A 57,671-nucleotide genomic window follows, 5' to 3' on the forward strand; every position below is an offset into this window, starting at 1 on the left:
GTCCGGGGACGAACAGCGGGCGGTCGGTAGGCATCGCCGCGCACGGCCCACCCGCCGTCTGTCCGGTGACGGTCACCGCCCGGCAGCCCCGCCGGTCCGTCAGCCGTCGCTCATCACTCGGTCACCGGCCGGGCGGTCGGTCACTGGCCGGCGAACTTCTCGCTCACCGCTTTGTACACGCCTTCGGCCTCCGTGCCCAGCCGCGGGCCCGCCAGCCACCCCGCCTCCACGGGGCCGATCGAGGTGTTGGACACCAGCACGGGCCTGCCGTCCGAGCCGGTCGCCACCCAGCCGCCGCCCGACGCGCCGCCGGTCATGGTGCAGCCGATGCGGTACATCGTCGGGTCCGACGTGACGAGGGACAACCGGCCGGGCGCGTCCGTGCACCGGTACAGCGTCTGACCGTCGTACGGCGCCGACGCCGGGTACCCGGTCGCGGTGACGCTCTCCACCTCCGGCGCGGCGGGCCCGTCGAAGTCCACGGGAAGCGCCGCACCGACCGTCTCCTCCAGTGACCTCCCGTCGCCGCCCGCCTCCGGTGTCACATGGATGACCGCGAAGTCGTACGGAGCGCCGTCACCGCCGGTCCGGCGGCCCTGCTCGATCCACTGGTCCGAGGTCTGCGCCCAGTCGCCCCACCAGACGCCGTACGGGGCGATCTCCTCCTTCGTGGCCGTCTCCAGCTCCGCCGCGGTCATGCCGCTGTCGTTGTACGACGGCACGAACGCGATGTTGCGGTACCAGCCGCCCGACCTGCCCGCGTGCACACAGTGGCCGGCCGTCCACACCAGGTTCGACCGGCCCGGGGCGGCCGGGTCCTCGACGACCGTCGCCGAGCAGACCGTCTGGCCCTCCGGGGAGTCGAAGAACACCTTGCCCGCCTCGGGCACGCTCTCGTGGTACTCCGTCGGCACGGCCTCGGCCCGCACCGGAGCCGGGGCGGGGTCGGTCACTCCCCGGTCACCGGTGAGGTCGCCGTCGTCGACCGCTTTCTCCGGCTCCTCCGCCTCACGCATGCGGTCCGGGTTCCACAGGTCCCGGATGATCGGGTTGACGAAGTCCTCGGCCTCGCGCAGCCAGTCGTCCCGGTCCCAGTTCCTCCAGGCGCCGTCGCGCCACTTGTCGATGTCGATCCCGTGCTCTTCGAGCTTGTCCTTGATGTGGTCCGGGATCCGGATCCCGCCGTCCTCCCCGGGCGCGTCCTGGGTGGCGGACGCGGCGGCGTCCGCTCCGCCGCCGTCCGGGCCGCAGGCGGTGGCGGTCAGCGCGAGTGCCGTGGCGAGGCCGACCGCGGCCAGGAGCCGGGAGGGTCTGCGGTGCGCGTCCTCGACAGGGCGAGCGGCGACGAGCGGGCGTATGGAGCGCATGGTCTCGAATCCCCCCTGGAACAAGAGAAACCTGTGCTGCCGGAAGTGGTCGTCGTACGTCGCCGCCGCGGCACCACACACGATGCGGACGCTGTGAGGGACATTCCGAGCGACCGCAACGGTTCCGCCACGGAGTGATCCGGCCCGGCCGTGCGCCCGCCGACGCAACGATCTCGGGCCCACCCGCTTCCCCGCGCGGGCCGCCTCGTTGGTTCGGACGGGGGACCTGTCGCGGGCACGCAGGGCCCCGACCGACTCGCCTCTGGGAGCGGAGGAACTGTCGTCGTGGCTGTGACCGGGTCCGCGGTGACCACCGCGGGGCGCGAGCCCGAGGGGGCGCGCACAACGTACGAGGATGGCGATGGGGAGTGCGGTATGCGCGAGGGGACGCGTGATGCGGGCGAGGGGGCGCGTGGTGATACGGGCGGAGGGACGCGCGGCACGGGCGAGGACGGCGGTCGGCGGACAGCGGGCGTCCCCGGCGCCGGTCCGCGGACGATGAGCGTCGACGGGGCCGGCGGGCGGTCGGCGCACGAGGGGATCCTGCGCCGGCAGTCGGCCCGGGAGCCGGCGGCCCGCACCTACGCGCGCGCCCTGCCCATCGTGCCGGTGCGGGCCCGGGGGCTGACCATCGAGGGAGCAGACGGGCGCCGCTACCTCGACTGCCTGTCCGGCGCGGGCACACTCGCCCTCGGCCACAATCACCCCGTGGTGCTGGAGGCGATCCGCCAGGTCCTCGACTCCGGAGCGCCGCTGCAGGTCCCCGGTCTGGCGACCCCCGTCAAGGACGCCTTCATCACCGAGCTGTTCCGCACGCTGCCGCCCGGACTCGCCGGCCGCGCGCGCGTGCGGTTCTGCGGGCCTGCCGGGACGGACGCGGTGGAGGCGGCCTTCGAGCTGGTGCGCGCCGCGACCGGGCGCACCGGGATGCTCGCCTTCACCGGCGCCCACCACGGGACGACCAGCGGAGCGCGCGAGGCGTCCGGAGACGCGGACGAGGTACGGGTCGCGCGGCTGCCCTATCCCCAGGACTACCGCTGCCCGTTCGGTGTGGGCGGCGAGCGAGGGGCCGAGCTCGCCGCACGCTGGACCGAAACACTGCTCGACGACACCGAGTCCGGGGTGCCGCGGCCCGCGGGAATGATCCTCGAACCCGTCCAGGCCGAGGGCGGTGTGATCCCCGCGCCGGACGGCTGGATGCGCCGTGTCCGGGAGATCACGGCCGCGCGCTCGATCCCGCTGATCGCGGACGAGGTGCAGACCGGAGTGGGCCGCACCGGCCGGTTCTGGGCCGTGGAGCACAGCGGTGTCGTCCCCGACGTGATGGTCATGTCGAAGGCCATCGGCGGCAGCCTGCCCCTGGCCGTCGTGGTCCACCGCGACGATCTCGACGCCCGGCGGACCGGCGGCCACGCGGACACCTTCCGGGGCAATCAGCTCGCCATGGCCGCCGGCGCGGCCACCCTCGCCCACGTCCGTGAGAACCGCCTCGCCGAGCGCGCCGAGATCCTGGGCGCCCGTATGCTCCGCGAACTCCGGAGCCTGGGAGAGGAGTTCCCCTGCGTCGGCGACGTACGCGGCCGGGGGCTGATGATCGGCGTGGAACTGGTCCGTCCGGACGCTCCTTCCCCGGCCGGCTCCGCCCCACGGTCGGCCGCGCCGGAACTCGCCGCCGCGGTGCAACGGGAGTGCCTGCGGCGCGGCCTCATCGTGGAACCGGGCGGACGCCACGCCGGCGTCGTACGCCTGCTGCCGCCCCTGACGATCACGGACGAGCAGGCGAACGCGGTGCTCGACCGGCTGGCGGACGCGGTGGCGGCGGTGGCGCGGGGGCGTCTGGACTAGCGATCCTCCTCATCCGTCTTCCTCCTCATCCGTCCTCCTCCTCGCCCCTTTTCCCTCCTTGTCGAAGGACCGACTCCGTGCCTCCCACCGATGCGAGAGCCGACGGCGGCGCCGATGCCGAGGACACGCTCGATCTTCGTCTGAGCGACGACTTCCTCGCCCTCCTGGGCAGGCAAGGCGGCGCACCCGGTCCGGAACCGGGCGGCGATCACGGCACCACGCGCGGCGAGGGCGAAGACGGCGCTCCCGCGGCGGACGGGAGCCTGCTCGACCGCCTCGGTGACTGGGGTCCGGCCCCGACCCCGGTGGGCCTGCTGCACCTTCTGCCGGTACGTGTCGAGCGCGATCTTCCCCTGATCGCGCGCTGGATGAACGACCCCGCCGTGGCCGTCTTCTGGGAACTCGCCGGACCCCCGTCCGTGGCCGAGGCGCATGTGCGCCGCCAGCTCGACGGGGACGGGCGCAGGGTGCCCTGCCTGGGCCTGCTGGACGGCAGGCCCATGAGCTACTGGGAGGTCTACCGCGCGGACCTCGACCCGGTGGCCCGCCACTGTCCCGCACGGCCGCACGACACCGGGGTCCACCTCGTCGTCGGCGAGGTCGCCGACCGCGGACGAGGGCTCGGCTCCGCGCTGCTGCGAGCCGTGGCGGACCTCGTCCTCGACAAGCGGGCCGCGTGCGCGCGCGTCATCGCGGCACCCGACCTGCGCAACACCCCGTCCGTCTCCGCGTTCCTGAGCGCCGGCTTCCGGTTCTCCGCCGAGGTCGACCTGCCCGGCAGGCGAGCCGCCCTCATGATCCGGGACCGGGCCTTGCGCGCGCTGCTGTGACGTGGGCGGTTCCGGCGCGACGCCGGTCACCTTTTCCGGGTTCCGTCCCGCCATGACCCCACGGTTGTCAGTGGTGGGCCGTAGGGTGGTCGCGCTATGACGAAGCCCTCACTTCCCGAACTCCTCCATGCCGCCGTCACCGCCGTCGGCGGTACGGAGCGCCCCGGCCAGGTGACCATGGCCGAAGCCGTCGAGGAGGCCATCGACGACGGCTCCCACCTGCTGGTCCAGGCGGGCACCGGCACCGGAAAGTCGCTGGGCTACCTGGTGCCCGCGCTGGCGCACGGGGAGCCCGTCGTCGTGGCGACGGCGACGCTGGCGCTGCAGCGGCAGCTCGTGGAGCGGGACCTGCCGCGTACGGTCGACGCGCTGCACCCGCTGCTCCGCCGCCGTCCGGAGTTCGCGATGCTGAAGGGCCGGTCGAACTACCTGTGCCTGCACCGTCTGCACGAGGGGGTGCCGCAGGACGAGGAGGAGGGGCTCTTCGACCAGTTCGAGGCGGCCGCTCCCAGCAGCAAGCTGGGGCAGGACCTGCTGCGGCTGCGGGACTGGTCCCAGGACACCGAGACCGGCGACCGCGACGACCTCACCCCCGGCGTCTCCGACCGGGCCTGGGCCCAGGTGTCGGTGTCCTCCCGGGAATGCCTCGGCGCCTCGAAGTGCGCGTACGGCGCGGAGTGCTTCGCGGAGATGGCGCGCGAGCGAGCCAAGCTGGCCGAGGTCGTCGTCACCAACCACGCCCTGCTCGCGATCGACGCCATCGAAGGCGCTCCCGTGCTGCCGCAGCACGAGGTGCTGATCGTCGACGAGGCGCACGAGCTGGTCTCCCGGGTCACGGGCGTGGCCACGGGAGAGCTCACGCCCGGCCAGGTCAACCGCGCGGTGCGACGCGCGGCCAAGCTCGTCAACGAGAAGATCGCCGACCAGCTCCAGACCGCCGCCGAGGGCTTCGAGCGGCTCATGGAGCTCGCTCTGCCGGGACGGCTGGAGGAGATCCCGGAGGATCTCGGCTATGTGCTGATGGCGCTGCGGGACGCCGCCCGCGCGGTGATCTCGGCGCTCGGCAGCACCCGCGACAAGTCCGTCCAGGACGAGGACGCGGTGCGCAAGCAGGCGCTGGCGTCCGTGGAGAACGTGCACGACGTCGCGGAGCGGATCAGCAACGGCTCCGAGTGGGACGTCGTCTGGTACGAGCGCCACGACCGCTTCGGGGCCTCCCTGCGCGTCGCCCCCATGTCGGTGTCGGGTCTCCTCAGGGAGAAGCTCTTCACGGACCGCTCGGTGGTCCTGACCTCGGCGACGCTGAAGCTCGGCGGTGACTTCAACGGGGTGGGGGCCTCCCTGGGCCTGGCCCCCGAGGGCACCCAGGGCGAGGACGTCCCGCAGTGGAAGGGCGTCGACGTCGGCTCGCCGTACGACTACCGCAAGCAGGGCATCCTGTACGTCGCCAAGCATCTGTCGCGCCCGGCGCGGGACGGTGACCGCGCGGACATGCTGGACGAGCTCACCGAGCTGATCCAGGCGGCGGGCGGGCGGACGCTCGGCCTGTTCTCGTCGATGCGGGCGGCCCAGCTCGCGGCCGAGGAGCTGCGCACCCGTATCCCCGAGTACCCGATCCTCCTCCAGGGCGAGGAGACCCTCGGAGAGCTGATCAAGAACTTCGCGGCGGACCCGAAGACCTGCCTCTTCGGCACGCTCTCCCTCTGGCAGGGCGTCGACGTCCCCGGCCCCAGCTGCCAGCTCGTCGTCATGGACAAGATCCCCTTCCCGCGGCCCGACGACCCGCTGATGAGCGCGCGCCAGAAGGCGGTCGAGGAGGCGGGGGGCAATGGCTTCATGGCCGTGGCCGCCACGCACGCCGCCCTGCTCATGGCCCAGGGCGCCGGCCGCCTCGTACGGGCGTCCGGGGACCGTGGCGTGGTCGCCGTGCTCGACCAGCGGCTGGCCACGGCACGGTACGGCAGCTATCTGAAGGCGTCACTGCCCGACTTCTGGTACACGACGGACCGTAACCAGGTACGCCGGTCGCTCGCCGCCATCGACAAGGCGGCGAAGGAGACGGAAGGGGCACAGGAGGCGGAGGGAGCCTAGCGAGGGCCTGCGACCTGGGACGTCCTGGGAGAGCAAGCAGAAGGGTGGCTGGTTACGCGCTCCGTCCCGGCCGGGACGGAGCGCGTAACCAGCCACCCAAGTGACACGGGAGCCGGGGTCCCCTCGGTGTTTCCAAGGGCCGACGGGGTGGACGGTGTGGACAGGGCAGGGCCCCGGAACCGGCGCAGGGGGTCCCGGGGCCCGGATCAAGGGCGGTGCGTCCTGGGGGTCACACCCGCCGCAGCACCGCGACGACCTTGCCCAGGATGGTCGCGTCGTCGCCGGGAATCGGCTCGTACGCCGCGTTGTGCGGGAGGAGCCAGACATGGCCGTCCTCGCGCTTGAAGCGCTTCACGGTGGCCTCGCCGTCGAGCATCGCGGCCACGATGTCACCGTTCTCGGCGACGGGCTGCCGGCGGACCGTGACCCAGTCCCCGTCGCAGATGGCGGCCTCGATCATCGAGTCGCCGACGACCTTCAGCACGAACAGCTCACCGTCACCGACCAGCTGGCGCGGGAGGGGGAAGACGTCCTCGACGGACTCCTCGGCGAGGATCGGGCCACCGGCGGCGATCCGGCCGACGAGCGGGACGTACGACGCGGCCGGCTTGCCCGCGGTGTCCGTCGGCTGCGCCGTCGCCTGGTCGGAGCCGCGGACCTCGTACGCGCGCGGACGGTGCGGGTCGCGCCGCAGGAATCCCTTGCGCTCCAGGGCCATCAGCTGGTGCGCGACCGAGGAGGTGCTGGACAGGCCGACCGCCTGGCCGATCTCCCGCATCGACGGCGGGTAGCCGCGCCGCTGCACGGAGTCCCTGATGACCTCGATGACACGGCGCTGCCGGTCCGTGAGTCCCGAGCTGTCCGCCCGGATGCCGGGAGGTCGGCCCGGCAGGGACCGCTTGGGCCCCTCTGGGGTCGTGGCTTCGTTCATCGCGTGCACCGGCTCGAATCCGCCCCGGGGGCGGTCCTGGGCGGTGATGGTGGCGCTGTCTGCGGTCGTGGTCACGTCGTCGGCCCCTCTCGATGTTCTCCCGTGCTGCACAACGGTAGAGGCTTTCGAAAGGTTGCGCCAAACACACGTTCGAGTGAAAAAGTGCCGATTGCCTGACTTGATCATGGGCCAGGGTGTAGGGCTGCCGGCCGGCGGACAAAAGGGCTCTTTGCTGTACGCTTCACCGCCGGGGCGTAGCCCCGTGGGCTCTCACGCCGCGTGACCCAGTCTGCCATCAGGTGCCCCGACGGCCGGTCATCGGCCCCTTCGGCGCGGCCCTTCCGGTGCGGCCCGCGGTTCCTCTCGTGCGGCCCGCGCCCCCCGTGTCCGGCGCTACCGTGCCGTGCTCACCGTATCCGTGCGCGCTCCGCGACGGAATGCCGCCGGGGCTCGGGGCCGTGCGGCACTGCGGCATATGCCGATACGTGTGCGACACGCGCAGCGTGGGCGGGTTCACCAGCCAAGCCCTATATCTAGTGCTTGGATTGCGGGAGTGGCCCACAAGTTGTGGTGCCCCTGGTCTTCGGGGCTCCGGGGATCGCCTATGCTTGGGGCTGCTTCGCGGGGCCCGAGTGGCTCCCGAGGCTGTTGAGTCTGCTGTGAAGGAGGGTTGGAGTTCCATGCACTGCCCCTTCTGCAGGCACCCCGACAGCCGTGTCGTCGACTCCCGTACGACTGACGACGGCACGTCGATCCGCAGGCGCCGTCAGTGCCCCGACTGCTCCCGTCGTTTCACGACGGTGGAGACGTGCTCACTGATGGTGATCAAGCGGTCCGGCGTCACGGAGCCCTTCAGTCGCACCAAGGTGATCAACGGCGTGCGCAAGGCGTGCCAGGGGCGGCCCGTCACCGAGGACGCGCTCGCCCAGCTCGGCCAGCGGGTCGAGGAGCAGGTGCGCGCCACCGGCAGCGCCGAGCTGACCACTCACGATGTGGGACTGGCCATACTCGGCCCGCTGCGGGAGCTCGACCTCGTGGCCTACCTGCGGTTCGCCTCGGTCTACCGGGCGTTCGACTCGCTGGAGGACTTCGAGACCGCCATCGCGGAACTCAGGCAGGAGCAGGGCGGGCACCCGGCCGTGGGCGGCGTGGACGACGAGGACGCTGTCGCGGGGCGTGGAGAGCCCGAACGCGGGCAGGGAGGGGCCGGCGCGGTCCCCGTGCCCGCGAGTGCCGCCGACTGACCGGCGGGCCGCCCGGCCGGGCCCCTCGGGGTCCGTCGACCGGCGGCGATCAAGGACCTGTCGCGGACGTGCAGCGGTGCCGCGACACATGACAGAACACCGTGCCACGGAAACAAAGTGGCACTTCAGGGCGTTTTAGCCCGATACAGGGAGGCGGCATGACAGAGACGGCGAGCGGTCCGGCAGCACGAGGTTCCCGGGCGAAGGGCACCAAGGCGAGCAAGGGACTGCGTATCGAGCGCATCCACACGACCCCCGGCGTGCACCCGTACGACGAGGTCGAGTGGGCGAGCCGTGACGTCGTCATGACCAACTGGCGCGACGGCTCGATCAACTTCGAGCAGCGTGGCGTCGAGTTCCCCGAGTTCTGGTCGGTGAACGCGGTCAACATCGTCACCAGCAAGTACTTCCGCGGTGCCGTCGGCACCCCCCAGCGCGAGACCAGCCTCAAGCAGCTGATCGATCGCATCGTGAAGACGTACCGGAAGGCCGGTGAGGATTACAAGTACTTCTCCTCGCCCGCCGACGCCGAGATCTTCGAGCACGAGCTGGCCTACGCCCTCCTGCACCAGATCTTCAGCTTCAACAGCCCGGTCTGGTTCAACGTCGGCACGCCGCAGCCCCAGCAGGTCTCCGCCTGCTTCATCCTGTCCGTCGACGACTCCATGGAGTCGATCCTCGACTGGTACAAGGAAGAGGGCATGATCTTCAAGGGCGGCTCCGGCGCCGGCCTGAACCTCTCCCGCATCCGCTCCTCCAAGGAGCTGCTCTCCTCCGGCGGCAACGCCTCCGGTCCCGTCTCCTTCATGCGCGGCGCCGACGCCTCCGCCGGCACCATCAAGTCCGGTGGTGCCACCCGCCGCGCCGCCAAGATGGTCATCCTCGACGTCGACCACCCCGACATCGAGGACTTCATCGAGACCAAGGTCAAGGAGGAGGAGAAGATCCGCGCCCTCCGTGACGCGGGCTTCGACATGGACCTGGGCGGCGACGACATCACGTCCGTCCAGTACCAGAACGCCAACAACTCCGTCCGCGTCAACGACACCTTCATGAAGGCCGTCGAGTCGGGCGGCAAGTTCGGCCTGACGTCCCGCATGACCGGCGAGGTCATCGAGGAGGTCGACGCCAAGGCGCTGTTCCGCAAGATGGCCGAGGCCGCCTGGGCCTGCGCCGACCCGGGCATCCAGTACGACGACACGATCAACCACTGGCACACGTGCCCGGAGTCCGGCCGCATCAACGGCTCGAACCCGTGCAGCGAGTACATGCACCTGGACAACACGTCCTGCAACCTCGCCTCGCTGAACCTGATGAAGTTCCTGAAGGACGACGGCAAGGGCAACCAGTCCTTCGACTCCGAGCGCTTCCAGAAGGTCGTCGAACTCGTCATCACGGCGATGGACATCTCCATCTGCTTCGCCGACTTCCCGACCGAGAAGATCGGCGAGAACACCCGCGCCTTCCGCCAGCTCGGCATCGGCTACGCCAACCTCGGCGCCCTGCTGATGGCGACCGGCCACGCGTACGACTCCGACGGCGGCCGTGCCCTCGCCGGTGCCATCACCTCCCTGATGACCGGCACCTCCTACCGCCGCTCCGCCGAGCTCGCCGCGGTCGTCGGCCCCTACGACGGCTACGCCCTGAACGCCCAGCCTCACCTGCGCGTGATGAAGCAGCACGCGGACGAGAACGAGAAGGCCGTCCGCATGGACGACCTGGACACCCCGATCTGGGCCGCCGCCACGGAGGCCTGGCAGGACGTGATCCGCCTCGGTGAGAAGAACGGCTTCCGCAACTCCCAGGCGTCCGTCATCGCCCCGACCGGCACCATCGGTCTCGCGATGTCCTGCGACACCACCGGCCTGGAGCCCGACCTCGCGCTGGTCAAGTTCAAGAAGCTGGTCGGCGGCGGCTCGATGCAGATCGTCAACGGCACCGTCCCGCAGGCCCTGCGCCGCCTGGGCTACCAGGAGGAGCAGATCGAGGCGATCGTCGCCCACATCGCCGAGCACGGCAACGTGGTCGACGCGCCGGCCCTCAAGCAGGAGCACTACGAGGTGTTCGACTGCGCGATGGGTGAGCGCTCCATCTCCGCGATGGGCCACGTCCGCATGATGGCCGCGATCCAGCCGTGGATCTCCGGCGCCCTGTCCAAGACGGTCAACATGCCGGAGACGGCGACCGTCGAGGAGGTCGAGGAGATCTACTTCGAGGCCTGGAAGATGGGCGTCAAGGCGCTCGCCATCTACCGCGACAACTGCAAGGTCGGCCAGCCGCTCTCGGCGAAGAAGAAGGACGACAAGGACAAGATCGCGGAGAAGACCGAGGAGACGATCCGCGAGGCCGTCGAGAAGGTCGTCGAGTACCGCCCGGTCCGCAAGCGCCTCCCGAAGGGACGTCCCGGCATCACCACGTCGTTCACCGTCGGCGGCGCCGAGGGCTACATGACCGCCAACTCCTACCCGGACGACGGTCTCGGCGAGGTCTTCCTGAAGATGTCCAAGCAGGGCTCGACCCTCGCGGGCATGATGGATGCCTTCTCGATCGCCGTCTCGGTGGGTCTGCAGTACGGCGTGCCGCTGGAGACGTACGTCTCGAAGTTCACCAACATGCGCTTCGAGCCGGCCGGCATGACGGACGACCCGGACGTGCGGATGGCGCAGTCGATCGTCGACTACATCTTCCGTCGCCTGGCGCTCGACTTCCTGCCCTTCGAGACCCGCTCCGCCCTCGGCATCCACTCCGCCGAGGAGCGTCAGCGCCACCTCGAGACCGGTTCGTACGAGCCGACCGACGAGGAGGTCGACGTCGAGGGCCTCGCCCAGTCCGCGCCCCGCGCGCAGGAACTGAAGGCCGTCGCCACGCCGAAGGCCGAGGACGAGGCGGTCAAGCCCGCCCCGAAGCAGGCCCACACCAGCGCCGAGCTGGTGGAGATGCAGCTGGGCATCCAGGCGGACGCCCCGCTCTGCTTCTCCTGCGGCACGAAGATGCAGCGGGCCGGCTCCTGCTACATCTGCGAGGGCTGCGGCTCGACGAGCGGCTGCAGCTGATCGGCGCCTGACCTGACACGCTGAAGGGCGGTACGGCCAACGGCCGTACCGCCCTCACGTGTTGGGGCTTCGTCACCTGTCGGGGCCTGGTGGGCCCGGGCGCGTTCAGGGCTGCGGGGAGCTGCCCATGATCCGTGTGAACGAGGCCGGGTCGGTGTCGTAGCCCCGGATGCCGGGGACGAAGCTCCACGCACCGGAGTCGTCGCGCACGAACTCGGCCACGGTCGCGGCGGTCGCCCCGAGGACGGCGCCGAAGTCGTGCTCGGCCAGGACGTCGTATTCCTCACGGATGCGCAGTCCGGGGCGCTGTATGTCCACGAAGGTCTTCCTGCCGTTCTGCTGCTGTATGGCGACACCGACCGCCACGCGCGCGTAGCGCCTGTCGAGCCTGTTCAGCTCCAGGACCATGACCTCGTCCCAGCCGAGGCCCTGACCGGTCCTGCTGTCGCGGCTCAGAGTGATGGTGCCGTCGGGGGAGCGGCTGCCGAAGTGCACCACATAGGCGGGGTCCCCGTGCGGATCCGACGCCAGGTAGGTGGCCGCCAGGAGATCGAGGTCCACGGCCGGCCGGCCCAGGGGACTGGGGTCCCACTTCACCGCCACCTCGATCTTGCGGATGCCCTTGTTGAGGCCGTTCACCGGATCTCCCTCCCCGCGTCACTGTGTTCCCTGCTCGAACTGCCGTGCAGTCGACAGCAGTTGTCCATCCTCCCACGCGCGCGGGACGTTCGCCCGGGTGCGCTCCACCGCAGCGTGACCGGCGCCACGGTCCCTGGCCTTACCATGGCGCGGTGCTGGTCAAGTGGACTCGCTGCACCGTGGTGGACCGTCGGGGGTTCGAGCGGGGGCAGCGGAAGTGGGCGGGGCTTCCGGGGGAGCCGGGTTTCCGTGGGCAGGGCGGTGGCTGGAGCCGGGGGCGCCCGGGTGTGGCCCACACGTTCTCGTTCTGGGAGAGCCGTTCCTTCTACGACTCCTTCATGGCACGCTCCCACGACCGGCTCGCCGCCTCCCAGTCGGGCACCTTCAAGGACCAGCAGACCAAACTGTTCGACCACCGCTTCGATGTGAAGACCGGCTTCGAACCGCGCTTCACGGACGCCGATCTGGTGCGGGTGGCGCACTGCCGGGTGCACGAGGAGCGTGCCGAGCACTTCGCGCTGATGCAGGAGAAGGTCTGGAACCCCGCCATGGCCGGCTCGCCCGGCATGATCCGCGGCCTGTTCGGCGAGGCGCCCGGGCCGGAGTTCCTGATCCTCTCCATGTGGCAGTCGGCCGCCGAGCACGGCAAGTACCGCGCCGAGCGGGTCGAACGGCTGGCCCTGAGAGCCCAGATCGAGGCGGATGTCGCGGCGCTGGCGGGAGACATCGTGGAGCTGGAGCCCGGCTGGACGGTGTGAGCGTGCCATGCCGTCCGTCGCGTCCCGCCCCGCCGGACTCACCGAGAACCGTGTGACCTACACCGTATGGGATCGTACGGGTGCTCGATCGGCCGTGATTCGATCTAGGGTTTCGGCATGGCACGACCACGGCGCATCGTCCTTGTCCGGCACGGCGAGTCAGAGGGCAACGCCGACGACACCGTGTACGAGCGCGAGCCCGACCACGCCCTGGCGCTCACCGCACGGGGCCGGCGGCAGGCGGAGGAGACGGGCGGGCGGCTCCGCGAGCTGTTCGGTCAGGAGCGCGTCAGCGTGTACGTCTCCCCGTACCGCCGCACCCACGAGACCCTCCGGGCCTTCCGGCTCGATCCCGGCCGGGTGCGCGTCCGCGAGGAACCGCGGCTGCGGGAGCAGGACTGGGGCAACTGGCAGGACCGCGAGGACGTACGGCTGCAGAAGGCGTACCGGGACGCGTACGGGCACTTCTTCTACCGCTTCGCGCAGGGCGAGTCGGGGGCCGACGTGTACGACCGGGTCGGGGGCTTCCTGGAGAGCCTGTTCCGCAGCTTCGATGACCCCGACCATCCGCCGAACGTGCTCCTGGTGACCCATGGCCTGGCCATGCGGCTGTTCTGCATGCGCTGGTTCCACTGGTCGGTCGCGGAGTTCGAGTCGCTGTCCAACCCGGGGAACGGCGAGACGCGGATGCTCGTTCTCGGCGAGGACGGCAAGTACACACTCGACCGGCCCTTCGAACGCTGGCGTAATGTTCCGGAGCCGTACGGCATCACCGGATAAGGTGGCCGTGCGATGACCGCTGACTCTTTTCGCTCCGCTGACGCTTCTCGTTCTGCTGCCTCTTCTGGCTCTTCTGGCTCTTCTGGCTCTTCTCATTCCTCTTCCGACCGGCGCCTGGACCGTGCCCTGGCGGGCCTGCGCGGGCTCTCGGTGGGTGACGCGCTGGGCTCGCAGTTCTTCGTGCCCGTGAACCGCCCGCTGCTCCAGCGCCGTGAGACACCGCCCGGTCCCTGGCAGTGGACGGACGACACGGAGATGGCCTGCTCCGTGGTGGCCGTCCTCGCGGCCCACCACCGCATCGACCAGGACGAGCTGGCCCGCTCCTTCGCGGAGCACCACGACTTCGACCGCGGGTACGGGCCCGCCGTCAACCGTCTGCTGAGGCTGGTCCGCGAGGGCGGCGACTGGCGGGAGCTGTCGGCCGCGCTGTTCCACGGGCAGGGGTCCTGGGGCAACGGCGCCGCCATGCGGATCGCCCCGCTGGGCGCCTGGTACGCGGACGACCCGGAGCAGGCGACGCACCAGGCGGAGATCTCGGCGTACCCGACCCATCAGCACCGCGAGGCCGTCGTCGGCGCCATGGCCGTCGCGGCTGCCGCCGCCCTCGCGGCCGGTCCGGACGGGCCGCCGAGCGGCGAGGCGCTGCTCGACGGCGTCATCGACCTGGTCCCGAAGAGCGCCGTCGCCGCCGGGCTGCAGCGCGCCCGCGACATGCTCGACTACGGCGACGTGGGCACCGTCGCCGCCGTACTGGGCTGCGGGCGGCGCACGGCGGCGCACGACACCGTGCCGTTCGCGCTCTGGTCGGCCGCGCGGGCCCTCGGCGACTTCGAGCGGGCGTTCTGGACGACGGCTCAGGTGGGCGGGGACGTGGACACGACCTGCGCCATCGTCGGGGGCGTGGTCGCCGCAGGCAGGGCGGGGACGCCGCCGGAGGAGTGGGTGCGGCAGACGGAGGAACTGCCGGGGTGGGTGCCGGGGCGTTAGCTCCGGAGCCGCGATCCGCGTCAGCGCGCCGTCTCATCCGTAACACCGACTCCGACTGTCACAGGCGTGCTACAGGAGGAGCTCCTCCGGTTGAGGTGTTCCGGACAGGACATACTCTGGCGCCCCAACCCGCCTGTTGATCATGACGGGTGGCACCGACGAGACACCGGTCACCGGCGCTTCGCCGCAGCGGCGCGCCGCGGACGGCGGGCTTCGGTGGAGCCGGTCGGGAGGGGGTCCCGTGTCCGCAACACCGTCCGCGTCCGAGCCCGAGGACCAGGAGCCGGGCGAGCGCGCCGCCGAGGCCGAAAGTGGAGACGCCGGAGACGCCGGAGACGCCGGAGACGCCGGAGATACCGGGGCCGGGCCCAGGTCCCGGGCGACCTCACAGGAGAAGCAGCAGAAGGGCGCATCCCACGCCCCCACGCCGACCGGCGCACCCGCAGCCCGGCCGGCCGGCCTGCAGATCACCGAACCGAAGCCGGTCCGCACCGCCACGCTGTGGGCCGCGCTGGCGGCCGGAGTCCTCAGCATGCTGCTGCTGGGCGAGGGGATCGGCGTCAATCTGCTGATCGTCGCGGTGCCGGTCACGCTCGCCGCCTACTTCGCCGCCATGACCGCCGGCCGGCGCCCGCGCGCGTGGACGCTCGTCTGGGGCGTCGGCGGACTCGCGCTGCTGACCGTGCCCGCGCTGCGCGACGCCTCGTGGCCGTCGTTCCTCGCCGTCGTCGCCGCGATCGGCGCCGGCTCGCTCGCGCTGCACGGCGGCCGCGGCTGGCTCGCCGTCCTGCTCGGTCCGATCGGCGTGCTCACCGCGGTGGTCACCGGTCCGGCGTGGGCCTGGGAAGGGCTGCGGCAGCGGTCGGGCGGCCTGCGCGAGCGGCTCGGCCCGGTGCTGCGGGCCCTCGCCGTGGCCGCCGTGCTGCTGGTGGTCTTCGGCGCGCTGTTCGCCGCCGCGGACTCGGCCTTCGCCGATCTGCTCGGCGCGCTCGTGCCCGACGTCTCCGTGGCCGACGGTCCCTGGCGGATCCTGCTCCTGCTGCTCGGCCTGGGCGGTGCCCTGGCCGTCGCGTACATCGCGGCGGCACCCGTCCACTGGGACCGGATCGAGGTGCCCGAGGGGCGCGCCCGCGGCCGCGTCGAGTGGTCGCTGCCGCTGATCGTGCTCAATCTGCTCTTCGCAGCCTTCAACGCCATCCAACTCGCCGTGCTGTTCGGTGGGTACGACGCCGTCCTGGAGAAAACCGGCCAGACCTACGCCGAGTACGCGCGCCAGGGGTTCTGGCAGCTGCTCCTTGCCACGCTGCTCACGCTGCTCGTCATCGTCCTCGCCCTGCGCTGGGCGCCGCGCACCCGATCGGGTGACCGCACGCTCGTCCGCGGTGTGCTGGGAACCCTGTGCGCGCTGGCGCTCGTTGTGGTGGCGTCCGCGGTGCGGCGGATGGACATGTACGTGGAGGCCTATGGACTGACGCGACTCAGGCTCTCGGTGCTGGCCGTGGAGCTGTGGCTCGGTCTGGTCATCGTGCTCATCATGGCGGCCGGGGTGTGGGGTGCGCGCTGGCTGCCGCGTGCCGTCGCGGCCAGCGCGGCCGCCGGAGTGCTGGCGTTCGGTCTCGTGTCGCCGGACGGGCTGATCGCCGAGCGCACTGTGCAGCGGTACGAGGAGACGGGCGTGATCGACCTCGAGTACGCGAGCGGGCTGTCCGCCGACGCCGTGCCGGCTCTCGACCGGCTGGAGGAACCGCTCCGGTCGTGCGCGCTGCGGGCCGTCGCGGCCGACCTCGACGAGCGGCGTCTGCCCTGGTACGCCGTGAGCCGGGGCGAGACGGAGGCGCGCCGGATCCTCGACGAGCGACCGGTGTCGACGCAGTCGGACACGGTCGAGTGCGAGCGGCTGGGGAACGAGGTCATGTATCGCTGAGGGCCGTCACTGTTGTGCTGACGTACTTCCCTTCGTCGCCCCTTGGTGTGCCGCCGCGGACGGCCGGAACCGTGCACTCCCGCTCGGTCTCCACTCGATCCCCGATTGGTCCTCGTTCGGTCCCGGCTCGGTTCCCGATTCGGTTCTCGTGCTGTTTCCCGGGCGTGGTCCGGCCGTCCGTGTGCCACTTCGTCAGCCTCCGGCCGGTCCGGCCGTGCCCGCGAGGGCCTCCAGGTCGCTCTTGCGGACTCTGATGACCACCAGGGCGGTGGCCAGCGCCAGGACCGCCATGGCGACGGCCGCGACGAACGCCGTCGAGATGCCCTGCGAGAGCACCTCGTTCCCCCACGGAGCCGGCAGCTGCCGGCTCTGCGCGAACTCGGCCTTCTGCTCGGGGGTTCCCTCGGCCAGGAACCTCGGCAGCTGCTTCTCCGCCTCCTCACGGCTCGCCGTGCCGAACACCGTGGTCAGGATGGACAGACCGAGGGAACCGCCCACCTGCTGTGTGACGTTGAGCAGACCGGACGCCGCGCCCGCCTCGTGCGGGGCGACCCCGGACACCGCGGTGAGGGTCAGCGTCACGAAGTTCAGGCCCATGCCGAAGCCGAACAGCAGCATCGGGCCGAGCACTCCGCCGACGTACGAGCTGTCGGGGCTGATGAAGGTCTGCCAGCCGAGCCCGAGAACGACGATCGCGGAGCCCGTCGCCATGAACGGCTTGGGCCCGAGCACCGGCAGGAACCGCTGCGACAGACCCGCGCCGGTGATGATCGCGGCGGTCACCGGCAGGAAGGCGAGACCGGCCTCGATCGGCGAGTACCGCAGCACGTTCTGCACGAAGAGAACGATGAAGAAGAACATGCCGAACATCGCGGCGGAGAGGCTGAGCATGATCACATACGTGCCGGAGCGATTGCGGTCGGCGAACATCCGCAGGGGAGTGATGGGTTCCCTGGCCCGCGACTCGGTGACCGCGAAGGCCAGCAGCAGAACCGCCGAGGCGCCGAAGGACCCGAGAGCCAGGCCGTCCCGCCAGCCTTCCTCCGAGGCCCGGATGAACCCGTACACCAGAGAGACCATTCCGGCCGTCGACGTGAGCGCCCCCGCGAGGTCGAACCGGCCCGGGTGCCGTTCGGACTCCCCGATGAACATCGGGGTGAGCACCGCGATCAGTACGCCGATGGGTATGTTGACGAAGAGCACCCACCGCCAGTCGAGCCACTCCGTGAGCATGCCGCCCGCGAGGAGGCCGACGGCGCCGCCGCCCGCGGAGACCGCGGCGAAGACGCCGAACGCCCGGTTCCGCTCGGGCCCCTCGGGGAACGTGGTGGTGACGAGCGCCAGCGCGGTCGGCGAGGCGATCGCGCCGCCGACGCCCTGAAGGGCCCGCGCGGCCAGCAACTGCCAGGGTTCCTGGGCGAGTCCGCCCAGCAGCGAGGCCAGTGTGAAGATCAGGATGCCGGTCATGAAGACCCGGCGCCGGCCGAGGATGTCACCGGCCCGGCCGCCGAGGAGGAGAAGGCCACCGAAGGTGAGCGTGTAGGCGCTGACCACCCACGTCAGGTCGGTGGTGCTGAAGGCGAGGGCGTTCTGGATGTGCGGAAGTGCGATGTTCACAATCGTCGCGTCGAGGACCACCATGAGTTGGCAGGCCGCGATGACAGCGAGTGCGATGCCGGGGCGCCCCTCCCGGCGCGGCGCTCCTGGCTTCTGATGCTCGACTAACTGAGAGGTTGTCACTATGGGTCCCCCACAAGCGTATTAGTGAACGATGGCGTTCACTGGCGCCTCAACGGTAGTGAGTCCCCCTTAGTGAACGCAAGCGTTCACTGAAGTCGCCGCCGGAGTGCGCCGCCGTCGCTCGTGCCTGCTTCGCATTCCCCGCTTCCCTCGCTCAACGGAGACACTCACATGGCTACTTCGCGCACGGCGCCCGTGCCCGCCCGGACGGCCTCCCCGCGCCGGCGTGGCGCCGTACTCGAACACGCGATCCTCGAAGCCGCGCTGGACCAGCTCAGTACGGTCGGCTGGAACGGCCTCACGATGGAGGGCGTCGCCGCGGGCGCCCAGACCGGGAAGGCCGCGGTCTACCGCCGCTGGCCGTCCAAGGAGGACCTCGTCGCGGACGCGCTCCAGGCCGGACTGCCGCGCTTCGACGAGAACCTCGATCTCGGGAGCGTCCGTGAGGACCTGCTGGAGCTGTGCCGGCGGGCGCGTGAGGCGATGTACTCGAGGTCCGGTTCCGCGCTGCGCTCGGTCATTCACGAATGCGACACGGCTCAGGTCGAGCGCTTCCACAGGGTGATCGTCGACGGGGTGGTGGAGCCGACCGTCGAGCTGCTGCGCAAGCTCATCAGCCGAGGAATTGAGCGGGGCGAGGTGCGGCCCGGCGCGGCGAACAGTTATGTGTTCGACGCCGTTCCGGCCATGATGATGTACCGGTCCAAGATGTGCGCAAGCGAATGGGAGGAGCGGGACCTCGAGGAGATGATCGACCAGTTGATGATGCCGCTGCTGCGGCCGGACGAGGTCTGACCGGGGTGGTCGTTCGATAGCGGTCATCCGGTACGAGTCATCCGGTACGAGTCATCCGGTAGGCGGTCATCCGGTAGGCGGTCGTCCGGTACGGGGCGGCGGGGCGTCCGGCGCTGTCCGGCCGGGGGTGGCGCGGTGTCCTGTGCGGGGCGGTCGGGCGTCCGGGGGCGGCAGGGGTGACCGGGGTGCCGGGCGGAGATCCGGGCAGCGTAGGCTAAGAGTGTCATGCCGTACGAACCACCTACTCACACCGTCGAGCGCTCTCTCCGCGCCACGACCGGGGCCAAGGTCATCGCCGGTGTCGACGAGGTGGGACGCGGCGCATGGGCCGGTCCTGTCACCGTCTGCGCGGCCGTCACGGGTCTGCGCCGACCGCCGGAGGGCCTCACCGACTCCAAGCTCCTCACCGTCAAGAGGCGCAACGGGCTCGCCGAGGAACTGCGCGCGTGGGTGACCTCGTACGCCCTGGGGCACGCCTCTCCCGAGGAGATCGACGAGCTGGGTATGACGGCCGCCCTGCGGCTCGCCGCCGTACGTGCTCTGGAGAGCCTGCCGGTGCGGCCCGACGCGGTGATCCTCGACGGGAAGCACGACTACCTGGGGTCGCCCTGGCGGGTGCGTACGGTGATCAAGGGCGACCGGTCGTGCGTGGCCGTGGCGGCGGCGTCGGTGATCGCCAAGGTTCAGCGCGACAAAATGATGGCCGAACTGGGTGTCGACCATGCACACTTCGGTTTTGCGGCCAACGCCGGGTATCCGTCGCCCGTGCACAAGGCCGCGCTGGAGGAGTGGGGCCCCACCCCCCACCACCGATTGTCGTGGGCGTATCTTGATGCGCTGCCCCAGTGGCGGCATCTCAAGAAGGTCCGCAACTGGGCGGACGGAACCGTTCCGGAAATCGAGGGCCAGCTCGGCTTCGAATTCTGACGACTCCGTGCGCCCCCATGTGCCACCCGCCGACGCGAGTCGCACCGGCGTTTGATTACCATCAGCTCATGCCTCTCATTCCCGAGGAGCCTCAGATTCACGAGAGTGCCCAGGGTCCGCGTGCCACTCCGGCCAGCGGCCGCGTCGCGCCGACCCCTCGCCCCGTACCCGGTCCCCGTCCCGCGGCTCCGGCGCGTCCCGGCCGACCGGGGCCCGTCAGGCCGACGCCGGGCCAGCGCACACCGCGCGACGCCGCCGCGGCCAAGCCGGGAACCCCGTCCGCACCGGATGCTGCCGCTGCTTCCGACACCCCGCAGATCCAGCTGATCCCGGCTTCGCCGGACGGCGCGCTGGATGCTGCCGAGGAAGCGGTCGACCTGCTGCTCGAGTCGGGGCGCGCCCCCGGTGAGGTGCTGGTGATCACCACCGGCGAACCGCACCCGTGGGCCGCGCACGAGCTGTCCTTCGGGGAAGCCCCCTACTGGGCGCAGCACGACGCGGGCGACGACGTTTTCTATGCGGACGCCGCCGTCGCGGAACGGGCCAAGCCCCGTCCCGTCGTCGTGGTCGCCGTCAATGGAGGACCCGACGCGGCCGCCGCGCAGGCCCTGCCGCTGGCTCTCACACGCGCCGGTGCGCTGCTGATCGTCTGCGGTGATCCGCAGCGGATCAACTCGTTGCTGGGCGCGGGGGTCTGAGCGACTCCGGAGCTGGCGCTTCGCGCCCCTGAGCGCAGCTTCCGTGCTCCGGGCCCTCCGGTCTGTGCTGCCGCGCTTCCGCGCTCCGGCCCGTGGGTCGGTTGCCGCCGGGCTGACTCCTGCGCCTCGTGCCGCTGGCCTCCCTCGTGCCCCTGGCTTCACGCTGTGTGTGTCGAGGCCGGGGGTGAGCCATGTGTGGGCGAGGTGGCGCGGGACGAGGGCGTGGACCAGGGACCGGGTGGCCTGCGTGCGATACGGGCGCCGGCGGCTCGGTCCTGGGTGGATTCCAGGGCCGCACCGGCTTTTCGTACGGCTGCACGGGGCGCGGCGCGCAGTGACCGGAAGCGTGGTGACGGCTGTGCGTGGCGAGCCCCGGCGGCGGTCGACCGCTCCACGGCGCCCAGCCGGCGGCCGACCGCCCTGCGGTGCCCCGCCGGTGACCGCCCTTCCTGGACTTCCTCCGCGGTGTCTGTCCGCGTGTGCCTGCCGCAGTGCGTGCGCTGCCGGGCTCAGCGCGCGGCAGCCCGGCGCAGTATGTCCGACGCGGCGCCCCCGGCGCGCGGCGCCGGGGGCGGAGCCACGGCGAAGGGCTCCGCGGGGGAGTCCGTGTGGGGCCGACGTCCGCCCCGGCCCTCACCCAGCACCTGCCAGCCGTCACGCGTCAGCGTGATGTACGCCCCGCAGCGCAGTCCGTGCAGTGTGCAGGCGTCGCGCAGCCCCCACATCCACGCCCCGTCCTCCTCCGTCCAGCGGCCGTCGCCCTCGCGGCAGTAGAGCAGTACCGCCGTACGTACCGGAGTGCGGCGCCGGAGGTCGTGCGGTATGACCCGGCGCAGCTGGGCGAGGAGCGCGTTGCGGAACATCCAGCCGTCCGCGAGGGCCGGACGACGGTCGAACGACGCGCTCGCCAGCAGCCGTTCGTCCGGATCGAGGACGGCCACGACCGCGGTGGCCGGCCGGGGACTGTGGCGTGCGTGCAGTCCGCTGACGACATCGCGGGGGTTGCGCAGCAGTGGGATTCCGGCAGCGGCCCACTCCGCGGGTTCGAGTATGCGGGCCACCGGGTTGGCGGAAGCGGCGTACAGGTCGGCAGGGGTCGACGTGTTCGCCGCCGAGGACGGAGCGAATCCGAAGGTCACGGTCCTCCCTTCGGCTACGCGCCCATACTGCGGGCGAGAGTCGGACTTGGGGAGCGCACGCCGCAGCGGAACCCTGGCCGAACGTCGAAAAGAGCCGTGCGGGGAGCGGACTTCAATTCTTCCCGTCGAACTTCGTTGCGGCAACGAGCAATCGGGCTCGCCGACCGCTTTCTGGTGATCTGTCGCCTATATCCCCGCGCTGTGGGCTTCCGGGCGACGCATGCGTTGACCAGGAGCGCTGCGCTGCAAGGTCACCGTCGGGCTGGGGCGCCGCCCGGGTGGTCCCGGTGCGCGGGCCCGGGTCATGCCTGGACGGCGAGCACCAGCGGCAGCACCCCCTGCGCGCCGGCCCGTCGCAGCATGCGCGCGGCGACCGCGATTGTCCAGCCCGTCTCGGTCATGTCGTCCACGAGCAGGACGGGGCCGTCGGCCTGCCCGAGGGCTTCGACGAGCGCGGGCGGCACGGTGAGCGCCCCATGGAGCGCCTTGAGCCGTTGCGCGCTGTTGCTGCGGGAGACCTGGGTGATGTCACCGGTGTACCCGATCGACCCCAGCAGCGGCAGCCGGCCGGTCTCCGCGATCCGGGTGCCCAGGGACCGGAGGAGCAGCGGACGGGTGCGCGAGGCCAGAGTGACGACGCCGACCGGCCGCGGCGGGGCGTCGGGCTGTCCGGAGGCCCAGCCGCCCGGGCCCTTCGCCCAGTCCGCCAGGACACCGATCACGGCGTTCGCGACATCGTCCGGCACCGGCCCGTCCGGGGCCTGGGGCGCGAGCAGCGGTCGCAACCGGTTGCCCCAGCCGATGTCGGAGAGCCGTCCCAAGGCCCGGCCGGGAGCCGCCTGTTCGCCCGCGGGGATACGCCCCTTCAGCTCCACGCCCACCGCGGGCAGGCCCGTCGGCCACATCTTCCGGGGCTCGACCTCGACCCCCGCGCGCGCGAGCTCACCCTGCGCGGCGGCCAGCGCGGCGGGTGACACGGAGTCCGTGAAGCGGGGCTTCGTGCAGTTGTCGCAGCGCCCGCACGGCGCCGCCTCGTCGTCGTCCAGCTGCCTGCGGAGGAACTCCATGCGGCAGTCCGTCGTCGTGACGTAGTCGCGCATCGCCTGCTGTTCCGCGGCGCGCTGCTTGGCGACCCATGCGTACCGCTCGGTGTCATAGGTCCAGGGGACACCCGTCGAGATCCAGCCGCCCTGGACCCGCCGTACCGCACCGTCCACGTCCAGGACCTTGAGCATCGTCTCCAGCCGGGACCGCCGCAGCTCCACCAGCGGTTCGAGGGCGGGCAGCGAGAGCGGCCGCTCCGCGCGCGCGAGCACGTCCAGCGTGCGGCGCACCTGCTCCTCCGGAGGGAACGCGATCGAGGCGAAGTACTCCCAGATGGCCTGGTCCTCCTTGCCGGGCAGGAGCAGTACCTCGGCGTGCTCCACGCCGCGGCCCGCGCGACCGACCTGCTGGTAGTACGCGATGGGCGACGACGGCGAGCCCAGATGGATCACGAAGCCCAGGTCCGGTTTGTCGAACCCCATGCCCAGCGCCGACGTGGCGACCAGCGCCTTGACGCGGTTGGCGAGCAGGTCCTCCTCGGCCTGCCTCCGGTCCGCGTTCTCCGTCTTCCCGGTGTACGAGGCCACCGTGTGCCCGCTCTGCCGGAGGAACGCGGTGACCTCCTCCGCGGCGGCCACCGTGAGCGTGTAGACGATGCCCGAGCCCGGGAGCTCGTCCAGGTGCTCGGCGAGCCAGGCCATGCGGTGGGCGGCATCGGGGAGCCGGAGCACACCGAGGCTGAGGCTCTCCCGGTCGAGGGGCCCGCGCAGGACCAGCGCGTCCGATCCGCCACCGGTACCCAGCTGTTCCGCCACGTCGGCCGTCACGCGCGCGTTGGCCGTCGCGGTGGTGGCGAGGACGGGGACCCCGGGCGGGAGGTCGGCGAGCATGGTGCGCAGGCGACGGTAGTCCGGGCGGAAGTCGTGCCCCCAGTCCGAGATGCAGTGCGCCTCGTCGACCACCAGCAGGCCGGTCGCCGCGGCCAGTTCGGGCAGCACCTGGTCGCGGAAGTCGGGATTGTTCAGCCGCTCGGGGCTCACCAGCAGCACGTCGACCTCACCTGCGGCCACCTCGCGCCGGATCGTGTCCCACTCCTCCGTGTTGGAGGAATTGATGGTCCGTGCGTGAATTCCGGCGCGGGCCGCCGCGTCCACCTGGTTGCGCATGAGCGCGAGGAGAGGGGACACGATGACGGTCGGGCCGGCGCCCCGCTCCCGCAGCAGCGCCGTCGCGACGAAGTAGACCGCGGACTTGCCCCAGCCGGTGCGCTGCACGACCAGGGCCCGGCGCTTGTCGGCGACCAGGGCCTCGATGGCGCGCCACTGGTCCTCGCGCAGCCGGGCGGCACCCGACGGCGCGCCGACCAGGCGGCTCAGTACGGCGTCGGCGGCGGTCCGCAGGTCCTGGCGGTCCGTGGGGGGCAGGTCGTCGTTGGTCATGCCTCCATGCAACCCGATGCCTCTGACATCGTGCGAGCGGGTCGGCCCTGGCTGTGGACAGTTCTTGATGTGCTCATGGTGGATTGCCGTAGTGCTGGCGTGTGCATGATCGGACTTATCCACAGAGGTAAGCGGAGGATCGGAGTCCGCGAGATGGTCGCGGCATGACGAACCACAGCGAAGCGGCCGGGACCTCCGGCGACGGTGACATCAGTGGGCTGGGCGGAAGCGGTGCGCACGGCGGAAGCGGTGCGCACGGCCGGAACGGTGCGTACGGCGGACGCGGTGAACCTTCGGAACTCTTCGAGCCCTCGTCCATGCCCGCGGATCTCGAAGGCGGCCCCGAGCACGCCTTCGCGGACCTGCGGGACGGAGGACGACCCCAGCACGCCTCTCCGGACCGGGGAGAGGAACCGGCGTCCGCGCCCGGGCAGAACCATTCCGCTCCCGATCATGATCATGCGCGGGAGGGGCGACCCTCCGTCCACCCGGGGTGCGTGCACAGCGCTGCCCTCACCGGGCACGGCTCCGGCTCCGCTCCGGTGCACGGCGGGCATGGCGCCTCCACCGGTCCGTGCGGCGAGCACCAGGTCACGCTGCGGACGTCGGCGGAGCTGGCCGACGCCCTGCCCTATCTGCTCGGGTACCGGCCCGAGGACAGCGTCGTGCTCGTCGCGGTGCACGACCGGGAGGGGCGCGGCCGGTTCGGCGGGCGGGCGAGGCTCGGCATTCCGGCCCAGACCGAGGACTGGCCCGCCGTGGCCGAGCAGTTGTCACATGCGCTCGTGACCGGCAGCGAGCGCCGCGCAGGCAGGCCGGAGAGCATGGTCGCCTTCTTCTGCCAGGAGCCGTCGGACGGGGAGTCGGGGAGGAACGTGCTGGAACGGCTGCGACCGCTGGCACAACTGCTGCGCCTGGCCTGCGGACGGTTCGACGTGCCCGTGGTCGAGGCACTGTGCATCTCCGACGGCCGTTTCTGGTCGTACTGCTGTCCCGGCCACGGCTGCTGCCCGGTCGAGGGAAAGACCATGGGCCTGCCCGGCACGTCGGTCCTCGCCGCCGCGGCGACGTACGCGGGCCTGCAGGTACGCGGCACCCTGCGGGAACTGAGGGTCAGGCTCAGCCCCTGGGAGACCGCCGGCGCACGACGGCAGGAGGTTGCGCTGGACGCCGCCAACTCCACGCTCGTCCCCAGGATCCTGCGGGACGAGAGCCGTACAGAGGTGGCCGAGGAGACACTCGGACTCGCGCGCAGGCTCCTGCGCCGCCTCGCGGACGCCCCATCGGTCTCCGGCACACTCCAGGCGGACCTCCGCGACGACGAACTCGTCGGGCCCGAGGAAGCCGCCGACCTGATCCTCGGCCTGCAGGACCGTACGACCCGAGACCGCGCGGCCGGATGGATGGAGGGCGAGGAGGCGGCGTCGGCCCTCCGCCTCTGGCGCACCCTCGCCCGCCGTTGCGTCGGCGCGTACGGGGAGCACGCCGCTGCGCCGCTGACGCTCGCCGGCTGGGTCGCCTGGTCCTCCGGCGACGAGCTGGAGGCGAGGGAGGCCCTGGCCATGGCGCTCGCCGCCGATCCCGACTACCTCTTCGCCCGCCTCCTCCACCAGGCCTGCAACGAAGGACTGGACCCGGAGTCCGTCCGCCAGTGCCTGCGCGCGGAACGTGAGGAACGCACAGTGGCCGACACCGCCGGAATCCGTGGCGATCACGGACGCGGGGACGAGCTCGGTCCGAGTCACCGACGCCGGACAGGAGAAGCCAACGCGGCTCCGGGTGCTCACGTCACCCGGCAGCCCTCGGCAAGGCCCAAGACCCGTGGCCCGCGGACCACCGACCGGACCTCACCCGCCGGCCACGGTGCCTCACCCGCCGGCGACGGTCCGGGACGCAGGACCAGCCGTGCGGGTGGTGCCCCCGGGCGGAAGGCCCGCGGAGGCGCGAGGGGAGACGTACACGGCGGTGCAGGCGGGAACGCGCGCGGCAAGGCGAGTGGGACCGCGCACGGCGAGGCGGGACACGGCGGGCGCGGAGGGGCCGACGGCCGGACACGGACCCGCGGCGACGCCGGAAGCGGCGTCGAGGTGGAGGAGACAGGGGAGGCATGAGCAGGTCATGCAGGCCGTACACCATGCCCCTGACCGCCGCCATTCGGTCGGTTCTTCGGATCCGGGCCGTGACCCGGCGAAGCCCCCCTCCGTTCACCTGAGTGGCGGAGTCCATGGCGGGTCGTATCGCCGCACCGCCCTTGTCCCACCGGAGCCCCAGACCTGGCGCCGAGCACACCGCAGGCGCGTCGAGCGCAGGAGAAGCCGACCCATGTCTCTGCTCACCCCGCCCTCCGCCTCCGACGACGACCGTTCCCCACTTCGCCGCTCTGCTTCACCGTCCCCCACTGACGATCCGTCGGCGCAGAGCGGCGTGGTGCCCGACAGCCCCGCGTCACGAGGGACGGGCACGGGCATCCGGCCGGCACCGTACACGAGCACCGGCCACCGCACATGGCATCAGCCCACGGACAGGGGTGACCCGCCGGGCCGGTCCCTCAGCCCGGTCCGGCAGGCGGCCCCCCGGCCGGACACGCGCCGGCCGTTGCCTGGCGCCCCGGACACGGACCGTCCACCACCCCGTCTTCCGAGCGCCAAGAGCGGACCAGCGTCCCTCACCCCCGCCAGGAGCGACCGGTCCGACCCGAGCGGTCCGAAAGACCCGCGCTCCCTTACCTCGTTCGTCAGCGACCTCCGGGCCGAGCGCCCGCTTCCCTACCCGGCACCGGCACCGTCCCTGCGCCGTCCCGCGGGCCTGCCACCCGCCCACACCGCGTTGGTCTGCGTCGCCCTCCCCGGCATGGCGATCTCCGCGGAACAGGGGCAGCTGACCGGCCAGGGGCTCGAGGGCTTCTACCGCGCGGGCCGACGCATGCTGTCCCGCTGCCAGGTGCGCGTGGCAGGCCGGGAACCGATCGCCGTGCAGGCACGGATGGTCGCCGCGGACCGGGCCCGGTTCATGGGTACGCTCCGCGTGTCCGCCGACGCCGGCCCGGATCCGGACGTGGTGGTCGAGCGCATGCGGCACGCGGACGGCACGGAGCGGATCACCCTGCACAGCGCGGCGCCTCGCCCCCTGCGGCTGCCCGTCGAGGTGGCGCTCGGCACGGACCTCGCGGAACTGGGAGCCATCGCTTCCGGCCGGGCCGGGCCCGAACTGCCCGCCAGCGTTCACGACTGCGGTCTGCGCTGGTCCTGCCCCACCGGACATGCGGCCGTCACGGCCGACCCGCCCCCCACCGACGCCCTCGCCTCCGCCGGTCTGCTGCGCTGGGAGCTGGAGGTCCCGCCCGGCGGTACCCGCAGGGTGGAACTGCGCGTACGGCCCGACGGCGGACCCGTCAGAGCGGTGGGACGCGGAGCCACGAGTCCGATCGCGCAGGCCACGGCGGCCGGCGACGACCCCCGGGTCCAGGCGCTGCTGCACACCTGTGTCGAGGATCTGCGGGCGCTGCTGCTGCGCGACCTGGCCGGTCCGTCCGACACATATCTGGCGGCGGGCGCCCCCTGGCGTTGCGGCCTGGCCCCGGCGGACGCTCTCGCCGCCGCCAGGATGACGCTGCCGCTCGGCACCCGTCTGGCCGCGGGCACGCTCCGCACCCTGGCCCGCACCCAACTCGGCGGACGCGGGCCGCGGTCCGGGATGATCCCTGGGCCGTTGCGGGACGCGGGCCCGTATCTGCCACCGGGTTGCACCGGCACGGAGGCCACGCTGCTGTTCCCGGCGCTCCTCGCGGAGGCCTGGCGCTGGGGACTCCCGGAGCAGGAGGCGGGGGAGCTGCTGCCGGTCGCCGAGCGCTGTCTGAGGTGGCTCAGGAGCGCCGTCGGTGACGGTCCCTACCTCCCCGATCCGCAGCCCGGCGGGCCGCTGCGCTGTGGGACCCAGGCGCATGCGCACAGAGCGGCGGTGCTGGGCGCCGACCTTCTGGACGCCTACGGCAGACCGGGCGGCGCGGAGCTTCGGGAGTGGGCCCGACAGCTGCGTTCGGCGTTCCGGGAGGACTTCTGGGTCGAGGACCGGGGCGGTGGCAGACCGGCGGCCGCCCGCACCCCGGACGGGCGGCCCGTCCCCCATCTCGGGGCGGCCGCCGCCCACCTCCTCGACACGGGGCTGCTGGGCTCCGGCGAGACGGCCCCGGGGCTGCTCGACAGGGTGCGGACCGAGCAGCTCGCCCGACTACTGGGCGGCCCGGCCATGGACTCCGGCTGGGGACTGCGCACTCTGGCCGCGAAGGACGCGGTGTACAACCCCTTCAGCCATCGCGGAGGCTCCGTACGGATCCATGAGACGGCGATCGCGATCGCGGGGCTCGCCGCCGCCGGGTACGAGAAGGAGGCGAGTTCGCTGCTCCGGGGCGTGCTGGCAGCGGCGGAAACCTTTGGTCATCGGCTGCCCGAGATGTATGCGGGGGAGCAGCGCACACAGGGCAGTGCTCCGCTGCCCCACCCGGCGGCCTGCCGGCCCGCCGCGACGGCGGCGGCCGCGGGAGTGCTGGTCCTGACGGCCCTCGCCGGAATCCGTCCCGATGCCCCGGCAGGGACGGTGACGCTGCGCCCTGTGCGCAGCGCACCGCTGGGCGGGGTCGGGTTCACGGGGCTGAGAGTCGCGGGCGCTCCCTTCTCGGTGCGCGTCAGCAGACTCGGCCTCGCCATGGTCGAGGAGGCGGCCGGGGGACTGCAGTTGGGAGCGTGACCTCGGACGACGCGTACGGGGGTGTTCCGTGGCGGCCACTCGTGAGGGCCGGATCGGGCAGAACCGGATCAGGTGGGGGAGCGGTCGGCGAAGGGAGTGCTTATCGTCAGGCAGACGACTATGATCGCGGCATGCCCTACGACCCGTCAGCCTTTCCGCCCTTCGCTGTCACCGTGGACCTGGTCGTGCTGACCGTGCGCCGCCATGCCCTGTGTGCGCTGGCGGTACGGCGGGGCGAGCAGCCGTTCCAGGGGCGGTGGGCGCTGCCCGGCGGATTCGTGCGGTCCGACGAGGACCTGGCCCAGGCAGCCGAGCGCGAGCTGGCGGAAGAGACCGGACTGTGCGCCCACGACCCGTCGGCGCCGGCCCAGGGCAACGGCGCGCACCTGGAACAGCTCGCGACCTACGGCGATCCCAAGCGCGATCCGAGGATGCGTGTCGTCAGCGTCGCCCACCTCGCGCTCGCCCCCGACCTGCCCGCACCGAAGGCGGGCGGCGACGCCAACAGCGCGCGGTGGGCACCCGTCGAGGAACTGCTGCAGCAGGGCGGTTACGGCCGCGACGGCGAACCGGTCGCTCCGCTCGCCTTCGACCACGCACAGATCCTCGCGGACGGCGTCGAACGCGCCCGCTCCAAGATCGAGTACTCCTCGCTGGCAACGGCCTTCTGCCCGCCCGAGTTCACCGTCGGCGAGCTGCGCCGCGTCTACGAGGCCGTGTGGGGTGTGGCGCTCGACCCGAGGAACTTCCACCGCAAGGTGACGGGCACGCCCGGCTTCCTCGTGCCCACCGGCGGCACGACCACACGCCAGGGCGGCCGCCCTGCCCAGCTCTTCCGCGCGGGCGGTGCCACGCTCCTCAACCCGCCGATGCTGCGGCCCGAGGTCTGACGCCACGGCTGTCCGGCTCCGGTTCTGCCGGGCGGGTGGTGCCCATCGACGCTCAAAACGGTAAAAACGGGCATGTCGCGCTATCTTGCTGTGGGTGATCCAGGCCATCGGACTGACCAGCGCCTCCCGCAAGAAGATCCCACCCGTCGTCGACAACGTCTCCTTCGAAGCGCGCTCCGGCCGTGTCACCGCACTCCTCGGAGCTTCCGGCGCGGGCAAGACAACGTCCCTGAGGCTCATGCTCGGACTCCAACAGGGGCGTGGCATCACCTACTTCGGGGGCCGCCCGTTGCATCGCATCGCACAGCCGTCGCGCGAAATCGGCGTGGTCCTCGGTGACGTGCCCGGCCATCCGGCCCGTACGGTCCGAGGCCACCTCCGGATGCTGTGCGCCGCCGTCGGCGTACCCGTGCGGCGCGCGGACGAAGTGCTCGATGTCGTGGGCCTCGCCGGTCTGCGCGACGTACGCCTGGGCACCCTCTCGCGAGGCATGGACCGCCGCCTCGGCCTCGCCTGCGCGTTCCTGGCCGACCCGCCGGCCCTCGTCCTCGACGCACCCGCCGACGGACTGTCCGTCCGCGAGAGCCGTTGGCTGCACGGAATGCTGCGTGCCCACGCCGCCCAGGGTGGCGCCGTGCTGTTCACCACCCGCGATCCCAAGCAGGCGGCGCAGGCCGCCGACCAGGTCGTCACCCTGGATCGAGGCAGACTCGTCGCCGACCAGGAGGTGACCGAGTTCGCCCGCACCCGGCTCCGTCCCCGCGTCGCCGTCCGGAGCCCGCACGCGGCCCGGCTCGCCGCCATGCTCACCAAGGAGGCCCGCAGCGCACGCCGGTCGGTCGAGGTCGTACGCGAGGACGGCAACCGGCTCTCGGTCTACGGCAGTACCTGTGCCGACGTCGGAGAGACCGCGTTCCGGCACGGCATCCTCGTCCACCGTCTCGCCGACGAGACCGGCGACATGGGGGTGAGGCCCGACGTCGGCGTCCAGGCGCCGCCGACCATCGACACGCCGACGCGGAACGGCAACCCTCAGGCGCCGGACGCCACCTCCCAGGCCCCGGACACCACGCCCCAGGCCCCGAGTGCAGGCGCACGGACGAGCGAGCCCGGGCCGCCGTACGGGGAAGACGACGCGGAGCATCGGACGGAAGCGGCCCCCCGCGAGGCCGAGGCGGCCCTGCATCAGGCCAAGGCAGCTCTCCACCGGGCCGAGGCGGCCCCTCATCAGGCCGAGGCGGCAACCCCCCGGCCAGGCGCGGCCGCGCACCGGTCACGGCTGGCCGTGCACCACCGAGGACCGACCGCGGACCCGCCAGGACCGACCGCGGACCCGCCAGAGCCGACCCCGGATCTGCCATATCCGTCCGCGAACCGCCCAGCACCGTTCGCGCGTCGCGCAGCCCCAGCAGCCCCGCACGGCTCAGCCCCAGCAGCCCCGCACCCCGCAGCACCGAAACCGCCCGGCCACTCACTCCCACTGCCCCCGCCCATCACCGTCCGGACCGGGCGGAGCCCTGCGCGTCCCCTGCGCTACGAACTGCGCCGCGCCGCCGGCATCGGAACCGGCTATCTCACCGCTGTCACCGTCCTGATCACCTCCGCCCTGCTCGCCCTCGTCCTCGCCCGCATCGGGCACACCCCGCAGCCGCGTCTTCTCGCCGCCTGGCCGCGGGAGCTGCCCCTGCCCCCCGCGGCGCTCGGCGCCGGGCTGCTCGGAGCGCTCGCCTTCGGTGACGAGTTCCGCCATCCCGCCCTGGCCGCGGACCGCGGCACCGTCCCCCGCCGCCTGGGCCTGCTCGGGGCCAAACTCCTCGTCGCCGCCGTCACCGCGCTGCTTCTCGCCGTCCTCACGGTGGGCTGCGACCTCGAACTGCTCCACCTCGTATACGGACCGGAAGTCGCCGGGGTTCCCGCCGACTGGACGTCGGCAGCCGTGAGTTGGGCCGGCCTCGTCGTCGGGTGCTCCTGGGCGGGAGTGCTGGCCGCCGGTGTCTTCCGGTCCACGTCCGCGGGGCTGGCCGCAGTGATCGCGGTGCCCGTCCTCGTCGTACCTCTCGTGCACAGGTTCCTGGAGGGGGCGCATGTGCGATCTGCGGCCGGGCTCCCTCTGCGGCTGCGGGAGCTGCCCCTGTTGCGGTGGGTGTCAGGAGGGGAGGAGCACCTGGCCGCCGCGGGCCGGGTGATCGCCCAACCGGTGGGCGGAGCACTGCTGTTGTCGCTGGCCACGCTGCTCTGCGCCTATCTGGTCACGACCCTGCGCAGCAGGGCCGGATGACTAGGGTCCGCACCCTTCCGTTTTCGTCATATGCGCAACTCCTTGGAGAAAGCCCATTTCTTTCCGATAAGGCGTCAATTGCGATGGGGTGAGCGATCACCCTTTCGTGTGCTTTTCACCAAAGACCTCAAGGCAGTTGAGGACGGCGCCGACAAAGGATGCGTGAGTACCCTTGCGCACACCATGATGACCGCCGCCCGCTCCGCCGACTCCGGCCTGGCCGGCCCGGGCGAACTCGACCGCTACTCCTACACCGAGGCCCCGGGTGCCGACCGCGTCGGCGCACCCGCCTGGGAGAGCTCCGACCCCGAACTGGGGCGTGTGGGCCGACGCGCGGCCGGCAGCCGCGGACGCGGACTGCACGGCCAACTCGTCCAGCAGCTCGGCCAGATGATCGTCTCCGGCGATCTCGGCGCGGACCGTCCGCTCGTGCCCGAGGAGATCGGCCAGCGGTTCGAGGTCTCCCGCACCGTCGTCCGCGAGTCGCTCCGTGTCCTGGAGGCGAAGGGGCTGGTCAGTGCGCGCCCCAACGTCGGTACGCGCGTACGCCCGGTCAGTGACTGGAACCTGCTCGATCCGGACATCATCGAGTGGCGGGCCTTCGGGCCGCAGCGGGACGACCAGCGGCGCGAGCTGAGCGAGCTGCGCTGGACGATCGAACCGCTCGCCGCGCGCCTGGCCGCGGGCCACGGACGCGAGGAGGTCCAGCAGCGGCTCGGTGACATGGTCGAGATCATGACCCATGCCATGGGTCAGGGGGACGCACTGACCTTCTCGCGCGCGGACGCCGAGTTCCACTCGATGCTCATCCAGGTCGCGGGCAACCGCATGCTGGAGCACCTCTCCGGCATCGTCTCGGCCGCCCTGCAGGTCTCCGGAGGCCCGGTCACCGGGTGCGACCGCCCCAACGAGACCTCGCTGGCGCACCACGCCCGGATCGTCGAGGCCCTCGGCGCGGGCGACGGCACGGCGGCCGAGGCGGCGATGCGCCAACTGCTCATGGTCCACCCCGAGGTGGAGCGCGTGGTGCCCGCGCCGCGCGAGCACTGACCGCGTACCGGGATCCTCGCGTCGCGCGGGCACCGACCGCGTACCGGGAGCGGCGCGGTCCGGCGCGGTCACGTACCGGGAGCGGCGCGGTCACCGGGCGGAGCGCCCTCTCCCTGGAACGTCCCTTCTCAGGGGTGACCGGCGGCCAGGGGTCTCCGGGCCGGCGTCGCCTCCCTCCGCCGGGGCCCGTCTTCCTCCGCCGGGCCCCATCGGCTCCCGCACGGGGACCGGCGGGGCCCGGCGGCACAGGGAGGCGGTGAACACGCCGGGTACGTACCGGTCATGGCCACGACTGCCCGTTCTTGTCCAGGTTTGGGGGCCTTTAATTACTTACGGGGTGTGACTCGGGCCACGCAGATTGGGCGTAACGCTCCTCGGGACAGCGCGATGACCTAAGAGGTGACAGCCGAGGAGGGAATACGGACGCCGCTCGTGGCGCTGTGCTCTCCCGGCCCCGCCCGCGCCGTCGGCCCATCCCCAGTCGGCGGTCGTCGGCTCCTGTCCGCAGTGGACGGGGCCGGAAGCCGTTTTCCAACGTTCCGAGAGGTTGTTCGTGTCGGCCAGCACATCCCGTACGCTCCCGCCGGAGATCGCCGAGTCCGTCTCTGTCATGGCGCTCATTGAGCGGGGAAAGGCTGAGGGGCAGATCGCCGGCGACGATGTGCGTCGGGCCTTCGAAGCTGACCAGATCCCGGCCACTCAGTGGAAGAACGTACTGCGCAGCCTCAACCAGATTCTGGAAGAAGAGGGCGTGACGCTGATGGTCAGTGCCGCAGAGCCCAAGCGCACCCGTAAGAGCGTCGCAGCGAAGAGTCCGGCCAAGCGCACCGCCACCAAGACCGTGGCGGCGAAGACGGTGACCACCAGGAAGGCCACGGCCACCGCCGCTCCGGCGACGGCGTCCGCGTCCGACGATGTCACCGAGGGCGCTGCACCCGCGAAGAAGGTCGCGGCCAAGAAGACCACGGCCAAGAAGGCTGTCGCCAAGAAGACCGCCACCAAGAAGACGGCGGCCAAGAAGACCAGCGCCAAGAAGGACGACGTCGAACTTCTCGACGACGAGGCGCTCGAGGAGACCACGGCCCCCGGCAAGCCCGGCGATGAGCCCGAGGGCACCGAGAACGCCGGCTTCGTGCTCTCCGACGAGGACGAGGACGACGCGCCCGCGCAGCAGGTCGCCGCGGCCGGCGCCACCGCCGACCCGGTCAAGGACTACCTCAAGCAGATCGGCAAGGTGCCCCTGCTCAACGCCGAGCAGGAGGTCGAGCTCGCCAAACGCATCGAGGCGGGCCTCTTCGCCGAGGACAAGCTGTCCAACGCCGACAAGCTCGCCCCGAAGCTCAAGCGCGAGCTGGAGATCATCGCCGAGGACGGCCGCCGCGCCAAGAACCACCTGCTGGAGGCCAACCTCCGCCTCGTGGTCTCCCTGGCCAAGCGCTACACCGGCCGCGGCATGCTCTTCCTGGACCTCATCCAGGAAGGCAACCTCGGTCTGATCCGCGCCGTGGAAAAGTTCGACTACACCAAGGGCTACAAGTTCTCCACGTATGCCACCTGGTGGATCCGTCAGGCGATCACCCGTGCCATGGCCGACCAGGCCCGCACCATCCGTATCCCGGTGCACATGGTCGAGGTCATCAACAAGCTCGCGCGCGTGCAGCGCCAGATGCTCCAGGACCTGGGCCGCGAGCCCACCCCGGAGGAGCTGGCCAAGGAACTCGACATGACCCCGGAGAAGGTCATCGAGGTCCAGAAGTACGGCCGCGAGCCCATCTCGCTGCACACCCCGCTCGGCGAGGACGGCGACAGCGAGTTCGGTGACCTGATCGAGGACTCCGAGGCCGTCGTCCCGGCCGACGCGGTCAGCTTCACGCTCCTCCAGGAGCAGCTGCACTCCGTGCTCGACACCCTGTCCGAGCGCGAGGCGGGCGTCGTCTCGATGCGCTTCGGTCTCACCGACGGTCAGCCGAAGACCCTCGACGAGATCGGCAAGGTGTACGGCGTGACGCGTGAGCGCATCCGGCAGATCGAGTCCAAGACGATGTCGAAGCTGCGCCACCCCTCGCGTTCGCAGGTGCTGCGCGACTACCTCGACTGATCGTCGCGCGGACGCGATCAGTCGTCGCTCATACGCTCGAAGGCCCGGCTTTCACGGTGGAAGCCGGGCCTTCGGCGCGTGTGCAGCATGCGGGCATGGGCCGGGTGGACCACTCTGGGTGTGCCATCAACTCCCCGGAGTGAGGAGCTCGTATGCGTCGATCCTTCGCCCGCGTGCTGGCCGTCGCGGTCACGGCGACCGTGATACCGCTGTCCGCCTCGGCCCCCGCGACGGCCGGGGCCGTCATCGGTGGCCACCCGGTCGAGATCTCGCAGACCCCGTGGGCGGTGGCGCTGTCGAGCCGTGACCGGTTCGGCGGTACGAGATCGGGACAGTTCTGCGGCGGTGTGCTGGTCGCGCGCTCGACCGTGCTGACCGCGGCCCACTGTCTGAGCGAGGCCGTGCTGGGGACGCCGTACGAGCGGCTCACCGACCTGAAGGTGATCGCGGGCCGCGGTGACCTCCTGTCGAAGAAGGGCCGCGAGATCCCGGTACGTCAGGTGCGGGTCAACCCGGACTATGACGCCTACACCAACGCGGGGGACTTCGCCGTCCTCACCCTCGCCGCACCGCTGCCGGGGAGCTCGGTCATCCGCATGGCGAAGGCGGGTGACCCCGCGTACCGGCCGGGCACGGTCAGTACGGTCTACGGCTGGGGGGACACGACGGGCGCCGGTGACTACTCCGGCACGCTGCGGGCGACACGGGTGAAGGTCCTGCGGGACTCCGTCTGTGCGGAGGCGTACCCGGGCAGTGCCGAGGGCACCTACGCGACCCGGTCCATGGTGTGTGCCGGAGAGCCGTCGGGCGGCCGGGACGCCTGCCAGGGGGACAGCGGAGGTCCCCTGGTCGCACGGGGCAGGGCGATCGGCCTGGTGTCCTGGGGCAGCGGGTGCGGTACCGCCGGCAACCCGGGGGTCTACACCCGGATCTCCGAGGTCATGCGGGCGCTGGGCCGAAACCGGTGAGGCCGCCCGCAGGGCATCGCCGCGCGGGGGGACCACCCCGGGATTCCCATCGGACATGCCACGCTCCGAGCTCGGCTCGCACCCTGCTCCAGCGGCGCTGACCTGCGGTGCTCGCTGTACGAGGACGGGCGGTCACCCCCTGTGCGGGGGGTGACCGCCCGGTTCACCGGCCTGGTGTGCCGGCGCTGGCTCGTCGTGGTGCGAGTGTCAGCGTTCCTCGTCGCCTGCGGAGGCCGGAACGGACGTCAGACGCTCGGTCTCGTCCTGTATCTCAGCGGCGATCTTCTTGAGCTCCGGCTCGAACTTGCGGCCGTGGTGAGCGCAGAAGAGCAGTTCTCCACCGCTCAGCAGCACGACGCGCAGGTAGGCCTGGGCGCCGCAACGGTCGCATCGGTCAGCGGCCGTCAGCGGGCTCGCGGGGGTCAGAACAGTAGTCACGTCGCCTCTTCTCTAGCTCGACGAGCTGTCGTACCAGGGTCAACATCCAACCAGGCCGAAAACGTTCCCGCTCGCGGCACTTCCTCGAAAAAATCTTTCCAGGCCGGCTGTCTGCTGCCGGGTGGCGGCGAATGAGCCGTAGTGCGTGTCTTCGTCTCTTACGGTTTCGCGCAGTCTGTCAGTTGTCAGGTCCTCACCGGCCTCGTCGCCGGTTGTTCATGAGGACGTGCCCGGAGCCTAAATGGTTCATGCCTCGAAGGGAACGTGATATGTACTTCACTCCAACGAGGGATCGAACGCCCGTGCGACTCTGGACTACTCTGGCTTCAGAGGAGGGTGGCGTTACAACGGCTCTACCAGGCCTCGGTACCCTCGGAGCGGCGACCGAGCCGCGTCCTTACCCCAAAGGACCCCACCTGAAATTCAGCGAGGAGCGAACCGCGTGACCGCCGACACGTCCGTGCCGTCCACAGCGCTGCTGACCGGAGCAGACCGGGACGGCTCCAACTACACCGCGCGGCACCTGCTCGTCCTCGAGGGGCTCGAGGCCGTGCGCAAGCGCCCCGGTATGTACATCGGATCGACCGACAGCCGCGGTCTGATGCACTGCCTGTGGGAGATCATCGACAACTCCGTGGACGAGGCCCTGGGCGGCTACTGCGACCACATCGACGTGATCCTCCACGACGACGGATCCGTGGAGGTCCGCGACAACGGCCGCGGCATCCCGGTCGACGTCGAGCCCAAGACCGGCCTCTCCGGCGTCGAGGTCGTCATGACCAAGCTGCACGCCGGCGGCAAGTTCGGCGGCGGCTCGTACGCGGCCTCCGGCGGTCTGCACGGTGTGGGCGCCTCCGTGGTGAACGCGCTCTCGGCCCGGCTGGACGTCGAGGTGGACCGTGCCGGTCACACCCACGCGATCAGCTTCCGGCGCGGGGTGCCCGGTGCCTTCGCGGGGAACGGCCAGGACGCCAAGTTCGAGGCCGGGAACGGCCTGCGCAAGGCCAAGAAGATCCCCAAGAGCCGTACCGGCACGCGTGTGCGGTACTGGGCCGACCGCCAGATCTTCCTCAAGGACGCCAAGCTCAACCTCGAGACGCTGCACCAGCGCGCCCGCCAGACCGCCTTCCTAGTCCCCGGGCTGACGATCGTCGTGCGCGACGAGGTCGGGCTCGGCGAGGGCGACAGCAAGGGTGAGGAGTCCTTCCGGTTCGACGGCGGCATCAGCGAGTTCTGCGAGTACCTGGCGGGCGACAGGCCGATCTGCGACGTCCTCCGCTTCTCCGGGCAGGGCACCTTCAGGGAGACCGTCCCCGTCCTGGACGAGCACGGCCAGATGACCCCCACCCAGGTCACCCGTGAGCTCGGCGTCGACGTCGCGCTGCGCTGGGGCACCGGCTACGACACGACCCTGAAGTCGTTCGTGAACATCATCGCCACCCCCAAGGGCGGCACCCATGTCGCGGGCTTCGAGCAGGCCGTGGCCACCACCATGAACGAGGTGCTGCGCGCCAAGAAGCTGCTGCGCGTCGCCGAGGACGACATCGTCAAGGACGACGCCCTGGAGGGCCTCACCGCGGTCGTCACCGTGCGTCTCGCCGAGCCGCAGTTCGAGGGCCAGACCAAGGAGGTGCTCGGCACCTCGGCGGCCCGCCGCATCGTGGCGAACGTGATCTCCAAGGAGCTCAAGGCGTTTCTGACCTCCACCAAGCGGGACGCCGCCGCCCAGGCCCGTGCCGTCCTGGAGAAGGCGGTCGCCGCCGCCCGTACCCGCATCGCGGCCCGTCAGCACAAGGACGCGCAGCGCCGGAAGACCGCCCTGGAGTCCTCCTCGCTGCCCGCCAAGCTCGCCGACTGCCGCAGCGACGACGTCGACCGCAGCGAACTGTTCATCGTCGAGGGCGACTCCGCGCTCGGTACGGCCAAGCTGGCCCGGAACTCCGAGTTCCAGGCGCTGCTGCCGATCCGCGGCAAGATCCTCAACGTCCAGAAGTCGTCCGTGACCGACATGCTGAAGAACGCCGAGTGCGGCGCGATCATCCAGGTCATAGGGGCCGGCTCGGGCCGGACCTTCGACATCGACACGGCGCGCTATGGCAAGATCATCATGATGACCGACGCCGACGTCGACGGCTCCCACATCCGCTGCCTGCTGCTGACGCTGTTCCAGCGCTACATGCGGCCCATGGTCGAGGCGGGCCGCGTCTTCGCCGCCGTACCGCCGCTGCACCGCATCGAGCTCGTCCAGCCGAAGAAGGGCCAGGACAAGTACGTCTATACGTACTCGGACCGGGAACTCCGCGACAAGCTCATGGAGTTCCAGAGCAAGGGTGTCCGCTACAAGGACTCGATCCAGCGCTACAAGGGCCTCGGCGAGATGGACGCCGACCAGCTGGCCGAGACCACGATGGACCCGCGCCACCGCACCCTGCGCCGGATCAACCTCTCCGACCTGGAGGCCGCCGAGCAGGTATTCGACCTGCTGATGGGCAACGACGTCGCCCCGCGCAAGGAGTTCATCTCCAGCTCGGCGGCGACGCTGGACCGGTCGCGCATCGACGCGTGAGCGCTCCGCTGGGTGCCCGGTTCAAAGGCCGGTGACTGTCTGCGGGTTCGTTGTGGCTGGTCGCGCAGTTCCCCGCGCTCCTACAGGGCGCGGGGGTCACGCGCGCGTGGACCACTCGTAGCGGTGTTCCGGGCGGCCCGCGTCGCCGTATTTGAGGGTCAGTCTGGCCCGTCCCGTGCGTTCCAGGAGTTTCAGGTAGCGCTGGGCGGTCTGGCGGCTCAGGCCGGTCCGTTCGGCGATCTCCTGGGCCGACAGCGGGCCCTCGGCCGTCATCAGGGCCCGGCGTACGAGCTCCGTGGTCGTCGCGGAGTGGCCCTTGGGCAGGTCGGGCTCGCCGCCCGCCGAGAGCGCACCGAAGATCCGGTCCACCTCGGCCTGCTCGGCCTCGCCGCCGCCATCGAGCGTACGGCGCAGCTCCGCGTAAGCCTCCAGCTTGGCCCGCAGGCCCGCGAACGCGAACGGCTTGACCAGGTACTGCAGCGCGCCCTGGCGCATCGCGGCCTGGACGGTCGAGACGTCGCGGGCCGCGGTCACCATGATCACGTCGGTCTGGAGGCCGCGCCGCCGCATCTCCCGTACGACCTCCAGACCCGTCCGGTCGGGCAGATAGTGATCCATGAGGACGAGATCCAGGTGGGGCAGGGCTTCCAACTGCCGCAGCGCGTCCGCCGCGTTGTGCGCCTCGCCCGCGACCCGGAAGCCGGGCACCTTCTCCACGTAGGCGGCGTTGACCTTCGCGACCCGTGTGTCGTCGTCCACGACCAGGACCTCGATCATCGCGACTCCTCCTCGGTGGCTGCGGCGCCGCCGGCTCTCTGCGGGGGGTCCTCCGACCCGTCGACCCGCTCCGACGCTAGCCGGTCGCCCCGTTCCGGTCGCGGGGAGCCCTGCACAGGCCCCCGGTCCGCCGCTTCCGCCAGCGCCTCGGGCAGGACGACCGTGAACTCCGCGCCCCCGCCGGCCGCCTCCGTGACCCGGGCACTGCCGCCCTGCCTCTCGGCGAGCCGGCGCACCAGGGAGAGGCCGATGCCGCGCTTGCCGTGTGCGGGCGGCTCCTTGGTGGACCAGCCGTCCGCGAAGACCAGCTCCCGCCGCTCGGGCGGAACGCCGGGCCCGGTGTCGCGCACCCTGAGGACCGCCGTACGGCCCTCGGCGCGCAGTTCGACCTCCACGCGCGCGTGGGGGCTGCCCGCCGCAGCGTCGAGCGCGTTGTCGACGAGGTTGCCCACGATGGTGACCAGCCCCCGAGGGTCGATCAGCCGGTCCGGCAGCAGGGTCCGGGCCGAGAGCGACAGGGCCACCCCGCGCTCGGCCGCGACGCTGGCCTTGCCGACGAGCAGCGCGGCGAGCAGCGGCTCACGGATCCTCTCCGTGATCTGCTCCGACGTCGCCCTGTGGTCGCCGACCACCTCGCCGACGAACTCCACGGCCTCGTCGTACAGCTCGAGCTCGAGCAGCCCGAGAAGAGTGTGCATGTGGTTGGCGTGTTCGTGGTCCTGGGCGCGCAGGGCGTCGATCAGGCCGCGCGTGGAGTCGAGTTCGCGGCCCAGCTGCTCCAGCTCGGTGCGGTCGCGCAGGGTGGCGACGGCGCCCCCGTCCTCGGTGGGCATGCGGTTGGCGACCAGGACGCGCTGACCCCGGACGGTGAGCAGATCGGTTCCGGTGGCCCGGCCGGCCAGCACATCGGTCGTCCGGCCCGCGCCGAGCGCCTCGTCGAGGGACCGGCCGACGGCCTCGTCACCGATGCCCAGCAGGCGCCGCGCCTCGTCGTTCAGCAGCCGCACACGGCCGTCGCGGTCCAGGGCGAGTACCCCCTCCCGGATGCCGTGCAGCATCGCCTCGCGCTCCGCGAGCAGCGCCGAGATGTCGGAGAAGGCCAGGTCACGCGTCTGCCGCTGGACGCGCCGGGAGATCAGGTACGCGGCCAGCGCCCCGATGGCGAGGGCGGCGCCGGCGTAGGCGAACAGCCCGGGGATCGCGTGGACCAGCCGGGCCCGCACACTGTCGTACTCGATACCGACCGATACCGCGCCGACGATGGTGCCCTCGGCGTCGCGCAGCGGTACCTTGCCGCGGGCCGAGCGGCCCAGGGTGCCGTCGTCGATCTGCATGACCTCGCGTCCGGCCAGGGCTCCGCTCGGGTCGGTCGAGACGATCTCACCGATCTGCTCCGGGTCGGTATGCGACCAGCGCACGCCGTCCCTGTCCATCACCACGACGTACTCGGCCCCGCTGGCCTCACGGATCCGCTCGGCCTCGGCCTGCACGGGCCCGTCGGGAGACGGCTCCGTCGCCATGAGGTCGGCGGCGAGCTGTGGCCGGGCGGCCGTGGTCTGCGCGATCGCGAGGGCGCGGCGCATGGCCTGGTCGTCCAGCTGGTCACCGAGTGGTGCGAGGAACAGCCCGGTGGCGAGGACGGCGACCCCGGCGGCGATCGCCACCTGCATCAGCAGCACCTGTGAGAAGACCCGCCGCGGCAGGCCCAGGCGCAGGCGGCGTGCGGGGGCAGTGGAACTCATGCCTCCGACGGTACGTGGACGACCGGGCCGGACTCATGGGGATGTGGCCCGGATCTCCTGGGCCCCGGATCTCCTGGACGAGGGGTGGAACGGGGTCACACGCGCGCGGGGTCGCGTGCGTGTGACCTCAGCCCGACAGTGCCGCCGACGTCAGCTCCCGTACGGCGACGACGTCCATCCGGGCCGGGGAACCGAGGGGGGAACCGCAGCTCTCGGGCCGGGGCGGCAGCGAGGCGCCCTGGGCGACGGTCACCTGCCACCGGCGGCCGTCGGTGTGCGCGACGGTCACCTCCCAGCGCGGGGCCGCGCCGTCCGTACGGACGACGGTGAGCGCCTCCGCGGTGTCCTCGCGCACCGTTGTGCGCACCGCCAGCTCGGCCGCCTGCCCGGGCCGCTCCCAGGCGCAGCTGCCCCGGCAGCCCTCGATGACGACACGCCGCTCCCGTACGCCCTGGAGGATCTCCTTGACGTGCGGTGCCTCGGCGCGTCCGTACGCGTATCCGGACGGAAGGACGAGCACCGTGGGCGAGAAACGGTGGCCGCCGAGGTGGGTGGCCTCCCAGGCACCCTCGACCCCGGACGCGGCCAGTTCGGCGGCGAGCGGGCGGCCGAGGAGCGCGCAGCAGCGGTCGCGTTTGCCGTTGGTGCAGACGAGCGCCAGGGGCTCTCCCGTGTGGGGGCGCCCCTGGAGAACCGTGTCGAAGGTGTGGTGCTCGCCCCTGCCGAGCGCGGTGAAGTCGAGGTCCAGAAGCCGTTCGGGACGGGTGACGGCGGCGCTGTGCAGCCATATGTTTCCGGGCACGGTGTGGGCCACGTACACATGGCGTCGCCGGACGTCGTGACAGTCCGCGTGGCGGCCGGGACGGCGGATGAGCGCCAGGCGTACGCCGGTGCCGTCCGCGGCGGCCTCCAGGGCCCGGCCGAGCGCCGGGTCCAGGTGGCTCGACGTGAGCGCTCTCGCACCCCAGGGGCCTGGCTGCTCCACCAGCAGCCAGGTCCTCGCGGTGGTCGCCGTCCCCGTCAAGGGCTCGTCGAGATGCCGCGACGCGGTCGTGCACATAGTCACAGAGGTGAGCCTAACCTGACTTGCAGATCGGCAACTTCCGCGTGGACCAAAGGGGCGCAATCTGGCGTATGAGTGGCGCACGCCGGGCGCAAGGGACGGAGCAGACGTACGTTCGGTGCTGTCCGTGGAGTAACGAGAACGGCCGGGCGCGAGGCGGTGGTGAACCGCTCGGCACCCGGCTGCGTGGCGCGCGACAGCGCCCCGCCCTGCGGCCCGCGGCAGCACGTGGCTGTCCGGCCGCTGCCGCACGTACGTGGTCGTGCGGCACGTGATCTCACTCAGCCGCGCGGCCTGCGGTCATGCTCGGCCGGGCGGCGCACGGCCGGCCCGGCCGTGCTGGTGAGCTACACGTCGGGAATATCGGCCTTGGCCTTCACCAAGGTCTCGCGCGTGATCACCACAATGCGTTCGTAATCGGCGCGAGCGGCGTCGGCGGGAAGGTGGGAATCGAGCGAGGTGGTGGCGTCCGTGCCGATGACGGCGAAATTCCCGTCCGCCAACTCGAAAATGTCCGGGCAGGTCGCACCGGAGGTGCTGCCGCGATCGCGCGGAGGTGCACCAAGACGGCGAATGATCTGGCTCACTGTGGATATCCCTCTGGTCTCAAGGCACAAGCCTGGGCACTGGTGCGCGACGGTCCTCGCGGAGGTCGACTGCCTGCGCGGTCGCGCAAGTCAACCCGCTGGCGCCTGAGTGAACGCGATGGCACAAGATCAGTTATTGCCGGGCCGCGTGATTCACACTCAGGAGTGATTCGAGAGGGCGGAGTTTACCCTTCGGTCCGGCGACGGTAAGCGAAACGGTTTATTCGTCGGCCGGTGGCTCCCCGACCACCCACCATTCGTCGGTGTCCGCCTCCTCGAGCTGCTGTAGGAGGTCATCGACCAGCAGTCCGAGCTCGGCCTCGTCGGTGTCCGCGAGGCTGGCCCTCTGCTGACGTGTGGCGTACCAGTAATCCCGGACCGTCGGGTTCTGGAATATGCCGCGTACATGCTTGAAGAACTCCTCGCGGCTGATGTTGCCGATGCGGTAGTAGAGGAGCAGATTCGTGTAGAGCGCGTTGGCGAACAGGTACTGGCGGCGCTGCTTGGGCGAGACCGGCGACTCGTACAGATCGAGCACCTCGGCCAGCTCGGGGTCGTCGATGGCCTTGCTCAGCAGTTCCCAGTGCAGTCGCTGCTGGCTGGCCAGGTTGGTGTGCCGCTGGGTGTGCGCGGTGTGTTCCAGCCGGGTCAGCCGCAGGTGCAGCGCTTCCAGTGCACGGTGGTGCAGCGCCCTGGTGACGAGCACACCCGCGATCATGCCTATTCCCATGGCGGCGGCGGGACCCGGCCCGCGCAGCCGAAAGTTCATCGTGGCCATCTTCACCCCCGGATCGGGCGCCCGTCCGCCGGTCTTCGGACGCACATCGATGGCAGGGGACCGGCGATCGGCGGCGGTGCGCATGCCGTCTTCCAGTGTGACCGAGCGGCTCCGGCTCTCCGGGAGGCGGAGAAGGAGGCGCACAAGGGGTACTCCGGGTCGCACGGCGGTGCCGTGCGCCGCGTGGGGCGGCGGGCTCCTGCCTCCCTTCCGGGACCGTCCCACCACCGCCCCGCCCCGCTCCTTTCACTTCGTGGCGTCACTCGCCGCTCGTATCCTGGGCGGCGTTCATTGGTCGTACGGGGTGGAAAGCGGAGAGAGGGCGCGTTGCATCAGTCGAGTCGGCGGGACCGGTCGAGCGCATGGCCGGGTGCGGGTGCGGGTGCGGGGTCGGGTGCGGCTCCCGGGTCGGGTGCGGGGCCGCGGCAGATCCCGGTCGTCGTGCTGGCCGGGTTCCTCGGCTCGGGCAAGACCACCCTGCTCAATCATCTGCTGCACCGCAGCGGAGGCAGTCGTATCGGCGCCATCGTCAACGACTTCGGTGCCATCGAGATCGACGCCATGGCCGTGGCCGGAGCGCTCGGGGACTCCACGGTGTCCCTCGGCAACGGGTGTCTGTGCTGCGCCGTCGACGCCAGTGAACTGGACTCGTATCTGGAGCGGCTGGCCCGTCCCGACGCCCGTATCGATGTGATCGTCATCGAGGCCAGCGGGCTCGCCGAGCCGCAGGAACTCGTGCGGATGGTGCTCGCCAGCGAGCACGACCGGGTGGTCTACGGGGGGCTCGTCGAGGTGGTCGACGCCGCCGAGTTCGATGCCACCCGTGAGAAGCACCCCGAGATCGACCGGCATCTCTCCCTCGCCGATCTCGTCGTCGTCAACAAGCTGGACCGGGTGGACGACGGGGAGCGGGTGCTGAGGCTCGTACGGTCGCACGCCGAGCACGCGGCCGTCGTACCCGCCACGTACGGCCGTATCGATCCCGAGTTCCTCTTCGACTGCAGGCCCGGTGAGGAGCGCGTCGGACAGCTGTCCTTCGACGACCTGCATGATCATGCGGAGGGCATCGAGGAGGCCGGGGAGGCCGGGCCCGCCCATGCCGGGCATCTGCACACGGCGTACGACAGCCTGTCCTTCGTCTCCGAGGTGCCGCTGAACCCCCGGCGGCTGATGGAGTTCCTCGACAGCCGGCCCGAAGGGCTGTACCGCGTCAAGGGGTACGTCGACTTCGGGCCCCACGACCGCGGCAACAGGTACGCCGTGCACGCCGTCGGCGCGTTCCTGCGCTTCTACCCGGAGCCCTGGGACCGCGAGGAGCCCCGTCTCACCCAGCTCGTCCTCATCGGGTCCGGCATCGACTCCGCGGCGCTGGCCAAGGAGCTGGAGGCATGCCGGGACGACGCCCCCCATGCCGATGAGCACAGCATGTGGGGCGTCCTCCGCTACGTACAGGACTCCGACGGGCCGACCGGGGAGGAGATCCCCGGGGCCTAGACCGGTCCCGCCGCGACCGAGACCGTCTTCGGCAGGGACACCCCCGAGCCGTCGCGGCGCGGGTCGAGGTCTGGCAGCTCGGCCGGGGAGCCGTTCTTCTGTGCGGCCCTGGCCGGTGCCGGGCCCGCCCAGGCCAGGGACAGGCAGTCCTCGCCCTTCAGGAACCGCTGGCAGCGCACGCCGCCGGTGGCCCGGCCCTTGCGCGGGTACTGGTCGAACGGCGTCAGCTTGGCCGTGGTCTGCACCGAGTCGTCCAGGGTGCCGCGGGAACCGGCCACCGTGAACACGACCGCGTCCGCGGCCGGGTCCACCGCCGTGAAGGAGATCACCTTGGCGCCCGTGGTGAGCTTGATGCCCGCCACGCCGCCCGCCGGACGGCCCTGCGGGCGGACCTGCGAGGCCTGGAAGCGCAGCAGCTGGGCGTCGTCCGTGATGAAGACCAGGTCCTCCTCGCCCGTGCGCAGCTCGGCCGCGCCGACGATCCGGTCGCCGTCCTTGAGGGTGATGACCTCCAGCTCCTCCTTGCTGGACGGGTAGTCGGGAACCACGCGCTTGACCACGCCCTGCTCCGTGCCGATCGCCAGGCCCGGCGACGACTCGTCGAGCGTCGTCAGGCAGACCACCGTCTCGTCGTCCTCCAGGGAGAGGAACTCGGCCAGCGGCGCGCCCCCGGAGAGGTTCGGCGCCGGCATCGACTCCGGCAGCTGCGGCAGGTCGACCACGTTCAGCCGGAGGAGCCGGCCCGTCGACGTCACCACGCCCACCTCGCCCCGGGCCGTAGCCGGGACGGCCGAGACGATCACGTCGTGCTTGACGCGCTTGGCGCCGGCGTCGGGGAAGGGCTCGCCGTCGGCCGTGCGGGCCAGCAGACCCGTCGAGGACAGCAGGACACGGCACGGGTCGTCCGCCACCTGGAGCGGAACGGGCGCAACCGAGGCGGCACCCGACTCCAGCAGCAGCGTCCGCCGGTCGGTGCCGAACTTCTTGGCCACCGCGGCCAGTTCGGCCGACACCAGCCTGCGCAGCTCCGCGTCCGACTCCAGGATCCGGGTCAGCTCCTCGATCTCCGCGGTCAGCCGGTCCTTCTCCGCCTCCAGTTCGATGCGGTCGAACTTGGTCAGCCGGCGCAGCGGGGTGTCCAGGATGTACTGGGTCTGGATCTCCGAGAGGGAGAAGCGCTCCATCAGGCGCTGCTTGGCCTCGGCGGAGTTCTCGCTGGAGCGGATCAGGCGGATGACCTCGTCGATGTCCACCAGCGCCGTGAGGAGGCCCTCGACCAGGTGGAGACGGTCGCGCCGCTTGCCGCGGCGGAACTCCGAGCGGCGCCGTACGACGTCGAAGCGGTGGTCCAGGTAGACCTCGAGGAGCTCCTTGAGGCCCAGGGTGAGCGGCTGGCCGTCCACCAGGGCGACGTTGTTGATGCCGAAGGACTCCTCCATCGGCGTCAGCTTGTAGAGCTGCTCGAGCACCGCCTCCGGCACGAAGCCGTTCTTGATCTCGATGACCAGGCGCAGGCCGTGCTCGCGGTCCGTGAGGTCCTTGACGTCGGCGATGCCCTGGAGCTTCTTCGAGCCCACCAGGTCCTTGATCTTGGAGACCACCTTCTCCGGACCGACGGCGAAGGGAAGCTCGGTGATGACGAGACCCTTGCGGCGCGCCGTCACGTCCTCCACGGTGACCGTGGCGCGGATCTTGAAGGTGCCGCGGCCCGACTCGTACGCGTCCCGGATGCCGGAGAGGCCGACGATGCGGCCGCCGGTGGGCAGGTCGGGGCCGGGTACGTGCCGCATCAGGGCGTCGAGGTCCGCGTTCGGGTGGCGGATCAGGTGTCTGGCCGCGGCGATGACCTCGCGCAGGTTGTGCGGCGGCATGTTCGTGGCCATGCCGACGGCGATGCCCGAGGCGCCGTTCACCAGGAGGTTCGGGAACGCGGCGGGCAGCGTGACCGGTTCCTGCTCCTGGCCGTCGTAGTTGGGCGCGAAGTCGACCGTGTCCTCGTCGATGGACTCCGTCATGAGGCTCGTGGCCTCGGCCATCCGGCACTCGGTGTACCGCATGGCGGCCGGCGGGTCGTCGTTGCCCAGCGAGCCGAAGTTGCCGTGGCCGTCGACCAGCGGGACGCGCATGGAGAAGGGCTGCGCCATGCGCACCAGGGCGTCGTAGATCGACGCGTCGCCGTGCGGGTGCAGCTTGCCCATGACCTCGCCGACGACGCGGGCGCACTTCACATAGCCGCGCTCGGGACGCAGGCCCATCTCGTTCATCTGGTAGACGATGCGGCGGTGCACCGGCTTGAGGCCGTCGCGGGCGTCCGGCAGGGCCCGGGAGTAGATGACCGAGTAGGCGTACTCCAGGAAGGAGCCCTGCATCTCGTCGACGACGTCGATGTCGAGGATCTTCTCCTCGTACGCGTCGTCGGGCGGCGGGGTCTTCGTGCTGCGGCGGGCCATCGCTGCTGCGGCTCCTTCACAGTCTTGCCGGGGCATGGGCATGGGGCATGAACGGGTTCTGACGCGCTCCATTGTGGACCGCCCCGCTGACAACCCGGACCGCGACCCGGTCCACTGGTCGGTCCACGGGTCGGTCAACAGCCGGGTTCATGGTCGGTACGGGGTCGGGATCGCTGTCGGTCCGTGGCTGGCTCCACGGCCGGTCCGGTGCTGAAATCACCGTCGGTCCGGTGCTGAAATCACCGTCGGTCCGCGGCCGGGTCCACCGTCGGCCCGCGGTGGAAACCATCGTCGGTCCGCGGCCGGACTGACGGTCCGTAGCCGGCCGGGTCAACGGCGCCGTGCTCTTCCCCGGGCCGTGGTCGGACGGAGGACGGGGGGTGCGGGCCAAGGGCCGGACGAAGGGTGGCGCGTGCGGGCCAGGGGCCTTGGCGGAGGACGGGAACCGCACCTCAGGGGCCGGAAGCATCAAACCGAAGCACCGGTCCGCCTTCACCCCCCACCTCGAACACCCCGCCCCCTCAGCTGCCCCCTCACCCCGCTTCTCGCTCTGGGCGTACGGTGCCCGGGAACTTCGCCAGGCGTCCGCGCGCTTGCATACAGTGGCAGGACCGGCAGGATTCTGCAGTTTCAGCGACAGCTTCCGCGATCGAAGGGACGTACATGCCCATGGGTCACACGGCCACAGCCGAGGCAGGCTCCGGGGGCCTGACAGCGACCGAGCACCGCCTGGCCAACGGCCTGCGCGTGGTGCTCTCCGAGGACCACCTGACCCCGGTCGCGGCGGTGTGCCTCTGGTACGACGTCGGCTCCCGGCACGAAGTCAAGGACCGTACCGGTCTGGCTCACCTCTTCGAGCACCTGATGTTCCAGGGGTCGGGACAGGTGAAGGGCAACGGCCACTTCGAGCTCGTCCAGGGCGCGGGCGGCTCGCTCAACGGCACCACCAGCTTCGAGCGCACCAACTACTTCGAGACCATGCCCGCCCACCAGCTGGAGCTCGCCCTCTGGCTGGAGGCCGACCGCATGGGCTCCCTGCTCGCGGCCCTGGACGAGGAGTCCATGGAGAACCAGCGGGACGTCGTCAAGAACGAGCGCCGGCAGAGGTACGACAACGTCCCCTACGGCACCGCGTTCGAGAAGCTCACCGCGCTCGCCTATCCGGAGGGCCACCCCTACCACCACACCCCGATCGGGTCGATGGCCGACCTGGACGCGGCGACCCTGGAGGACGCGCGCGCGTTCTTCCGCACGTACTACGCGCCCAACAACGCCGTGCTCTCCGTGGTCGGCGACATCGACCCGGAGCAGACGCTCGCCTGGGTCGAGAAGTACTTCGGCTCCATCCCCGGGCACGACGGCAAGCCCGCGCCCCGCGACGGCTCGCTGCCCGACATCATCGGCGAGCAGCTGCGCGAGGTCGTCGAGGAGGAGGTCCCCGCGCGGGCGCTGATGGCCGCCTACCGGCTCCCGGAGGACGGCACGCGCGCGTGCGACGCGGCCGACCTGGCGCTGACGGTCCTCGGCGGCGGCGAGTCCTCCCGCCTGTACAACCGGCTCGTGCGGCGCGACCGTACCGCCGTCGCCGCCGGGTTCGGCCTGCTGCGGCTGGCCGGGGCGCCCTCCCTGGGCTGGCTGGACGTCAAGACCTCCGGTGATGTCGAGGTTCCCGTCATCGAGGCCGCCGTCGACGAGGAGCTCGCCCGGTTCGCCGCGGAGGGCCCCACCGCCGAGGAGATGGAGCGCGCCCAGGCCCAGCTGGAGCGCGAGTGGCTGGACCGGCTCGGCACGGTCGCGGGCCGCGCCGACGAACTGTGCCGGTTCGCCGTCCTGTTCGGTGACCCGCAGCTCGCCCTGACCGCCGTCCAGCGCGTCCTGGAGGTGACCGCCGAGGAGGTCCAGGAGATCGCCAAGGCCCGCCTGCGGCCCGACAACCGCGCGGTGCTCGTCTACGAGCCGGTCGCCGCCGTCACGGAGGGCGCCGAGGCCGCCGCCGCAGAGGCCCCCGAGGCCGCCACCACCGCCGAAGTCACCGACGAGAACGAGGAGTCGGCGAAGTGACCGAGCTCGCGACCATGGACTTCCACCCGCAGCCCCAGGCCGGCGAGGCACGGCCCTGGGCCTTCCCGGAGCCCGAGCGCGGCACGCTGGACAACGGCCTGACCGTACTGCGCTGCCACCGCCCCGGCCAGCAGGTCGTCGCCGTGGAGGTGCTGCTCGACGCGCCCCTGGACGCCGAGCCCGCGGGCCTGGACGGCGTCGCCACGATCATGGCGCGGGCCTTCTCGGAGGGCACCGACAAGCACTCCGCCGAGGAGTTCGCCGCCGAGCTGGAGCGCTGCGGCGCCACCCTCGACGCGCACGCCGACCACCCCGGCGTCCGCCTCAGCCTCGAGGTCCCCGTCTCGCGGCTCCCCAAGGCGCTCGGCCTCGTCGCCGACGCCCTCAGGGCGCCCGCGTTCGCGGACGGCGAGATCGAGCGGCTGGTGCGCAACCGGCTCGACGAGATCCCGCACGAGCTGGCCAACCCGGCCCGCCGCGCCGCCAAGGAGCTCTCCAAGGAGCTGTTCCCGACCGGCTCGCGCATGTCGCGTCCGCGCCAGGGCACCGAGGACACCGTCGAGAACATCGACTCGGCGGCCGTGCGCGCCTTCTACGAGAAGCACGTCCGTCCCGCCACGGCCACCGCGGTCGTCGTCGGCGACCTCACCGGGGTCGACCTCGGCACGCTGCTCGGCGACACCCTGGGCGCCTGGACCGGCTCCTCCGCCGAGCCGCGGCCCGTGCCCCCGGTGACCGCCGACGACACCGGCCGCGTCGTCATCGTGGACCGTCCCGGCGCCGTCCAGACGCAGCTGCTCATCGGCCGTGTCGGCGCGGACCGGCACGACCGGGTGTGGCCGGCCCAGGTGCTCGGCACGTACTGCCTCGGCGGCACCCTCACCTCCCGCCTGGATCGCGTCCTGCGCGAGGAGAAGGGCTACACCTACGGTGTGCGGGCGTTCGGCCAGGTGCTGCGCTCCGCGCCCGACGGCACGGGTGCCTCACTGCTCGCGATCAGCGGCTCCGTGGACACGCCCAACACCGGTCCCGCGCTGGCGGACCTGTGGACCGTGCTGCGCACCCTCGCCGAGGGAGGCCTGACGGACGCCGAGCGTGACGTGGCCGTGCAGAACCTCGTCGGGGTCGCGCCCCTCAAGTACGAGACGGCGGCGGCCGTCGCGGGCACGCTGGCCGACCAGGTCGAGCAGCACCTGCCCGACGACTACCAGGCGGCGCTGTACCGGCAGTTGGCCGAGACGGGCACCGTGGAAGCCACCGCGGCCGTCGTGAACGCCTTCCCGGTGGACCGACTGGTGACCGTCCTCGTCGGTGACGCCGCGCAGATCGAGGAGCCCGTGGGCGCCCTCGGCATCGGCGAAGTGACCGTCGTCCGGGCCGAGTAGAAGCCCGCTCACGGCCCAGGACGGACCGAGGGGAACACGCGGCACCGGCGGGACGGAACACCCGCCGACGCCGGGGCCCTGGTGGCTGAAGTGCCACCAGGGCCCCTTTTTGCCCGTATTGGGGGAGAGAAGGGCCGTCTGCCCTGTGGCGTACGCTACAAAACCTACCTTTCGTTTGTCGTTCGAAAGGCGTGCCCCTTAGCGTCGGTCCGGCTGTTCGTCAGGCACCATGCCGCGCCCGCGGCACCGGACAGTCATCGCCGAGTCCCCGCATGGCGCGAGCCAGGGGAGCCGGGGACCCAACCGCAGTCCCCTGGGGTGAATCGGAGGACCTCCACCTGGTGGAGGGAGTCCGTAGGAGACCTTCCTGCTCCGAACCCGTCAGCTAACCCGGTAGGCGAGAGGGAAGGAAAGGACCAGCCACTTCATGGCGTTCAGTTGCGCCACCGGGAAGCATCGCCGTCCCAGCCGGGTGAAGCAGGCCACCACACGCACCATGGGTGTCGCCGCGCTCACCACCACCGGCGTCATCGGCACCCTGTCCGGCCCCGCGTTCGCCGCGGAACCCTCCGCCGAGCAGACCGGCCTCACCCTCGCCCTCAGCATCGGTGACTCGGTGGCCGAGCAGGTCGGCGCCCAGGCCGCCGCCCAGCGGCAGGCCGCCGAGGCGGCCGCGCAGCAGGAGGCCCGAGAGAAGGCCGAGGCACTGGCGGAGAAGCGTGCCGCGGAGAAGGCCGAGCAGGAACGCAAGGCCGAGGAGCGCGCCGCCCGCGAGGCCGAGCGCAAGCGCCTCAACACCTACGTCTCCCCGATCGCCGGCTCGTACGTCTCCACCGGCTACCGGACGGGTGGTGCCGTCTGGTCCTCCGGCACCCACACCGGCGTCGACTTCCACGCCGCCTCCGGCACCACCGTGCGGTCGGTCGGCTCCGGCACCGTCGTGGCGGCGGGCTGGGGCGGCGCGTACGGCAACCAGATCGTCATCAGAATGCACGACGGCACGTACACCCAGTACGGCCACCTGTCGTCCATCGCCGTCTCTGTCGGCCAGACGGTGACTCCCGGCCAGCACATCGGCCTCTCCGGAGCGACCGGCAACGTCACGGGCGCCCATCTGCACTTCGAGGCGCGCACGACGGCCGAGTACGGCTCGGACATCGACCCTGTCGCCTACCTGCGCGCGCACGGCGTGAACGTCTGACACCCCCCGAGACGTCACGCCCTGCCGCGACAACCCTCAAGGCGACCACCCATGGGGCCGCAACCCCCAGGGCCGGAGCGCGAGCCCCCTGCGGCGGACAGCCCGCCCCGCGCCTCCGGCTCAGCCGCCCCACGAGGCCCCGGCTCACCGAGCCGGGGCTTTCGCCGTTCCGGTATGTCCGTACGTCCGCTGTCCAAAAAATATCCATAGATTCCGGCCCGGCATCGGAAATTCTGCCCCGCTGCAATAGAGTCGCCTGAACACGCGTCAATCGACGGTGTTTCGCGGGGATTAAGGCGGAGGTCCGGTCATGCGTATTCCGGCGCACTCGGTATGCACGGCGATCCGTGATGACATCGTCGCGGGTGTCTACGAGCGCGGCAGCCGGCTCACCGAGGAACTGCTGGCGCGCCGCTACGGCGTCTCACGCGTCCCCGTGCGCGAGGCCCTGCGCACCCTGGAGGCGGAGGGCTTCGTGGTCACCCGCCGGCACGCGGGCGCCTGCGTCGCGGAGCCGACCGAGCAGGAGGCCGCCGACCTGCTGGAGATGCGCCTGCTGCTGGAGCCGCTGGGTGCCGCGCGGGCCGCCCAGCGCCGTACCGAGGCGCACCTCAAGGTGCTGCGCGGCCTGGTCAGGCTGGGTCAGGAGCGGGCCCGGCGGGGCCACAGCGAGGATCTGCGCTCCCTGGACGGCTGGTTCCACGAGACGCTCGCCCAGGCCTCCGGCAGTCCCGCGCTGACCTCGACGCTCGCCCAGCTGCGGCACAAGATCGCCTGGATGTACACGGTGGAGGCGCTCGCCGATCCGGTGGAGTCCTGGGCCGAGCACGGAGCCATCGTCGACGCCGTCGCGCGCGGGGACGGCGAGCGGGCGCGGGCGGTCACGGCCCTGCACGCCGAGCGCGCGGCCGACGCGCACCGCCCGCGGTTCTCCCGTGCGGACCGCGCGGATCGTGTGAGAACTTCGCAACAACGCGTAAACATGACGGGCCTGCGGTATTAACACAGGGGCCGTATACAAAGAGGGGACAGAATTCGCGGGGGATTTCTTCTGCTGCCCGGAATCCGCTTATTCGGCGGTGTGCGAGAGGTGAATCCGGCGTCGGCGGCGAGTGGCATCCGCTGTCCGCCGAAAGGAAATGCGAGGGGCCCGCCCGATATTCCGGGCGAGCCCTTCACGTATGCGCCGATGGCCTCTTCGGGCCTAGGCGGGTGACGTCCGCGCCGTCACTCAGACGGTCTCGGGAAGCTCGTCGAGCCCCTCGGAGACCAGCTTGGCCAGCCGGTCCAGCGCGGCGTCCGCGCCCTCGGCGTCGGAGGCGAGGACGATCTCCTCGCCGCCCTGGGCGCCCAGGCCCAGCACCGCCAGCATGGAGGCCGCGTTGACGGGGGTCCCGCCGGCCTTGGAGATCGTCACGGGGACTCCGGAGGCCGTGGCGGCCCGGACGAAGAGGGAGGCGGGACGGGCGTGGAGGCCCTCGGCCCAGCCGACGTTGACGCGGCGCTCAGCCATGTGATGCTGCCCTTCGATGTTTCAGAGGGTTGTCTAGACCATTTTCCCATACGGTGAAGCGGCCCCGGACGTGGCCCACGGCCTGACCGCCGTCCGGTGCCGGCCCCCAGACTGCCCCGCGCCCTTGCCGGGCGCGAGCCGTACGCTGGGGAACCATGCAGACCTCGCCGGACCGGCACGAGTACCCCGCTCACTGGGAGGCCGACGTGGTGCTGCGCGACGGCGGCACCGCACGCATCAGGCCCATCACCGTTGATGACGCCGAGCGCCTGGTCAGCTTCTACGAGCAGGTCTCCGACGAGTCGAAGTACTACCGCTTCTTCGCGCCGTACCCTCGCCTGTCCGCCAAGGACGTCCACCGCTTCACACACCACGACTTCGTGGACAGGGTGGGACTCGCGGCCACGGTCGGCGGCGAGTTCATCGCCACCGTACGCTACGACCGCATCAACGCCGACGGTCTGCCCGCCTCCGCACCCGCCGACGAGGCCGAGGTCGCCTTCCTCGTCCAGGACGCCCACCAGGGCAGGGGAGTCGCCTCCGCCCTCCTCGAACACATCGCGGCGGTCGCCCGGGAACGGGGCATCCGCCGCTTCGCCGCCGAGGTGCTGCCCGCCAACACCAAGATGATCAAGGTGTTCACGGACGCCGGCTACCAGCAGAAGCGCAGCTTCGAGGACGGCGTCGTCCGCCTGGAGTTCGGCCTGGAGCCCACCGACCGCTCCCTCGCGGTGCAGCGCGCGCGGGAGCAGCGCGCCGAGGCCCGCTCGGTGCAGCGGCTGCTCGCCCCCGGCTCGGTCGCCGTCGTCGGCGTGGGCCGCGCACCCGGGGGAGTGGGCCGCAGCGTCCTCACCAACCTCCGGGAGGCGGGCTTCACCGGGCGCCTGTACGCGGTGAACCGGGCCGTCACGAATCAGGAGATCGACGGCGTCCCCGCGTACCGCTCCATGGGCGAGATCACCGAACCCGTCGATCTCGCGGTCGTCGCCGTCCCCGCGGAGCAGGTCCCCGGCGTCGTCGACGCGTGCGGCGCGCACGGCGTGCAGGGACTCGTGGTGGTCTCCGCCGGGTACGCCGAGAGCGGCCCCGAGGGACGCGAGCGCCAGCGTGAACTGCTGCGCCGGGTGCGGACGTACGGCATGCGCCTCGTCGGCCCCAACGCGTTCGGGATCATCAACACCTCGCCCGAGGTCCGGCTCAACGCCTCCCTGGCGCCGCAGGCGCCGCGCCCCGGGCGGATCGGGCTGTTCGCCCAGTCCGGCGCCATCGGCATCGCCCTGCTGTCCCGGCTGCACCGGCGCGGCGGGGGTGTGACCGGCGTCACGGGCGTGTCGACCTTCGTGTCCTCCGGCAACCGCGCCGACGTCTCCGGCAACGACGTCCTGCAGTACTGGTACGACGACCCGGACACCGACGTCGCCCTGATGTACCTGGAGTCGATCGGCAACCCCCGCAAGTTCACCCGCCTCGCGCGCCGTACGGCCGCCGTCAAGCCGCTGGTCGTGGTCCAGGGGGCACGGTACGGCGGAGCGGCGCCCACGGGCCACGCCGTACGGGCCACGCGGCTGCCGCACGCCACGGTGTCCGCGCTGCTGCGGCAGGCCGGGGTGATCCGCGTCGACACGATCACCGAGCTGGTCGACACGGGCCTGCTGCTGGCCCGCCAGCCCCTGCCCGCCGGCCCGCGCGTGGCGATCCTCGGCAACTCCGAGTCGCTCGGGCTGCTGACCTACGACGCGTGCCTGGCTGAAGGGCTGCGGCCGCTGCCGCCGCTGGATCTGACCACCGCGGCTTCCGCGGAGGACTTCCACACGGCCCTCACGCGCGCGCTGGCGGACGACGCGTGCGACGCCGTCGTCGTGACCGCCATCCCGCGCGTGGGCGAGGCCCCGGCCTCCGACGAGGCCCTCGCCGCGGCGCTGCGCTCGGCCGCCGCCACGGCCCCGGCCAAGCCGGTCCTCGTGGTCCACGTCGAGATCGGCGGACTCGCCGACGCCCTCTCCAAGGCCGCGGGCACCGCACCCCACGCCGCCCCGCCCCTGTCCGACACGGAACCGGCCCCCACGCGCGCGGACGACGCCCCGCCCGCCGAGGACACCCGGCGCATCCCCGCCTACCCCGCCGCCGAGCGCGCGGTCCGGGCCCTCGCCGAGGCCGTCAAGTACGCCCAATGGCGCCGCGATGCCGCCGAGCCCGGCAAGGTCCCCGAGTACGACGACATCGACGAGAAGGGCGCGGCCGGGCAGATCGACGCGCTGCTGGAGGCCGGCGAGGGACTGACGCTCGGCACCGCCCAGACACGCGAGCTGCTCGCCCGGTACGGGATCGCGGTGCGCGAGGCCCGGCCCGCCCCGAGCCCCGACGAGGCCGTCCTCGCCGCACGCGCCCTCGGCTACCCGGTCGCCCTCAAGGCCACCGCCCCCCACCTGCGCCACCGCGCCGACCTGGGCGGCGTACGGCTGGACCTGGCGGACGAGGAGCAACTGCGCCGCGCGTACACCGAGTTGACCGACCTCTTCGGCACGCCCGCGGAGCTGCGCCCCGTCGTCCAGGCCATGGCCCCGCGCGGCGTCGACACCGTCGTCCGGGCCGTGATCGACCCGGCGGCCGGAGCGGTGCTCTCCTTCGGGCTCGCCGGGGCCGCCTCCCAACTGCTCGGCGACATGGCGCACCGCCTGATACCGGTCGCCGACCGGGACGCGGCCTCCCTGGTCCGGTCGATCCGGACGGCGCCGCTCCTGTTCGGCTGGCGGGGCTCCGCGCCCGTGGACACCGGAGCCCTCGAAGAACTGCTGCTGCGGGTGTCGCGGCTGGTCGACGACCATCCCGAGGTCGTCGGCATCTCCCTGGAGCCGGTCGTCGTCGCCGACCGGGGCCTGAGCGTCCTCGACGCCACCGTACGGCTCGCGCGCCCGCCGGCCCGGGACGACCTCGGCCCGCGGACGCTTCCCGTGTACTGAGACGCTTCACGCACCGAGGTGCTTGCCGCGTACCTGAGCACTTGCCGCGTACTGAGCGGTGCCTCGCAGTCAGTGCGCCCCCGTAGGATGGAGGACATGGCCAAGACCAGTACGACGACCCAGGGGCTGCGGGCGGCGATCGAGCGCAGCGGCTACTACCCGGCTCTCGTGGCCGAGGCGGTGGAGGCCGCCGTCGGCGGCGAGGCCATCCGGTCGTACCTGGTCCACCAGGAGACGACGTTCGACGCCAACGAGGTGCGGCGGCACGTGACCGTGCTCGTCCTCACCGGCAACCGCTTCATCGTCAGCCACACCGACGAGCAGGCGGCGGACACCACCTCCCCGACGCCGTACGCCACGACGTCCACCGAGTCCGTGAAACTCGGCCGGATCTCCTC

41 protein-coding genes and 1 riboswitch (1 of these 42 cut by a window edge) are annotated in these 57,671 nt (G+C 71.6%); of the genes, 27 read left to right on the top strand and 14 right to left on the bottom strand.

The window, feature by feature from the left end; genetic code table 11:
• Nucleotides 1-140: 140 nt before the first annotated feature.
• The gene (locus tag IE242_RS32455; protein ID WP_189865790.1) at nucleotides 141-1,367 is read right to left on the bottom strand and encodes a trypsin-like serine peptidase; all 1,227 of its coding nucleotides are present in this window, start codon (nucleotides 1,365-1,367) and stop codon (nucleotides 141-143) included.
• A gap of 498 nt (nucleotides 1,368-1,865) precedes the next feature.
• Between IE242_RS32455 and IE242_RS32460 the strand changes: the two genes are divergently transcribed.
• The 3 genes from IE242_RS32460 (at nucleotide 1,866) to IE242_RS32470 (ending at nucleotide 6,133) form a co-directional block, all read left to right on the top strand.
• Nucleotides 1,866-3,212, top strand: a complete 1,347-nt coding sequence (locus tag IE242_RS32460) for a diaminobutyrate--2-oxoglutarate transaminase family protein (protein WP_189865792.1) — start codon at nucleotides 1,866-1,868, stop codon at nucleotides 3,210-3,212.
• Nucleotides 3,213-3,289: 77 nt separating this feature from the next.
• Entirely contained in the window at nucleotides 3,290-4,042 is a 753-nt protein-coding gene (locus IE242_RS32465) for a GNAT family N-acetyltransferase (RefSeq protein ID WP_189865794.1), read from the top strand.
• Between the two features lie 96 nt (nucleotides 4,043-4,138).
• Nucleotides 4,139-6,133, top strand: a complete 1,995-nt coding sequence (locus IE242_RS32470; RefSeq protein WP_189865796.1) for an ATP-dependent DNA helicase — start codon at nucleotides 4,139-4,141, stop codon at nucleotides 6,131-6,133.
• A gap of 229 nt (nucleotides 6,134-6,362) precedes the next feature.
• Here IE242_RS32470 and lexA read toward each other — a convergent pair whose 3' ends face one another.
• On the bottom strand, nucleotides 6,363-7,139 hold the full coding sequence (gene lexA, locus IE242_RS32475) for a transcriptional repressor LexA (RefSeq protein ID WP_189865798.1): 777 nt from the start codon (nucleotides 7,137-7,139) through the stop codon (nucleotides 6,363-6,365).
• 605 nt (nucleotides 7,140-7,744) lie between these two features.
• On the opposite strand from lexA, the gene nrdR reads away from it, so the two are divergent.
• Nucleotides 7,745-8,308 (top strand): transcriptional regulator NrdR, encoded by a 564-nt coding sequence (gene nrdR, locus IE242_RS32480; RefSeq protein ID WP_189865800.1) that lies wholly within the window; start codon nucleotides 7,745-7,747, stop codon nucleotides 8,306-8,308.
• A 158-nt stretch (nucleotides 8,309-8,466) separates the two neighbouring features.
• Entirely contained in the window at nucleotides 8,467-11,361 is a 2,895-nt protein-coding gene (locus IE242_RS32485) for a vitamin B12-dependent ribonucleotide reductase (RefSeq protein WP_189865802.1), read from the top strand.
• Nucleotides 11,362-11,466: 105 nt separating this feature from the next.
• On the opposite strand, the gene IE242_RS32490 is transcribed toward IE242_RS32485, so the two are convergent.
• The gene (locus IE242_RS32490) at nucleotides 11,467-12,000 is read right to left on the bottom strand and encodes a TerD family protein (protein WP_189865804.1); all 534 of its coding nucleotides are present in this window, start codon (nucleotides 11,998-12,000) and stop codon (nucleotides 11,467-11,469) included.
• Between the two features lie 152 nt (nucleotides 12,001-12,152).
• On the opposite strand from IE242_RS32490, the gene IE242_RS32495 reads away from it, so the two are divergent.
• From IE242_RS32495 to IE242_RS32510, 4 genes are all read left to right on the top strand, one after another.
• Complete coding sequence (locus IE242_RS32495) at nucleotides 12,153-12,758, top strand: YdbC family protein (RefSeq protein ID WP_189865806.1); 606 nt, start codon at nucleotides 12,153-12,155, stop codon at nucleotides 12,756-12,758.
• Nucleotides 12,759-12,875: 117 nt separating this feature from the next.
• Nucleotides 12,876-13,538 (top strand): histidine phosphatase family protein, encoded by a 663-nt coding sequence (locus IE242_RS32500; protein WP_189865808.1) that lies wholly within the window; start codon nucleotides 12,876-12,878, stop codon nucleotides 13,536-13,538.
• Nucleotides 13,539-13,652: 114 nt separating this feature from the next.
• A complete protein-coding gene (locus IE242_RS32505) occupies nucleotides 13,653-14,525 on the top strand; it encodes an ADP-ribosylglycohydrolase family protein (RefSeq protein WP_229859749.1) in 873 nt (290 codons plus the stop codon).
• A 142-nt stretch (nucleotides 14,526-14,667) separates the two neighbouring features.
• On the top strand, nucleotides 14,668-16,449 hold the full coding sequence (locus tag IE242_RS32510) for a DUF4153 domain-containing protein (RefSeq protein WP_373299643.1): 1,782 nt from the start codon (nucleotides 14,668-14,670) through the stop codon (nucleotides 16,447-16,449).
• Between the two features lie 192 nt (nucleotides 16,450-16,641).
• Here the strand turns inward: IE242_RS32510 and IE242_RS32515 are convergent, their stop codons facing one another.
• On the bottom strand, nucleotides 16,642-18,189 hold the full coding sequence (locus IE242_RS32515; protein ID WP_189865811.1) for an MFS transporter: 1,548 nt from the start codon (nucleotides 18,187-18,189) through the stop codon (nucleotides 16,642-16,644).
• A 171-nt stretch (nucleotides 18,190-18,360) separates the two neighbouring features.
• Between IE242_RS32515 and IE242_RS32520 the strand changes: the two genes are divergently transcribed.
• The 3 genes from IE242_RS32520 (at nucleotide 18,361) to IE242_RS32530 (ending at nucleotide 20,609) form a co-directional block, all read left to right on the top strand.
• The gene (locus IE242_RS32520; RefSeq protein WP_189865813.1) at nucleotides 18,361-18,984 is read left to right on the top strand and encodes a TetR/AcrR family transcriptional regulator; all 624 of its coding nucleotides are present in this window, start codon (nucleotides 18,361-18,363) and stop codon (nucleotides 18,982-18,984) included.
• Between the two features lie 225 nt (nucleotides 18,985-19,209).
• Nucleotides 19,210-19,911, top strand: coding sequence for a ribonuclease HII (rnhB, locus tag IE242_RS32525; RefSeq protein WP_189865815.1), 702 nt, complete (start codon nucleotides 19,210-19,212; stop codon nucleotides 19,909-19,911).
• Nucleotides 19,912-19,979: 68 nt separating this feature from the next.
• Entirely contained in the window at nucleotides 19,980-20,609 is a 630-nt protein-coding gene (locus IE242_RS32530; protein ID WP_189865817.1) for a hypothetical protein, read from the top strand.
• Between the two features lie 509 nt (nucleotides 20,610-21,118).
• On the opposite strand, the gene IE242_RS32535 is transcribed toward IE242_RS32530, so the two are convergent.
• Nucleotides 21,119-21,748, bottom strand: coding sequence for a hypothetical protein (locus tag IE242_RS32535; protein ID WP_189865819.1), 630 nt, complete (start codon nucleotides 21,746-21,748; stop codon nucleotides 21,119-21,121).
• A gap of 302 nt (nucleotides 21,749-22,050) precedes the next feature.
• A complete protein-coding gene (locus IE242_RS32540; protein ID WP_189865821.1) occupies nucleotides 22,051-24,231 on the bottom strand; it encodes a RecQ family ATP-dependent DNA helicase in 2,181 nt (726 codons plus the stop codon).
• A 497-nt stretch (nucleotides 24,232-24,728) separates the two neighbouring features.
• Between IE242_RS32540 and IE242_RS32545 the strand changes: the two genes are divergently transcribed.
• From IE242_RS32545 to IE242_RS32575, 7 genes are all read left to right on the top strand, one after another.
• Nucleotides 24,729-26,342, top strand: a complete 1,614-nt coding sequence (locus IE242_RS32545) for a DUF4192 domain-containing protein (protein WP_373299644.1) — start codon at nucleotides 24,729-24,731, stop codon at nucleotides 26,340-26,342.
• A gap of 739 nt (nucleotides 26,343-27,081) precedes the next feature.
• Nucleotides 27,082-28,974, top strand: a complete 1,893-nt coding sequence (locus IE242_RS32550; RefSeq protein ID WP_189865823.1) for a glycogen debranching N-terminal domain-containing protein — start codon at nucleotides 27,082-27,084, stop codon at nucleotides 28,972-28,974.
• A gap of 131 nt (nucleotides 28,975-29,105) precedes the next feature.
• Nucleotides 29,106-29,864, top strand: a complete 759-nt coding sequence (locus IE242_RS32555; RefSeq protein WP_189865825.1) for an NUDIX hydrolase — start codon at nucleotides 29,106-29,108, stop codon at nucleotides 29,862-29,864.
• 94 nt (nucleotides 29,865-29,958) lie between these two features.
• Complete coding sequence (locus tag IE242_RS32560; RefSeq protein ID WP_189865827.1) at nucleotides 29,959-32,142, top strand: ABC transporter ATP-binding protein; 2,184 nt, start codon at nucleotides 29,959-29,961, stop codon at nucleotides 32,140-32,142.
• A gap of 162 nt (nucleotides 32,143-32,304) precedes the next feature.
• Nucleotides 32,305-33,192, top strand: coding sequence for a FadR/GntR family transcriptional regulator (locus IE242_RS32565; RefSeq protein WP_189865829.1), 888 nt, complete (start codon nucleotides 32,305-32,307; stop codon nucleotides 33,190-33,192).
• A 553-nt stretch (nucleotides 33,193-33,745) separates the two neighbouring features.
• Nucleotides 33,746-35,290, top strand: a complete 1,545-nt coding sequence (locus IE242_RS32570; protein ID WP_189865831.1) for an RNA polymerase sigma factor — start codon at nucleotides 33,746-33,748, stop codon at nucleotides 35,288-35,290.
• Nucleotides 35,291-35,442: 152 nt separating this feature from the next.
• A complete protein-coding gene (locus tag IE242_RS32575) occupies nucleotides 35,443-36,258 on the top strand; it encodes a S1 family peptidase (RefSeq protein WP_189865833.1) in 816 nt (271 codons plus the stop codon).
• A gap of 207 nt (nucleotides 36,259-36,465) precedes the next feature.
• Here IE242_RS32575 and IE242_RS32580 read toward each other — a convergent pair whose 3' ends face one another.
• Complete coding sequence (locus IE242_RS32580; RefSeq protein WP_189865835.1) at nucleotides 36,466-36,696, bottom strand: DUF7455 domain-containing protein; 231 nt, start codon at nucleotides 36,694-36,696, stop codon at nucleotides 36,466-36,468.
• Between the two features lie 442 nt (nucleotides 36,697-37,138).
• Between IE242_RS32580 and IE242_RS32585 the strand changes: the two genes are divergently transcribed.
• On the top strand, nucleotides 37,139-39,262 hold the full coding sequence (locus IE242_RS32585; protein ID WP_189865837.1) for a DNA gyrase/topoisomerase IV subunit B: 2,124 nt from the start codon (nucleotides 37,139-37,141) through the stop codon (nucleotides 39,260-39,262).
• Between the two features lie 96 nt (nucleotides 39,263-39,358).
• On the opposite strand, the gene IE242_RS32590 is transcribed toward IE242_RS32585, so the two are convergent.
• The 5 genes from IE242_RS32590 to IE242_RS32610 all read right to left on the bottom strand — a co-directional run bounded on the left by IE242_RS32590 (nucleotide 39,359) and on the right by IE242_RS32610 (nucleotide 44,200).
• Entirely contained in the window at nucleotides 39,359-40,039 is a 681-nt protein-coding gene (locus IE242_RS32590) for a response regulator (protein WP_189865839.1), read from the bottom strand.
• Nucleotides 40,036-41,781, bottom strand: a complete 1,746-nt coding sequence (locus IE242_RS32595) for a sensor histidine kinase (RefSeq protein WP_189865841.1) — start codon at nucleotides 41,779-41,781, stop codon at nucleotides 40,036-40,038. Before IE242_RS32595 ends, IE242_RS32590 begins: the two co-directional genes overlap by 4 nt.
• A gap of 127 nt (nucleotides 41,782-41,908) precedes the next feature.
• Entirely contained in the window at nucleotides 41,909-42,841 is a 933-nt protein-coding gene (locus IE242_RS32600) for a ferredoxin family protein (protein ID WP_373299645.1), read from the bottom strand.
• A 350-nt stretch (nucleotides 42,842-43,191) separates the two neighbouring features.
• Complete coding sequence (locus tag IE242_RS32605) at nucleotides 43,192-43,431, bottom strand: hypothetical protein (RefSeq protein ID WP_189865845.1); 240 nt, start codon at nucleotides 43,429-43,431, stop codon at nucleotides 43,192-43,194.
• Between the two features lie 220 nt (nucleotides 43,432-43,651).
• The gene (locus IE242_RS32610) at nucleotides 43,652-44,200 is read right to left on the bottom strand and encodes a DUF6082 family protein (RefSeq protein ID WP_308436799.1); all 549 of its coding nucleotides are present in this window, start codon (nucleotides 44,198-44,200) and stop codon (nucleotides 43,652-43,654) included.
• Nucleotides 44,201-44,650: 450 nt separating this feature from the next.
• On the opposite strand from IE242_RS32610, the gene IE242_RS32615 reads away from it, so the two are divergent.
• Complete coding sequence (locus IE242_RS32615; protein ID WP_229859740.1) at nucleotides 44,651-45,703, top strand: CobW family GTP-binding protein; 1,053 nt, start codon at nucleotides 44,651-44,653, stop codon at nucleotides 45,701-45,703.
• On the opposite strand, the gene IE242_RS32620 is transcribed toward IE242_RS32615, so the two are convergent.
• Entirely contained in the window at nucleotides 45,700-48,153 is a 2,454-nt protein-coding gene (locus tag IE242_RS32620) for a DNA gyrase/topoisomerase IV subunit A (RefSeq protein ID WP_189865850.1), read from the bottom strand. The genes IE242_RS32615 and IE242_RS32620 overlap by 4 nt on opposite strands.
• A 663-nt stretch (nucleotides 48,154-48,816) precedes the next feature.
• Between IE242_RS32620 and IE242_RS32625 the strand changes: the two genes are divergently transcribed.
• The 4 genes from IE242_RS32625 (at nucleotide 48,817) to IE242_RS32640 (ending at nucleotide 53,803) form a co-directional block, all read left to right on the top strand.
• Complete coding sequence (locus tag IE242_RS32625) at nucleotides 48,817-50,214, top strand: M16 family metallopeptidase (RefSeq protein WP_189865852.1); 1,398 nt, start codon at nucleotides 48,817-48,819, stop codon at nucleotides 50,212-50,214.
• Nucleotides 50,211-51,599: a M16 family metallopeptidase gene (locus tag IE242_RS32630; RefSeq protein WP_189865854.1), complete on the top strand. Its 1,389-nt coding sequence runs from the start codon at nucleotides 50,211-50,213 to the stop codon at nucleotides 51,597-51,599. Before IE242_RS32625 ends, IE242_RS32630 begins: the two co-directional genes overlap by 4 nt.
• A gap of 248 nt (nucleotides 51,600-51,847) precedes the next feature.
• Nucleotides 51,848-52,014: riboswitch (cyclic di-AMP (ydaO/yuaA leader) on the top strand.
• Between the two features lie 12 nt (nucleotides 52,015-52,026).
• Nucleotides 52,027-52,800, top strand: coding sequence for a M23 family metallopeptidase (locus IE242_RS32635; RefSeq protein WP_189865856.1), 774 nt, complete (start codon nucleotides 52,027-52,029; stop codon nucleotides 52,798-52,800).
• A gap of 310 nt (nucleotides 52,801-53,110) precedes the next feature.
• Nucleotides 53,111-53,803 carry a GntR family transcriptional regulator gene (locus IE242_RS32640; RefSeq protein ID WP_189865858.1) on the top strand — a complete coding sequence of 231 codons (693 nt, stop codon included), beginning with the start codon at nucleotides 53,111-53,113 and terminating at the stop codon, nucleotides 53,801-53,803.
• Between the two features lie 228 nt (nucleotides 53,804-54,031).
• Here IE242_RS32640 and IE242_RS32645 read toward each other — a convergent pair whose 3' ends face one another.
• Entirely contained in the window at nucleotides 54,032-54,313 is a 282-nt protein-coding gene (locus IE242_RS32645) for an HPr family phosphocarrier protein (protein WP_189865860.1), read from the bottom strand.
• A 155-nt stretch (nucleotides 54,314-54,468) separates the two neighbouring features.
• Between IE242_RS32645 and IE242_RS32650 the strand changes: the two genes are divergently transcribed.
• Nucleotides 54,469-57,273 carry a bifunctional acetate--CoA ligase family protein/GNAT family N-acetyltransferase gene (locus tag IE242_RS32650; RefSeq protein ID WP_189865862.1) on the top strand — a complete coding sequence of 935 codons (2,805 nt, stop codon included), beginning with the start codon at nucleotides 54,469-54,471 and terminating at the stop codon, nucleotides 57,271-57,273.
• Nucleotides 57,274-57,369: 96 nt separating this feature from the next.
• Nucleotides 57,370-57,671, top strand: the 5' portion of a protein-coding gene (locus IE242_RS32655; RefSeq protein ID WP_189865864.1) for a DUF5998 family protein. 286 nt of this gene lie beyond the right edge of the window; 302 of the gene's 588 nt are visible here — the first part of the coding sequence; the start codon lies at nucleotides 57,370-57,372; its stop codon lies beyond the right edge, outside the window.

Origin of the sequence: Streptomyces poonensis (genome assembly GCF_014650915.1) — a bacterium.
Taxonomy (GTDB): domain Bacteria; phylum Actinomycetota; class Actinomycetes; order Streptomycetales; family Streptomycetaceae; genus Streptomyces; species Streptomyces poonensis.

Coding starts and splice junctions, on each gene's coding strand:
- IE242_RS32455 (WP_189865790.1), bottom strand. CDS start 1,367: ATGCGCTCCATACGCCCGCTCGTCGCCGCTCGCCCTGTCGAGGACGCG.
- IE242_RS32460 (WP_189865792.1), top strand. CDS start 1,866: ATGAGCGTCGACGGGGCCGGCGGGCGGTCGGCGCACGAGGGGATCCTG.
- IE242_RS32470 (WP_189865796.1), top strand. CDS start 4,139: ATGACGAAGCCCTCACTTCCCGAACTCCTCCATGCCGCCGTCACCGCC.
- nrdR (WP_189865800.1), top strand. CDS start 7,745: ATGCACTGCCCCTTCTGCAGGCACCCCGACAGCCGTGTCGTCGACTCC.
- IE242_RS32485 (WP_189865802.1), top strand. CDS start 8,467: ATGACAGAGACGGCGAGCGGTCCGGCAGCACGAGGTTCCCGGGCGAAG.
- IE242_RS32500 (WP_189865808.1), top strand. CDS start 12,876: ATGGCACGACCACGGCGCATCGTCCTTGTCCGGCACGGCGAGTCAGAG.
- IE242_RS32510 (WP_373299643.1), top strand. CDS start 14,668: ATGACGGGTGGCACCGACGAGACACCGGTCACCGGCGCTTCGCCGCAG.
- IE242_RS32520 (WP_189865813.1), top strand. CDS start 18,361: ATGGCTACTTCGCGCACGGCGCCCGTGCCCGCCCGGACGGCCTCCCCG.
- rnhB (WP_189865815.1), top strand. CDS start 19,210: ATGCCGTACGAACCACCTACTCACACCGTCGAGCGCTCTCTCCGCGCC.
- IE242_RS32530 (WP_189865817.1), top strand. CDS start 19,980: ATGCCTCTCATTCCCGAGGAGCCTCAGATTCACGAGAGTGCCCAGGGT.
- IE242_RS32540 (WP_189865821.1), bottom strand. CDS start 24,231: ATGACCAACGACGACCTGCCCCCCACGGACCGCCAGGACCTGCGGACC.
- IE242_RS32550 (WP_189865823.1), top strand. CDS start 27,082: ATGGCGATCTCCGCGGAACAGGGGCAGCTGACCGGCCAGGGGCTCGAG.
- IE242_RS32555 (WP_189865825.1), top strand. CDS start 29,106: ATGCCCTACGACCCGTCAGCCTTTCCGCCCTTCGCTGTCACCGTGGAC.
- IE242_RS32575 (WP_189865833.1), top strand. CDS start 35,443: ATGCGTCGATCCTTCGCCCGCGTGCTGGCCGTCGCGGTCACGGCGACC.
- IE242_RS32590 (WP_189865839.1), bottom strand. CDS start 40,039: ATGATCGAGGTCCTGGTCGTGGACGACGACACACGGGTCGCGAAGGTC.
- IE242_RS32595 (WP_189865841.1), bottom strand. CDS start 41,781: ATGAGTTCCACTGCCCCCGCACGCCGCCTGCGCCTGGGCCTGCCGCGG.
- IE242_RS32600 (WP_373299645.1), bottom strand. CDS start 42,841: ATGTGCACGACCGCGTCGCGGCATCTCGACGAGCCCTTGACGGGGACG.
- IE242_RS32610 (WP_308436799.1), bottom strand. CDS start 44,200: ATGAACTTTCGGCTGCGCGGGCCGGGTCCCGCCGCCGCCATGGGAATA.
- IE242_RS32620 (WP_189865850.1), bottom strand. CDS start 48,153: ATGGCCCGCCGCAGCACGAAGACCCCGCCGCCCGACGACGCGTACGAG.
- IE242_RS32625 (WP_189865852.1), top strand. CDS start 48,817: ATGCCCATGGGTCACACGGCCACAGCCGAGGCAGGCTCCGGGGGCCTG.
- IE242_RS32635 (WP_189865856.1), top strand. CDS start 52,027: ATGGCGTTCAGTTGCGCCACCGGGAAGCATCGCCGTCCCAGCCGGGTG.
- IE242_RS32640 (WP_189865858.1), top strand. CDS start 53,111: ATGCGTATTCCGGCGCACTCGGTATGCACGGCGATCCGTGATGACATC.
- IE242_RS32645 (WP_189865860.1), bottom strand. CDS start 54,313: ATGGCTGAGCGCCGCGTCAACGTCGGCTGGGCCGAGGGCCTCCACGCC.
- IE242_RS32650 (WP_189865862.1), top strand. CDS start 54,469: ATGCAGACCTCGCCGGACCGGCACGAGTACCCCGCTCACTGGGAGGCC.